The 57,391-nt window shown below is 66.6% G+C and carries 52 protein-coding genes (2 of these 52 only partly in view); 25 read left to right on the forward strand and 27 right to left on the reverse strand.

Annotated features, from left to right (window positions below):
* From smc to K3M67_RS14575, 4 genes are all read right to left on the reverse strand, one after another.
* Positions 1–246, reverse strand: partial view of a chromosome segregation protein SMC gene (smc, locus tag K3M67_RS14560; RefSeq protein WP_285831835.1) — the 5' end (the start) only. Its footprint begins 3,198 nt before the window's first position; the window shows 246 of its 3,444 coding nt (coding positions 1–246); it begins with the start codon at positions 244–246; its stop codon lies off the left edge, out of view.
* Positions 247–320: 74 nt separating this feature from the next.
* Complete coding sequence (locus tag K3M67_RS14565; protein ID WP_285831836.1) at positions 321–1,052, reverse strand: thioredoxin domain-containing protein; 732 nt, start codon at positions 1,050–1,052, stop codon at positions 321–323.
* 44 nt (positions 1,053–1,096) lie between these two features.
* On the reverse strand, positions 1,097–1,765 hold the full coding sequence (locus tag K3M67_RS14570) for a thioredoxin domain-containing protein (RefSeq protein WP_285831837.1): 669 nt from the start codon (positions 1,763–1,765) through the stop codon (positions 1,097–1,099).
* A 98-nt stretch (positions 1,766–1,863) separates the two neighbouring features.
* The gene (locus K3M67_RS14575) at positions 1,864–2,406 is read right to left on the reverse strand and encodes a DUF721 domain-containing protein (RefSeq protein ID WP_066865892.1); all 543 of its coding nucleotides are present in this window, start codon (positions 2,404–2,406) and stop codon (positions 1,864–1,866) included.
* Between the two features lie 26 nt (positions 2,407–2,432).
* On the opposite strand from K3M67_RS14575, the gene K3M67_RS14580 reads away from it, so the two are divergent.
* From K3M67_RS14580 to K3M67_RS14600, 5 genes are all read left to right on the forward strand, one after another.
* Entirely contained in the window at positions 2,433–3,494 is a 1,062-nt protein-coding gene (locus K3M67_RS14580; protein WP_285831838.1) for an A/G-specific adenine glycosylase, read from the forward strand.
* A complete protein-coding gene (gene nudC / locus K3M67_RS14585; protein WP_285831839.1) occupies positions 3,481–4,392 on the forward strand; it encodes an NAD(+) diphosphatase in 912 nt (303 codons plus the stop codon). The genes K3M67_RS14580 and nudC overlap by 14 nt, the downstream gene beginning before the upstream one ends.
* A gap of 45 nt (positions 4,393–4,437) precedes the next feature.
* Positions 4,438–5,784, forward strand: a complete 1,347-nt coding sequence (locus K3M67_RS14590) for a TldD/PmbA family protein (protein ID WP_285831840.1) — start codon at positions 4,438–4,440, stop codon at positions 5,782–5,784.
* Positions 5,771–6,568: an inositol monophosphatase family protein gene (locus tag K3M67_RS14595; RefSeq protein ID WP_066865904.1), complete on the forward strand. Its 798-nt coding sequence runs from the start codon at positions 5,771–5,773 to the stop codon at positions 6,566–6,568. The genes K3M67_RS14590 and K3M67_RS14595 overlap by 14 nt, the downstream gene beginning before the upstream one ends.
* A 160-nt stretch (positions 6,569–6,728) precedes the next feature.
* On the forward strand, positions 6,729–7,685 hold the full coding sequence (locus tag K3M67_RS14600) for an acyltransferase family protein (RefSeq protein WP_285831841.1): 957 nt from the start codon (positions 6,729–6,731) through the stop codon (positions 7,683–7,685).
* 4 nt (positions 7,686–7,689) lie between these two features.
* On the opposite strand, the gene K3M67_RS14605 is transcribed toward K3M67_RS14600, so the two are convergent.
* Positions 7,690–8,241 (reverse strand): helix-hairpin-helix domain-containing protein, encoded by a 552-nt coding sequence (locus tag K3M67_RS14605; RefSeq protein ID WP_066865911.1) that lies wholly within the window; start codon positions 8,239–8,241, stop codon positions 7,690–7,692.
* A 103-nt stretch (positions 8,242–8,344) separates the two neighbouring features.
* Positions 8,345–9,622, reverse strand: a complete 1,278-nt coding sequence (gene purD / locus K3M67_RS14610; RefSeq protein ID WP_285831842.1) for a phosphoribosylamine--glycine ligase — start codon at positions 9,620–9,622, stop codon at positions 8,345–8,347.
* A gap of 7 nt (positions 9,623–9,629) precedes the next feature.
* On the opposite strand from purD, the gene xseA reads away from it, so the two are divergent.
* From xseA to K3M67_RS14625, 3 genes are read left to right on the forward strand one after another with little or no spacing between them, the layout of a single operon-like run.
* Positions 9,630–11,123 carry an exodeoxyribonuclease VII large subunit gene (gene xseA, locus K3M67_RS14615; protein WP_285831843.1) on the forward strand — a complete coding sequence of 498 codons (1,494 nt, stop codon included), beginning with the start codon at positions 9,630–9,632 and terminating at the stop codon, positions 11,121–11,123.
* Positions 11,124–11,144: 21 nt separating this feature from the next.
* Entirely contained in the window at positions 11,145–11,357 is a 213-nt protein-coding gene (locus K3M67_RS14620) for a DUF2093 domain-containing protein (RefSeq protein ID WP_066865917.1), read from the forward strand.
* Between the two features lie 11 nt (positions 11,358–11,368).
* Positions 11,369–12,202: a M23 family metallopeptidase gene (locus tag K3M67_RS14625; RefSeq protein WP_443018187.1), complete on the forward strand. Its 834-nt coding sequence runs from the start codon at positions 11,369–11,371 to the stop codon at positions 12,200–12,202.
* 13 nt (positions 12,203–12,215) lie between these two features.
* Here K3M67_RS14625 and K3M67_RS14630 read toward each other — a convergent pair whose 3' ends face one another.
* Positions 12,216–12,758, reverse strand: coding sequence for a hypothetical protein (locus K3M67_RS14630; RefSeq protein WP_066865924.1), 543 nt, complete (start codon positions 12,756–12,758; stop codon positions 12,216–12,218).
* A gap of 389 nt (positions 12,759–13,147) precedes the next feature.
* On the opposite strand from K3M67_RS14630, the gene K3M67_RS14635 reads away from it, so the two are divergent.
* Positions 13,148–16,147, forward strand: coding sequence for a TonB-dependent receptor plug domain-containing protein (locus K3M67_RS14635; protein ID WP_066865926.1), 3,000 nt, complete (start codon positions 13,148–13,150; stop codon positions 16,145–16,147).
* A 96-nt stretch (positions 16,148–16,243) separates the two neighbouring features.
* On the opposite strand, the gene K3M67_RS14640 is transcribed toward K3M67_RS14635, so the two are convergent.
* Entirely contained in the window at positions 16,244–17,275 is a 1,032-nt protein-coding gene (locus K3M67_RS14640; RefSeq protein WP_066865929.1) for a hypothetical protein, read from the reverse strand.
* A gap of 116 nt (positions 17,276–17,391) precedes the next feature.
* Here K3M67_RS14640 and K3M67_RS14645 point away from each other — a divergent pair, with 116 nt between their 5' ends.
* Together K3M67_RS14645 and K3M67_RS14650 are read left to right on the forward strand one after the other, a co-directional pair.
* Positions 17,392–18,666, forward strand: coding sequence for an aspartyl/asparaginyl beta-hydroxylase domain-containing protein (locus K3M67_RS14645; RefSeq protein ID WP_285832949.1), 1,275 nt, complete (start codon positions 17,392–17,394; stop codon positions 18,664–18,666).
* Positions 18,667–18,733: 67 nt separating this feature from the next.
* Positions 18,734–18,985 carry a hypothetical protein gene (locus tag K3M67_RS14650; RefSeq protein ID WP_066865932.1) on the forward strand — a complete coding sequence of 84 codons (252 nt, stop codon included), beginning with the start codon at positions 18,734–18,736 and terminating at the stop codon, positions 18,983–18,985.
* Positions 18,986–19,057: 72 nt separating this feature from the next.
* On the opposite strand, the gene clpB is transcribed toward K3M67_RS14650, so the two are convergent.
* Entirely contained in the window at positions 19,058–21,637 is a 2,580-nt protein-coding gene (gene clpB, locus K3M67_RS14655) for an ATP-dependent chaperone ClpB (protein ID WP_285831844.1), read from the reverse strand.
* A 75-nt stretch (positions 21,638–21,712) separates the two neighbouring features.
* The gene (locus tag K3M67_RS14660) at positions 21,713–23,374 is read right to left on the reverse strand and encodes a M28 family metallopeptidase (protein ID WP_285831845.1); all 1,662 of its coding nucleotides are present in this window, start codon (positions 23,372–23,374) and stop codon (positions 21,713–21,715) included.
* Positions 23,375–23,537: 163 nt separating this feature from the next.
* Between K3M67_RS14660 and K3M67_RS14665 the strand changes: the two genes are divergently transcribed.
* The 7 genes from K3M67_RS14665 (at position 23,538) to K3M67_RS14695 (ending at position 31,919) form a co-directional block, all read left to right on the forward strand.
* On the forward strand, positions 23,538–26,429 hold the full coding sequence (locus K3M67_RS14665; protein ID WP_285831846.1) for a M16 family metallopeptidase: 2,892 nt from the start codon (positions 23,538–23,540) through the stop codon (positions 26,427–26,429).
* A 23-nt stretch (positions 26,430–26,452) separates the two neighbouring features.
* A complete protein-coding gene (locus tag K3M67_RS14670; RefSeq protein ID WP_285831847.1) occupies positions 26,453–26,755 on the forward strand; it encodes a hypothetical protein in 303 nt (100 codons plus the stop codon).
* A 117-nt stretch (positions 26,756–26,872) separates the two neighbouring features.
* Positions 26,873–27,322, forward strand: a complete 450-nt coding sequence (locus K3M67_RS14675; RefSeq protein WP_066866002.1) for a MarR family winged helix-turn-helix transcriptional regulator — start codon at positions 26,873–26,875, stop codon at positions 27,320–27,322.
* On the forward strand, positions 27,319–29,376 hold the full coding sequence (locus tag K3M67_RS14680) for an FUSC family protein (protein WP_066865945.1): 2,058 nt from the start codon (positions 27,319–27,321) through the stop codon (positions 29,374–29,376). Before K3M67_RS14675 ends, K3M67_RS14680 begins: the two co-directional genes overlap by 4 nt.
* A complete protein-coding gene (locus K3M67_RS14685; RefSeq protein WP_066865948.1) occupies positions 29,373–29,588 on the forward strand; it encodes a DUF1656 domain-containing protein in 216 nt (71 codons plus the stop codon). The genes K3M67_RS14680 and K3M67_RS14685 overlap by 4 nt, the downstream gene beginning before the upstream one ends.
* Positions 29,585–30,487 (forward strand): efflux RND transporter periplasmic adaptor subunit, encoded by a 903-nt coding sequence (locus K3M67_RS14690; protein WP_285831848.1) that lies wholly within the window; start codon positions 29,585–29,587, stop codon positions 30,485–30,487. The genes K3M67_RS14685 and K3M67_RS14690 overlap by 4 nt, the downstream gene beginning before the upstream one ends.
* Positions 30,480–31,919 carry an efflux transporter outer membrane subunit gene (locus K3M67_RS14695; RefSeq protein ID WP_285831849.1) on the forward strand — a complete coding sequence of 480 codons (1,440 nt, stop codon included), beginning with the start codon at positions 30,480–30,482 and terminating at the stop codon, positions 31,917–31,919. Before K3M67_RS14690 ends, K3M67_RS14695 begins: the two co-directional genes overlap by 8 nt.
* Here K3M67_RS14695 and K3M67_RS14700 read toward each other — a convergent pair.
* From K3M67_RS14700 to K3M67_RS14755, 12 genes are all read right to left on the reverse strand, one after another.
* The gene (locus K3M67_RS14700) at positions 31,878–32,822 is read right to left on the reverse strand and encodes a glycoside hydrolase family 43 protein (protein WP_285831850.1); all 945 of its coding nucleotides are present in this window, start codon (positions 32,820–32,822) and stop codon (positions 31,878–31,880) included. The two genes, K3M67_RS14695 and K3M67_RS14700, sit on opposite strands and share 42 nt — an antisense overlap.
* Positions 32,819–34,027 (reverse strand): glycosyl hydrolase 53 family protein, encoded by a 1,209-nt coding sequence (locus tag K3M67_RS14705; protein WP_285831851.1) that lies wholly within the window; start codon positions 34,025–34,027, stop codon positions 32,819–32,821. Before K3M67_RS14705 ends, K3M67_RS14700 begins: the two co-directional genes overlap by 4 nt.
* Complete coding sequence (locus K3M67_RS14710) at positions 34,024–36,411, reverse strand: beta-galactosidase (protein ID WP_285831852.1); 2,388 nt, start codon at positions 36,409–36,411, stop codon at positions 34,024–34,026. The genes K3M67_RS14705 and K3M67_RS14710 overlap by 4 nt, the downstream gene beginning before the upstream one ends.
* A gap of 145 nt (positions 36,412–36,556) precedes the next feature.
* A complete protein-coding gene (gene kduD / locus K3M67_RS14715; protein ID WP_285831853.1) occupies positions 36,557–37,312 on the reverse strand; it encodes a 2-dehydro-3-deoxy-D-gluconate 5-dehydrogenase KduD in 756 nt (251 codons plus the stop codon).
* A 51-nt stretch (positions 37,313–37,363) separates the two neighbouring features.
* On the reverse strand, positions 37,364–38,197 hold the full coding sequence (gene kduI, locus K3M67_RS14720) for a 5-dehydro-4-deoxy-D-glucuronate isomerase (RefSeq protein ID WP_285831854.1): 834 nt from the start codon (positions 38,195–38,197) through the stop codon (positions 37,364–37,366).
* Between the two features lie 99 nt (positions 38,198–38,296).
* On the reverse strand, positions 38,297–38,911 hold the full coding sequence (locus K3M67_RS14725) for a LutC/YkgG family protein (RefSeq protein WP_285831855.1): 615 nt from the start codon (positions 38,909–38,911) through the stop codon (positions 38,297–38,299).
* Positions 38,908–40,302: a lactate utilization protein B gene (locus K3M67_RS14730; protein WP_285831856.1), complete on the reverse strand. Its 1,395-nt coding sequence runs from the start codon at positions 40,300–40,302 to the stop codon at positions 38,908–38,910. The genes K3M67_RS14725 and K3M67_RS14730 overlap by 4 nt, the downstream gene beginning before the upstream one ends.
* The gene (locus tag K3M67_RS14735; protein ID WP_285831857.1) at positions 40,299–41,054 is read right to left on the reverse strand and encodes a (Fe-S)-binding protein; all 756 of its coding nucleotides are present in this window, start codon (positions 41,052–41,054) and stop codon (positions 40,299–40,301) included. Before K3M67_RS14735 ends, K3M67_RS14730 begins: the two co-directional genes overlap by 4 nt.
* Entirely contained in the window at positions 41,051–42,034 is a 984-nt protein-coding gene (locus K3M67_RS14740) for an alpha/beta hydrolase (RefSeq protein WP_285831858.1), read from the reverse strand. The genes K3M67_RS14735 and K3M67_RS14740 overlap by 4 nt, the downstream gene beginning before the upstream one ends.
* Positions 42,031–42,837, reverse strand: a complete 807-nt coding sequence (locus K3M67_RS14745; RefSeq protein ID WP_285831859.1) for a rhamnogalacturonan acetylesterase — start codon at positions 42,835–42,837, stop codon at positions 42,031–42,033. Before K3M67_RS14745 ends, K3M67_RS14740 begins: the two co-directional genes overlap by 4 nt.
* Before the next feature lie 107 nt (positions 42,838–42,944).
* Entirely contained in the window at positions 42,945–43,709 is a 765-nt protein-coding gene (gene lra1, locus K3M67_RS14750; protein WP_285831860.1) for an L-rhamnose 1-dehydrogenase Lra1, read from the reverse strand.
* A 77-nt stretch (positions 43,710–43,786) separates the two neighbouring features.
* Positions 43,787–44,653, reverse strand: a complete 867-nt coding sequence (locus K3M67_RS14755; protein WP_066865169.1) for an IclR family transcriptional regulator — start codon at positions 44,651–44,653, stop codon at positions 43,787–43,789.
* Between the two features lie 190 nt (positions 44,654–44,843).
* Here K3M67_RS14755 and rhmD point away from each other — a divergent pair, with 190 nt between their 5' ends.
* From rhmD to K3M67_RS14790, 7 genes are all read left to right on the forward strand, one after another.
* Positions 44,844–46,028 carry an L-rhamnonate dehydratase gene (gene rhmD / locus K3M67_RS14760; protein ID WP_066865362.1) on the forward strand — a complete coding sequence of 395 codons (1,185 nt, stop codon included), beginning with the start codon at positions 44,844–44,846 and terminating at the stop codon, positions 46,026–46,028.
* Positions 46,029–46,049: 21 nt separating this feature from the next.
* On the forward strand, positions 46,050–46,907 hold the full coding sequence (locus K3M67_RS14765; protein ID WP_066865166.1) for a 2,4-didehydro-3-deoxy-L-rhamnonate hydrolase: 858 nt from the start codon (positions 46,050–46,052) through the stop codon (positions 46,905–46,907).
* The gene (locus tag K3M67_RS14770) at positions 46,904–47,653 is read left to right on the forward strand and encodes an SDR family NAD(P)-dependent oxidoreductase (protein ID WP_066865163.1); all 750 of its coding nucleotides are present in this window, start codon (positions 46,904–46,906) and stop codon (positions 47,651–47,653) included. Before K3M67_RS14765 ends, K3M67_RS14770 begins: the two co-directional genes overlap by 4 nt.
* 189 nt (positions 47,654–47,842) lie before the next feature.
* Positions 47,843–48,745 carry an amidohydrolase family protein gene (locus K3M67_RS14775; protein ID WP_285832950.1) on the forward strand — a complete coding sequence of 301 codons (903 nt, stop codon included), beginning with the start codon at positions 47,843–47,845 and terminating at the stop codon, positions 48,743–48,745.
* Complete coding sequence (gene rhaT, locus K3M67_RS14780) at positions 48,742–49,806, forward strand: L-rhamnose/proton symporter RhaT (protein ID WP_066865154.1); 1,065 nt, start codon at positions 48,742–48,744, stop codon at positions 49,804–49,806. Before K3M67_RS14775 ends, rhaT begins: the two co-directional genes overlap by 4 nt.
* On the forward strand, positions 49,806–50,846 hold the full coding sequence (locus K3M67_RS14785; RefSeq protein WP_285831861.1) for a glycoside hydrolase family 43 protein: 1,041 nt from the start codon (positions 49,806–49,808) through the stop codon (positions 50,844–50,846). Before rhaT ends, K3M67_RS14785 begins: the two co-directional genes overlap by 1 nt.
* On the forward strand, positions 50,833–51,651 hold the full coding sequence (locus tag K3M67_RS14790) for an alpha/beta hydrolase (RefSeq protein ID WP_066865151.1): 819 nt from the start codon (positions 50,833–50,835) through the stop codon (positions 51,649–51,651). Before K3M67_RS14785 ends, K3M67_RS14790 begins: the two co-directional genes overlap by 14 nt.
* Before the next feature lie 75 nt (positions 51,652–51,726).
* Here K3M67_RS14790 and K3M67_RS14795 read toward each other — a convergent pair whose 3' ends face one another.
* The 5 genes from K3M67_RS14795 to bglB form a co-directional block, all read right to left on the reverse strand.
* Positions 51,727–52,782, reverse strand: a complete 1,056-nt coding sequence (locus K3M67_RS14795; protein WP_066865149.1) for a LacI family DNA-binding transcriptional regulator — start codon at positions 52,780–52,782, stop codon at positions 51,727–51,729.
* 45 nt (positions 52,783–52,827) lie between these two features.
* Positions 52,828–53,793 carry a glycoside hydrolase family protein gene (locus tag K3M67_RS14800; protein WP_285831862.1) on the reverse strand — a complete coding sequence of 322 codons (966 nt, stop codon included), beginning with the start codon at positions 53,791–53,793 and terminating at the stop codon, positions 52,828–52,830.
* A complete protein-coding gene (locus K3M67_RS14805) occupies positions 53,790–54,980 on the reverse strand; it encodes an SGNH/GDSL hydrolase family protein (RefSeq protein ID WP_285831863.1) in 1,191 nt (396 codons plus the stop codon). Before K3M67_RS14805 ends, K3M67_RS14800 begins: the two co-directional genes overlap by 4 nt.
* 11 nt (positions 54,981–54,991) lie before the next feature.
* Positions 54,992–56,515 carry an MFS transporter gene (locus K3M67_RS14810; protein WP_285831864.1) on the reverse strand — a complete coding sequence of 508 codons (1,524 nt, stop codon included), beginning with the start codon at positions 56,513–56,515 and terminating at the stop codon, positions 54,992–54,994.
* Between the two features lie 84 nt (positions 56,516–56,599).
* Positions 56,600–57,391: the 3' portion of a beta-galactosidase BglB gene (gene bglB / locus K3M67_RS14815; RefSeq protein WP_066865137.1), read on the reverse strand. The gene runs 324 nt beyond the window's last position; the window shows 792 of its 1,116 coding nt (coding positions 325–1,116); its start codon lies off the right edge, out of view; it ends in the stop codon at positions 56,600–56,602.

Raw genomic sequence — 57,391 nt, forward strand, 5'->3', positions numbered from 1 at the left:
CAGCGACACTTCGGCGAAATCGCGCTGCGGACGGGTGGCCGTGCCGGCGAAGATCACATCCTCCATGCCCGCGCCGCGCATGGATTTGGCGCTGGATTCGCCCATGACCCAGCGGATGGCTTCCAGCAGGTTGGATTTGCCGCAACCGTTGGGACCGACGATGCCGGTCAGGCCCGGTTCGATCCGCAGCTCCGTCCCATCGACGAAACTCTTGAAGCCGGAGAGCTTGAGACGTTTTATCTGCATGGGGTCGGACCGGGGTGGCACACCGCCCCGGTATTCCTATGCGTGAACGCCTGTTTCCGCCCCCCGGCCGCCAATCAGAGTCCCGCTTCCTTGAGCTTTGGCTGGAGCGAGGCCCAGTTGGCGACATTGTCGACCAGCACGCCATTGATCAGGAAGCTGGGCGTGCCCTGGATCTGATATTGGCTGTTGGCCGCCTCGACCCCCTTGGCCAGCTTTTCGGCGGCGGCGGTGTCGGCCAGGCACTGCTTGGCCTGGTCGGCGGAAATGCCGCGCTGCTGGGCATATTCGATCAGTCCGGCGATCTGGGCGATGGCGCCGGGGCGCTGGGCCGGCGGCAACTGTTCCACGCCCTTGAAGGCGGCGTCCTGACCCTGGATTTTCTCGAACATCGCAGTCTGGTTGGCGAAGAACTGTTCCGACAGCGGATAATAGATATCCTTGCCGCCGCATTGCGCCAGCAGCGCGGTGGTGAGGTCGATCGGGTCGCGCACATAGGTGCGGAACTCGAAGTTCATCTTGCCGGTGTCGACCAGCTTCTTGATCTCTTCCGATGCTTCGGCGGCGAAATCGCGGCAATGGCTGCAGGTGTAGGAGCCGAACTCCACCAGCTTGAGCTTGGCGTCGGGATTGCCCATCACAAAATAGCCATCGGGCGTCTGGGCGATGGTTTGCGACCAGCTGGTGCCGGCGGGCGCGGCGACGGCGGCGATGGGTTCACCGGTCGGCTTGGCGCCTTCTTCGCTCTTGCCGCAGGCGGCGAGCGTCAGGCTGAGGGCGATGAGGGCAATAGCGGAAACGGCTTTCACGACGGGCGGGGCTCCGATGATGGACGATATGAAGCGGGTTTAGATCAGCGCGCGGCGGGGGGCAATGCGGCCTGCAGAATCGACCAGGTCGATCCCTCCACCCGAGTGCCGTTGACGGTGAAGCCCGGTGTGCCGCCGATCTTCACCTTGTTCCACGCCTCGTCCGTCATGGCGAGGATCTGCTTCATCGCCTGCGGGTTGGCGATGCAGGCATCGAGCTGGGCATTGGTGAAGCCGCGCTTGTTCATCAGCCCATAGAGGCCGGTCTTCTGCCCGATGTCGCGCATGGCCGCCGTCTGGTCGGCGGACTTGGTGGCGTCGCGATCATAGGTTTCAAGCTGCTCCATCCAGGCGCTCTGGTTGGCGAACAGCGCCTCGTGATTGCCCATGAAGCGGGCCGGGCCGCCGCAGCGGGCGAGCAGTGCGGCGGTCAGGTCATATTTGTCCCGCACGGCGTTGCGTATTTCGACGCCGACCTTCCCGCCCTTCACATATTGCGTCTTGAGCGGGGCGCTCGCCTCGCCGACGAAATGGGCGCAGTGCGAACAAGTATAGCTTACATATTCGACCAGCTTGGTCGGCGCGGCGGGATTGCCCATATAATGGCCGCCGATCGGGGACAGCACGACCCGGCTCACCCAATTGGCGGCGGGCGCCGCGACCAAGGTGGCAGGAACGGCGAGCAGGGCGAGCGGCAGGAGCGATTTCTTCATGGGCCGGGTCCGTAGGTGAAGGCGGCTGAACGACAGCCTAATCATTTTGTCTCGTGCGATTTCCCGGCGACCAGCAGTGCCATCTGACGTGAAATCGCTCAGTTGATCTTGGGCAAGCCGCTGCTGTTGGCAAGCCCCTGCGCCAGCGATTCGAGCACGGCGCGCAGTTCGGGGTCGCCGATGTCGCGCAGCGAATCGCCCAGTTCGACCGGAATGGGTCGTAAATTCCGGGGCGGCGGGCGGCGTTCGGCGGTGGCGGGCAATATGTCGCCCTGGCGCATCGCGACCTTGGCGACGGCGGCGTAGCCGAAGAAGCGGTTCACCCGGTCGATAATGTCAGGCAACACATGCTGGACCATCGGCGCATGGCCGCTCATGACGGTGAGTTGCAGCGTGCCGCCGGCCTTCTGACCTACCGGGAAGCGGATCGATTCGGGCGCGGTAATGGCGGCATAATGCGGCCCGACAATCTCCGGCCAGCGGGTGACGATGCTCGACTGGACGAAGCCGAACTTGCGAAAGGCGGCGCGGCCGATGTCCGGCATCAGGTCGGCGATCCGGCGCGGCGCGCCGAGACGTGGGCGTTCCTCGGCCGACAGCTTGCGATTCTTCATTTTCGGGGGGACCGGGCGTTCCGTCATAGCTCGCTTAATGGCATAGCGCCGCCATGCACGTCGAGGGTAGAGACAGAAAAATCGCGGACGACCTGCTCGTCCATTATGACGTCCATGCCCGCCGCCTGCCCTGGCGCGCGCCGCCGGGGGCGAACGCCGCCGATCCCTATCGGGTGTGGCTGTCGGAAGTGATGCTGCAACAGACGACGGTGGCGGCGGTCGGCCCCTATTATGCGAAATTCACCGATCGCTGGCCGACGGTTGGGGATCTGGCCGCGAGCGAGGACGCCGACCTGATGGCCGCCTGGGCAGGGCTGGGCTATTATGCCCGCGCGCGTAACCTGCTGGCCTGCGCGCGGGCGGTCGTGCGCGACCATGGCGGACGCTTTCCCGATACGGAGGATCGGCTGCGCGCCCTGCCAGGGGTGGGCGCCTATACCGCCGCCGCCGTGGCCGCCATCGCCTTCGGCCGGCGTGCGGTTGTGGTCGACGCCAATGTCGAGCGCGTGGTGGCGCGGCTGTTCGCGATCGATACGCCGTTGCCCGCCGCTCGGCCGCAAATTCGCGCTGCGGCCGACCGGATCACGCCCGATGCGCGCGCCGGCGACTTCGCCCAGGCCATGATGGACCTGGGGGCGACTATCTGCACCCCGCGCAATCCGGCTTGCGGCATCTGTCCGCTGCGGCAGGATTGCGCGGCCTTCCTGACCGCCGATCCCGCCGCCTTCCCGGTCAAGGCGGCGAAGAAGGCGAAACCGCATCGCCTGGGCCATGGCTGGTGGATCGAGCGCGACGGCCATGTCTGGCTGGTACGCCGCGCCGACAAGGGGCTGCTGGGCGGAATGCGCGCGCTGCCCAGTTCCGACTGGAGCGCCGCGCCCGACTCAACGCCGCCCATTCCCGCGCGCTGGACGACCATCGATGAGCCCGTCGCCCATGTCTTTACCCATTTCTCACTGGCGCTGCGCATCCATCATGCCCATGTGGAGGCGGGAGTGACGCCCGAAGGCGACGGCGCGTGGTGGCCGATCGCACGGATCGGCGAGGCCGGGCTGCCGACCCTGTTCGCCCGCGCGGCCGAGGCGGTGAGGAAGGAGAAACATGCACGGGACTGAGATGCGCAAGCTGCCGGGATTTGTCGGCGGGACGCTGGACCGGGTGGACCATATCCGAACCAATGCCGCGCTGCTGGCGGAAAGCTTCGCGAACCCGGCGACCCGACTGTTGCTGCTGGACGGCTTGGATCCGGTCGAGGCGGATGGACATCTGCTGCTGGAGCCGCTGCCGCACGATGCGCGGATCGAGGATCATGTGTTGCTGGGCATCGACCCTGCGGGCAGGCCGATCTTTGCCCGGCTGATCGCCGACCTCGGCCCCGGCCTGTTCCCGACGCCGCGCAGCCGCGCCATCGTCGACCTGGTGCCGGCCGAGGAGGTCGCGCTCTACGGCACGGCGCGCAGCCTGGTCCATTGGCACGCGCGGCATCGCTTTTGTTCGGTTTGCGGAGCGGCGACGGAATCCGTCAAGGCGGGTTGGTCGCGCAAATGCGATGAGTGTGGGGCCGAGCATTTTCCGCGCACCGATCCGGTGGTCATCATGCTGGCCGAACATCGGGGGCGGGTGCTGCTGGGTCGCCAGCATAGCTGGCCGGCGGGCCGCTATTCGGCGCTGGCGGGCTTCGTCGAGCCTGGCGAGACGATCGAGGAGGCAGTGGCGCGCGAACTCCATGAGGAAGCGGGCGTGCGTGTCCATGATGTCCGCTACGTCATGAGCCAGCCCTGGCCCTTCCCTTCCTCGCTGATGATCGCCTGCTTCGCGGAGGCGGATGACGAGGCGCTGACCCTCGATCCGACCGAGATCGAGGATGCCTTCTGGTGCGATGCGGACGGCGTCCGCGCAGCACTGGCCGGCGATCCCGATGCGCCCTTCCTCCCGCCGCCGCCGATGGCCGTCGCCTGGCATCTGCTCGACCGCTGGCTTGCGACGGTTGTCCCTGCGGACGCAAGCGCGTAAGGCCATGCCCCTTACTTTCTTCCATTCAAGGACTATCTCCGCTCCATGCTCAGCCTAGAAGAAGCCCAGTCGCGCGCGCAGGATCTGGTCAGCGCCGCGCGCCAGGCGGGCGCGGATGCGGCCGACGCCATCTACGCCTGCAACGCATCGACCAACGTGTCGGTGCGTCTCGGCGCACTGGAGGATGTCGAGCGGTCCGAAGGCGAGGAGATCGGCCTGCGCGTCTTCATCGGCCAGCGTTCCGCCAGCATTTCCGCGTCGGACATGAACCCTGCGACGCTGTCGACTCTGGTCGATCGCTGCATAGCGATGGCGCGGGAGGCACCCGAAGACCCCTATGCCGGGCTGGCACCAGAGGATCGGTTGCTCAGGAAGCGGCCTCCTTCGCTCGATCTGACCGACGAGGAAGAGCCGGAACCCGCGGCCCTGCGCGAACGCGCGCTGATCGCCGAAGAGGCGGCGCGAGGCGTTCCGGGTATCACCAACAGTGAAGGCGGCGGCGCGTCGAGCGGACGCAGCCAGATGGCGCTCGCGACCAGCCACGGCTTTGCCGGCGCCTATGCCGGGACCAGCCATGCGACCTGGGCCAGCGTGCTAGCCGGCGCCGGCGCGGACATGCAGCGCGATCATGCCAGCCACAGCGTCCGGCACCTGGAAGACCTGGACGATGCCGAAGCGATCGGTATCCGCGCCGGCCAGCGCGCAGTGGCGCGGCTCAATCCGGTCAAGGTCGAAAGCGGCGTCATGCCGGTGATCTTCGACCCGCGCATCGGCTCCAGTCTGCTCGGCCATCTGATCGGCGGGATGGTCGGCCCGGCGATCGCCCGCCGGTCGAGCTTCCTGCTCGAGATGCTGGGCCAGGCGATCTTCGATTCCGGTGTGACCATCATCGACGACCCGCTGTTGCCGCGCGGGCTGCGCTCGCGCCCCTTCGATGGCGAAGGTCTGCCGGTCGAACGGCGCGCGCTGATCGACAAGGGCGTGCTGACCGGCTGGCTGATGGACAGCGCGTCGGCACGGCAGCTGGGCCTGGAACCCACCGGCCATGCCAGCCGGGGCGGCAGCGGCGCGCCAGGCGCCAGCGTCACCAACGTCCATATGGCGGCGGGCGGCGTGTCGCCGGGCGACCTGATGGCGGATGTGAAGCGCGGCCTCTACGTCACCGAACTGATCGGCATGGGCGTCAATGGCGTCACCGGCGACTATAGCCGGGGGGCGGCAGGCTTCCTGATCGAAAATGGGGCGGTGGCGCACGCGGTGTCGGAAATCACCATCGCCGGCAATCTGAAGGATATGTTCCGGGCGCTGGTACCCGCCAACGACCTCCAGTTCCGATACGCCATGAACGTGCCGACGCTGCGCATCGACGGGATGACCGTTGCCGGGGGATGACGCCCATCTGCGCGCTGTCGTGTCCGCCGTGGCGGATGCGGCCGACCATGCGCTGACCCTCTGGGCAGGTGGGGAAACCCGCGTGCGCCAGTGGGAAAAGGTGCCTGGCCATCCGGTCTGCGAAGCCGACCTGGCCGTCGACGCTCTGCTACGCCAGCGGCTGGCGGAGATTGATCCGCAGGCGGGCTGGCTGTCGGAGGAGACGGCCGACACGGTACATCGGCTGGGCGTGTCGCGTGTCTGGGTAGTCGACCCGATCGATGGCACGCGCGACTATCTGCGTGGACGGCCGGGCTGGGCGGTTTCGGTGGCGCTGGTCGAGGACGGAGCGGTCAAGCTCGGCATCCTTGCGGCACCGGCGCGCAACGAATTGTGGATCGCCCAGGCGGGGCTGGGTGCGACCCGCAATGGCCTTTCGCTGCGCGCAGGGGCGCGGACCGACCTGCCGGGCGCCCGCGTGCCCGCCGATCAGCTGCCGCGCGCCGACCGTGACCTGACCGTCGTCGAAAAGCCCAATAGCATCGCGCTGCGCATGGCGATGGTCGCTGCCGACGAGGCCGATCTGGTCGCGACGGTGCGCTGGGGCAATGAATGGGATGTCGCGGCGGCTGCGCTGATCTGCGCGGAAGCAGGGGCGATGGTTACCGATGCGCTCGGCGATGCGCTGCGCTTCAACCGGCCCCAGCCCACCGCCTTCGGCCTGCTGTGCGCCGCACCCGGCATCCATGCCGCCGCGGTCGACCGATTGATGCCGCGCGCGCGGGAAATATTGGCCCGGGATTAGGCGACCCTGGGGCGTTTTCCCCAGACTGGATCGATACCGGCGAAATGCGCCAAGCCCCGCGGAGTGCGGCGGCAGGCCCTGTCATGATCCATTCACCAATTGTGTTAAGCCGATGGCGCCGCCGTCCGTCTATAGGGGTGTTGGGGCATTGGAGTCGGGGGTGGGAAAAAATCCGTCAGTCGATCTGCTGAAGGGCGCGCTGATCCTGTTCGTCATGATCGGCCATGCCATGGAGATCACGCATCAGCAGCATCCGATCCTGTGGATCGGGGCGGGCTTTCGTATGCCCCTGATGATCGGCATTTCGGGCTATCTGCTCAACTTGGCGGCACTGCGCGCGGCATCGACACGGCAATTGTTCGCCCGCTATGGCCGGCGGATGCTGATTCCCTGGGGCGTGGCGATGCTGGTCTATGTCATGGCCGGCGGGTGGCCGGTCGGCTGGACGGCCCCGATCGATCTGCTGCTGCTGCCCCCCTTCCACCTCTGGTATGTCCCGGTATTGTTCTTCCTGGTGATGCTGGCGCGGCTGATCCCATCGCCGCCGATCCTGCTGCTCGCCATCGGCACGCCTGTCAGCCTGTTCATCATGGCGAGTTTCGGACTGAACCACGGCGCGATCGGCACCGCGCCGCTGGCGCTGGACAGCCGGTTCCTGAGCTATCCGGTCTATTTCTTCTTCGGCATGGTCATCGCGGAGCGGGAGATGCCCAAACGCTATCTGGCGGTTGCGCTGTTGGTGGCGGGACTGGGCATGAGTTGGTGGTCAGGGCTGGCAAGCGGCGCCAGCCCGGTGACCTTGATGGCGGCGCGGCTGTTGATGTGCCTGGGGCTGATCGCGTTGCTGCCGGCAATTTCGGCCCTGCAGCTGCGCCTGGCGCCGCTCAACGCCATCGGGCGCGAGAGCCTCTTCTTTTACCTCTGGCATCCCATGGCCATGGCGCTTCTAATGGCCGGCGGAACCGGGACGGCGGGATTGCTGACGCTCGCAGTCCCCGGCCTTTTTCTCGCCAGCCGGGCGATCATGCGTCTGCCCGAGCTGGGACGGATGCTGGGCGCCGCGCCGTTGCAGAGCGCTCCGCCTCCTTCAACCGCGCCCGTGGTTCAGACCGTCTGAGTGCTCAGAGCTTGCCATATTTGGCTTCGAAACCGGCGATATCGCCGGCGGCCAGATATCTCGCTTGGTCGATCCACTGATCGCGCACGGGGCGGCCCCTGAAATTACCCAGCTTGGTGTCGATCGTGGCGATGTCGGTGTCGGACCAGGCCGCGATCTGGGCATAGCGGGTGACGCCCAGTTCGATCAGCAGCGTCTTGAGCTTGGGACCGACACCCTTGAGCCTGAGCAGATCGTCTACCTCGCCATCCAGTGTCGTGACGGCCGGGGAGGCCGGGACGGGCTGGGCGGGGGCGACCGGCGGCGCCACGTCCGCAATGGCCGGCGCGGGCTGCGCGGCTTCTGGGGCCAAGACCGGAGCCGGTGCGGGATCGACATCCGCAGTCGCGACAGCGGGCGCTTGGGGCTTCGGTTCCGCGATCGGGGGCGGGGCGACCGGCGCCATCGGCGCGTCGACATGCGTCCCGCGCTTGCCTGACAGAAGGAAGATGAGGCCAATGACGACCAGCAGCGCGATCAGCAGCCACAGGCCATAGTCCATGAAGAATTCCTGCATCGAGCATCGTCTCCCTGTTTGCGTGTCTGGCTCTATTTAATGACGCTTGCGGGCAGGGGGCAAGGGCGTCACGCCTTTTCGCCCGCGACCTCCCGCCAGCCCCCTATCGCGCCTCGCGCGCGACCTCGCGCCAGCCAATGTCACGGCGGCAGAAGCCGGTCGGGAAATCGATGGCGTCCACCGCCGCATAGGCGGCAGCTTGTGCCGCGCTTACCGTGTCACCGGTGGCGGTGACGTTGAGCACGCGCCCGCCATTGGCGACCAGCACGCCGTCGCTGTCGGCGGTGCCGGCATGGAACACCTTGGCGCCGTTCTGTTCCGCCGCATCGATCCCGCCGATCGCGCCGCCCTTTTCCGGCGTGCCCGGATAGCCGTTCGCCGCCATGACGATGGTGAGCGCGGTGCGATCGGCCAGTTGCACTGGGCCCTGCTCCGCCAGCCTGCCCTGCGCCACGGCGATCAGCAGGTCGACCAGATCGCCGTCGAAGCGGGTCATCAGAACCTGGCATTCCGGGTCGCCGAAGCGGGCATTATATTCGATCAGCTTCGGCCCTTCGGCGGTCAGCATAAGACCGGCATAGAGGACGCCCGAATAGGGGATGCCCTCCGCCGCCAGCGTGTCGACGGTCGGCTTGATGATCGTTTCGATCACCAGAGCCTCCAGTTCGGGCGTCAGCACCCGCGCGGGGCTGTAGGCGCCCATGCCGCCGGTATTGGGGCCGGTGTCGCCGTCGCCGACGCGCTTGTGATCCTGCGCCGAGCCGAAAGGCAGGATGGCGGTGCCGTCGGTGAGGGCGAAGAAGCTCGCTTCCTCGCCGGTCATATATTCTTCGAGCACGACTTCCTCGCCCGCCGCGCCGAACGCGCCGGAGAACATCGAATCCAGCGCCTCCAGCGCCTCATCGCGGGTTTCCGCGATGATGACGCCCTTGCCTGCCGCCAGGCCATCCGCCTTGATGACCACCGGCAGCGCGAAATCGTCCAGCGCGGCGATCGCGCCATCCTTGCTGGTCACGCGAACATAGGCCGCGGTCGGGATGTTAGCGCGCCGGCACAGATCCTTGGTGAAGCCCTTGGACCCTTCCAGCTGCGCGGGCTTCTTGTTGGGACCGAAGACCGGAACGCCCATGGTGCGCAGATTGTCGGCGAGGCCGTCGACCAGCGGTGCTTCCGGCCCGATCACCACCAGCCCGATCGAATGGCGGGTGCAGAAATCCAGCACCGCGCGATGATCCGTGGCTTCGAGGTCGACCAATATCGCGTGCTGGGCTATGCCCGGATTGCCCGGCGCGGCATAGAGGGTCGACAGCCGGGGCGATTGCGCCAGCTTCCACGCCAGCGCATGTTCGCGGCCGCCGCCGCCAAGCAAAAGGATGTTCATCTCGCCCATGTCCCCGGAATTTGATGCCTATGACAGTTCGGGCCGCCTGTTAGCCGAGGAACGGGCGGGGGACAACGCGCCGCCGCTCAGTGTCAGTGAATTGTCGGGCCTGCTCAAGCGCACGGTCGAGGACCGGTTCGGCCATGTGCGGCTGCGCGGCGAGATTTCCGGCTTCAAACGTGCGGCGTCGGGGCATCTCTATCTTGCGCTCAAGGACGATAATGCCGTCATCGACGGGGTGATGTGGAAGGGCGGGGCGCAGCGGCTGGCCTTCGCGCCGCAGGACGGCGTCGAGGTAATCGCCACCGGCAAGCTGACCACCTATCCCGGCCGGTCCAAATATCAGCTCGTGATCGAGCGGATGGAGTTGGCCGGCGAAGGCGCGTTGATGGCGCTGCTGGAAAAGCTGAAGGCGAAGCTGGCAGGGGAAGGGCTGTTCGCGCCCGAACGCAAGAAGCCCCTGCCTTTCCTGCCGCGCACGATCGGCGTCGTGACGTCGCCCACCGGCGCGGTGATCCGCGACATTCTCCATCGGCTGGCGGATCGTTGCCCGACCAATGTGCTGCTCTGGCCCGTGCTGGTGCAGGGGCAGGGCGCGGCCGAGCAGGTGGCGCGCGCGGTGCGCGGCTTTTCCGCCATGGATGGCAGCGGCCCGTTGCCCCGGCCAGACCTGGTGATCGTGGCGCGGGGCGGCGGATCGATCGAGGATCTGTGGAGCTTCAACGAGGAGATCGTCGTGCGGGCCGTCGCCGATTGCACCATCCCGATCATTTCGGCGGTGGGGCATGAGACCGACACGACGCTGTGCGACTATGCCGCCGACCGCCGCGCGCCCACGCCCACCGCAGCGGCGGAAATGGCGGTGCCGGTGCGGGCGGACTTGCTGGCGGGCCTTGCCGAAATGGGCCTGAGGGCTGGGCGCGCGGTCCGGCGCGGCGCGGCGCAGGCGCGGGAAAGGCTGGAGATGCAGGCGCGGCTGATGCCGACGCCCGACACCCTGCTGGCGCCGCAGCGGCAGCGGCTCGACCAGCTGTCCGACGGACTGGTCAGCGGTCTGCGTCATCGCCTCGCCGATGCGCGCGCGCAACTGGGGCAGGCAGGCGGCGCGCTGCGGCCGGCGCTGCTCGGTCAGCAGCTTCAGCGCGGGCGCGAACGGCTCGACCGATTGCGCCTGCGGCCCGATTATCTGCTGCGCGTGCATCGCGACTGCGCCACGGCATTCGACCGGGTGTCGCGCCATTTCGCCTCGCTCGATCCCGACCTGCCGCTCCAGCGCGGCTATGCGCGGGTGATGGCCGGCGGGCGGCTGGTGGAATCCGTGGCGGCGGCGCAGGCGGCGGGCCGGGTGACGCTGCACTTTCGCGACGGCACGGTGGACGCGGTGGTGGGTCAGGCGGGCGAGCCGCTTGAGAAGAGCGCATCGAGCGCTATATCGGCTTCGTCCCGTCCCGTTCGCAAGCCGCGTGAAGCGGGCGAAGGGCAGCAGGATCTTTTTTCCTGACGCCGTGAAGAGAGACCGACCATGTTGATGTCCAACCGAGACCGGATCGCCCGGCTCCATTATATGGCCTACAGCTTTCGCGTGCTCCAGGCCGGCGACCATGTCGTCTGCGCCGTGACCGGGCAGCGGATCGCGCTGGAGGATCTGCGCTATTGGAGCATCGCCCGGCAGGAACCCTATGCCAGCGCCCAGGCTTCGGTGCAGGCGGAGTTGCAGGCCGACCACGCCGGATGAAGGCGATCGCGATGGCTCTGCTGGCCCTGTTGCCGGCGGCCGGGATGGCCGCGCCTGTGTCGCCCGCCATGGTAAGCCCCGATTTCCGGCTGGACGGCCCGCTGATGCAGGGCGGGGCGGTGACCGGCACCGCGCCGGCAGGCACGATCGCCCTGCATCTGGGGGAGCAGGCGGTGCCGGTCGACGCCGATGGCCGTTTCCTCATCGCCTTCGACCGGGACGCCGCCCCTGTCGCGCGCTTGTTCGCGCGCCTCGCCGATGGCCGGGCGATCGAGCGACAGTTGACCATCATGCCGCGTGACTGGCGGATCGAAAGGGTGAATGCGCCGCTTCGCCCCACGCGCAGCACCGAAGCCTTCCTGGCGCTGCGCAAGCCCGAGCTGGAGGCGATCGCCGCCGCCCGCGCGACAGCGACGGACGCGCAGGGCTGGCGGCAACGCTTCATCTGGCCCCGCACGGGCCGCATATCCGGCCTGTTCGGATCGCAGCGAATCTATCAGGGCCAGCCGGGCGCCTATCATGGCGGCGTCGATGTCACTGGCGGGACCGGGGCGCCGGTGGTGGCGCCGGCCGATGGCGTCGTCATCCTCGCGGCGGTGGACAAGCCCTTCACGCTGGAAGGGCATCTGCTGATGATCGACCATGGCCATGGTCTCAACAGCGCCTTCCTGCACCTGTCGCGGATCGACGTGAAGCCGGGCGATCATGTGTCGCGGGGGCAGCGCATCGGCGCGGTCGGCGCGACCGGGCGCGCCACCGGCCCGCACCTTCACTGGGGCATGAAATGGCATGACGCGCGGATCGACCCGCTGCTGATCGCGGGGCCGATGCCGCAGACCGAATGACCCGACTGAGAGGTCAGCCCACCCGCTTCATCCGCACCGCGCGTCCGCCCTCGACCTTGCCCATGAAGCTGCCCATGGCCGCGCGATGGATTTCGATCATCTGCCCGACCTTGGGATCGCGGCCGGTGATCGCCTCGGTCGTCATCCACTGTGCGCCGTCCTCAAGGCCGATCTGCCACTTGCCATAGCCCAGGCTGCGCAGCGTGCCGATCTTCGCCTCGATATGGCTGAAGCCTTCCTCCTGCTTCACCTCGTCCTTGTCATCGCCATCCCCCAGGAAGGGCAATTTGGGGAAGGAAAAGCCGAACAGCGTCTTGCGCGTCTTGTTGAGTTCGCTCTTGTCCAGCACCACCACCTCGTCACGCTGGGCGGCGGCATCCATGGTGGCGACCTGCCGGTCGAAACAGGCGAGGCGTTCGGCATCGCTGGCGATGGTCCGGCACTGGAGCAGATTGGTGAAGATCTCCGGCCGGGGCTGCTGCTTGGGGGCGGCCCCCGCCTGCCCGGCGATGAGGCAAAGAGGCGCCATCACTATCCAGCCACGCTTGCCGATCATGTCCCAATCTCCTTCGCCCCAGTCCGGTCTGGCGCACCATGCACCCGCCGGAAGCAAGGTCAATATCCGCCGCGCCGGGCGATGGCCTGCCGGTGAAGCCACAAATGATCCCCTTGGCCGGGGGTGATTGCATTAATGCTACAGCCTCTTGTAAATTCGTGAAACAATCTTGCAACACAATCGTAAAACAGCGGGGTTCGGCGCTTGTTGCATTTATGATACAGCCTTCTTCAAAAGCGGCTTTCCGGCTTTTCCCCTGCTTTACAGCGCCCTGAACCCCGCGCAGTTTCCCGCAATCCAAATGGGGGGACGCTGTCGGGCACCATTCCCTCCATAGGTGACAAGCTAGTGGCAGGCATCTGCCAAACTCCAGAGCAAGGGACTGGACAGTGAAAACATTTTCGAAAAGGGCACTTCTGCGTGCCAGCGCCGCTCCGGCGATCCTGAGCGCGTCGCTGATCGCGACCGCCGCGTTCGCGCAGGACGCGCCCCAGGCGGCCGAAGCCGCCGAAGGCGACACCATCATCGTCACGGGTTCGCTTATCAAGAACCCGAACCTTGCCCGTTCGACCCCCGTCACCGCCACCACGGCCGACCAGATCGAACTGAAGCAGAACAACACCGCCGAAGAAATTCTGCGTGAAATTCCCGGTATCGTTCCCAGCATCGGTTCGGCCGTCAACAACGGCAATGGCGGCGCTTCGTTCGTCAACCTGCGCGGCCTGGGTTCCAACCGCAACATCGTGCTGATCGACGGCAACCGCCTGGTGCCTGCCGAACTGAACGGCCGTTTCGACCTCAACAACATTCCGCTGGCCCTGATCGACCGCGTCGACGTGCTGACCGGCGGCGCTTCGACCACCTATGGCGCGGACGCCATTTCGGGTGTCGTCAACTTCGTCACCAAGTCGGACTTCTCGGGCCTGGAAGCCAATATCGCCAACCAGCTGACGGAAGAGGCCGACGGCCATTATATCCGTGCGGACCTGACGCTCGGCGCCAATTTCGATGACGGCCGCGGCAATGTGGTCTTCTCGGTCGGCTACCAGCAGTCGGACCCGGTCTACCAGGGCGATCGTCCCTTCTCGGCCTTCTCGATCGACTCCTTCACCGGCGCCAACGGCGGTTCGGGCACGTCGACCCCGTCGCGCTTCACCAACGTGAACACGACCGGTGCGGATTCGATCACCACGGGTTGTGGCCTGGCTGGACAGCCGGCCTGTAACACCGTTCAGGGCAACCGTCAGGTGACGGCCGCCGGTGGCGCCTTCCGTCCGACCTCGGCCTTCGACGCCTACAACTTCAACCCCTTCAACATCTTCCAGACGCCGTTCGAGCGCTTCAACATGTACGGCGCGGGCCGTTATGAAGTCAGCGACGCTGTGGAAGTCTATACGCGCGGCATCTTCTCGAAGAACACCGTCAGCACCATCATCGCCCCGTCGGGCGCGTTCGGCATCTCCGTCGTCGTTCCGCTGAGCAACCCCTATCTGTCGGCTGCCCAGCGCAACGCCTTCTGCGCATTCGACACCACCCCGGGAGCCGGCTACACGCCGCTCTTCACGCAGGCCCAGTGCAATGCCGCTGCCACTGCAACCGATCCGACCGATCCCAATTATAAAACGGTCACAACCACCCTGTCGCGTCGTGCGACCGAACTGGGTCCGCGCGTCTCCGACTTCACCACCACCTTCTTCGACTATCGCATTGGCGCCCGTGGCGGCATCACCGACTCGATCGACTGGGATCTGTCGGGCAGCTACGGCGAATCCGAGAATATCCAGACCCAGCAGGGCTACTGGCTGAACTCGCGCGTCCGTCAGGCGCTGCTGGCGACCAACACGTCGACCTGCCTGACCGACACCAATGGCTGCGTACCGCTCAACGTGTTCGGTCCGGACGGCTCGATCACCGCCGCGCAGAACGCGTTCCTGACCGCCAACAGCCAGGTCGCGACCAAGACCACGCTGTCTCAGGTCAAGGGCACGATCAGCGGCGACGTCGGCTTTGCAGCCCCCTGGGCGACCGACAGCATCGCGTTCGCGCTTGGTGCCGAATATCGCAAATATGGCGCGTCGCAGGAATCCGACCTGCTGTCGCAGTCGGGTGATCTGGGCGGCGCCGGCGGCGCGGCGCCGAACATCGACGGCGGCTATGACGTCTATGAAGCCTATGGCGAAATCATCCTGCCGCTGGTGCAGGACAAGCCCTTCTTCCAGGATCTGACCGTGGAAGCCGGCATCCGCTACTCCGACTACAGCGTCGATGGCGGTTCGGGCTACAACACGACCACCTGGAAGGTGGCCGGCAACTGGACGCCGGTGGACGGCATCAAGTTCCGCGGCAACTATTCGCGCGCGGTTCGTGCCCCGAACATCGCCGAACTGTTCGCACCGGTGAACACCACCCTGACCAACCTGGACAGCGATCCCTGCGCCGGCGTCGCGCCGACCCAGAATGCCAATCTGGCGGCTGTCTGTATCGCCCAGGGTGCTACTGCGGCGCAGCTCGGTTCGATCATCAACGATCCGGCCGGCCAGGTGAACTCGACGGGCGGCGGCAACCTCGCCCTCGGTCCGGAAAAGTCGAACAGCTGGGGCCTGGGCGTCACCTTGCAGCCGAGCGCGCTGCCGGGCTTCAGCCTGACGGTCGATTATTACAACATCAAGATCACGGGTGCGATCACCAACCCGACGCCTGATGACGTGATTTCGGCCTGCTTCGACAACATCACCGCCGCTAGCGCGACCGACCCGGCCTGCACCGGCATCCGCCGTGATCCGTCGACCGGCGCGTTGTTCGGCGAAGCCGCTGTGGTGGGTGGTCTGCCGCAGACTCTGTCGAACCTTGGCAAGCTGGCCACCGACGGCATCGACGTTCAGCTGAACTATCAGAAGGATGTTGGTTTCGCGAAGTGGGCGCTGACCGCCAACGGCAACTGGACGAACAGCTCGACCTTCCAGGCGACCCCGACGTCGATCAACCGCGAGTGCGTGGGCCTCTATTCGGTCAACTGCGCGTCGATCCAGCCGGAATTCTCCTGGTCGGTCCGCAACACCCTCTCGTTCGAGTCGGTCGATCTGTCGCTCCTGTGGCGCTATATCGACGGCGTGAAATATGAGGATGGCGACGCCTTCGTCGGAACGCTGAACGGCAAGGACGTGAACTTCAACACGATCCCCGCCGAACATTATTTCGACCTGACCAGCCGTTTCCATGTGAGCGACGAAGTGACGATCACCATGACCGTCCAGAACCTGCTGGACAACCAGCCCAAGGTCGTCGGCAACACGATCGGTTCGACCAGCTACAACAGCGGCAACGTCTATCCGTCGACCTACGACGCGCTGGGCCGCCGCTACACGGTCGCCGCCAAGCTGCGCTTCTGATCGGCGCATCAGGCATGAGAAAGAAGGGGCCGGTGGCAACACCGGCCCCTTTTTCATGGGCGCGATGCCCGCAGGATGGGGGTGCCCTTCGGCGGATCAGCCAAGGAGCGGGCGGGGCAGCGTCATTTCGATGCCCGCATTACCCGCCAGGACGCCCGCCCAATGGGCGACCTTCGCGACCTCGTCGCCATGGATGTCCATGTCCTGCCGCGCCTGCCGGGCTCGCTGCCCATCGGCAAAGGCATCGCCGCTCTTTGCGTCGCGCGCGAAGACGGGACCGGTGACGATCGCGTCCATCAGGCTGCTGTCCATGTTCAGCCCGAACAGCCGGGCGAGCGCGGCGAGCGCCTCCTTCGGCCGGGCGACCAGATTTTCGCTGTCGAGGGTCGCCACCCGGTCGCCCAGTTGCCGGGTCAGCGCCTGGAACTGCCGATGCTGCGCCAGCCAGCCAAGGGCCGCGACCTGGATGTCGGTCAGGCCGAGATACTCATCGGGAGCGACGCCCAGCGGCGCGAGCATTCCTTCCCGCATCAGCTTCTGGAACAGGTCGCGCACCCAGAGCCGACCCCACATGCCCTTGCGCGCGATCGAGGCGAGATAGGCTTCGAGCGGCGCGTGGAGCAACAGCGCGCGCGCCTCTGGTCGTAGGCCCAGGATCGCGGGGATCAGCGGGTTGACGATGTTCGACGGCTTGACCACCACCGCTTCGCCGGGACCGAAGGGACGGGCGAGCAGGCGCAGGCTTTCGTCCAGCACCCGCGCCACCTCCGCTCCCTTGGCGTCGCGATGCCGCCAGCCGACGATGTCGTTGAGCAGCACCGGCTCCTTCAGCCCCATCGCCACGCCCGGACTGTCGAACGCTGCCGCCAGCAGGGTCGAGCAGCAATAGGCCGAATGGAAGAGAAAATGGATCGGCGCCGGGGCCGGCGCCTGCGCCATGGCGTCGACGCGGCGCAGCACCAGCGGCTCTTGCGGACCAAGAAGCTCGTCGGTCAGGAAGGGGATATCGGCATGGCGCGCACGGGGCACGGCGCGGAAGTGAAGGGCGTCGTGACCCGGATCATAGCGATGGGCGAGCCATTCGGCGCTGGCGAGAAGGTCGCGGATCGGGGGCGGTGCGCTGCTCATCGTCGCCAGCCTTCGCACGCGTCGCCGGGGCGCACAAGGCCGCCGCATTTCCCCTGGTTGCGCGCGTAGCGACATATGCTAGCCATGATGGCGGGACGCTGGGGGCTTGAATGGACATGAATGTGACGCGCCTGTTGCAACAGGCGGTGGAAGCGCGACGGACGGGCCGTCTGGCGGATGCGCGGGAACAGCTGGCGGAGGCCCTGAAGCTCCAGCCGGGGCAACCGCAGGCGCTCAACCTGCTTGGTCTGATCGCGCTGGACCAGCGCGACTTCGCCGAAGCGCGCGCCCGTTTCCGGGCGGCGGCGCAGGCCGACCCCAGGGAAGCGGCGCTGTGGATGAACGTCGCCTCCGCCGAGCGCGGGCTGGGGGATGCGGAGGGGGAGCGGGCTGCTCTCGACCAGGCGATCGCGATCGACCAGCGCAACCTGATGGCGCAGATCCGCATGGCGCAGTTGCAGCAGAGGCTTGGGGAAAGGCAGGACGCGGCCGACAGCTGGGGCAAGGTGCTGGCCCTGGCGTCCGGCCTGGGCGACATTCCGCCGGCGCTCGCCGAAACGCTGGAAACGGCGCGCCATTTCGTGCAGGAGCATAAGGCGAATTTCGCGGCCTTCGTGGAAGCTGGCGTGGCGGACCGGCTGGGCGCGGCGGACCCGGTGGCGCGCCGGCGATTCCAGGCCTGCCTCGATCATGAATTCGGCCGTCGCGCACTGTTCCAGAACCAATGTTCCGGGCTGCATTACCCCTTCCTGCCCGCCGACGAATTTTTCGACCGGCAGCATTTTCCATGGATGGCGCAACTGGAAGCACGGACCGACGCGATCCGCGCCGAGTTTCTGGCGATGGTGGCGCGGGACGGCGGCAATGTCCGCCCCTATGTTCAGCAGGAGGCGGGAACGCCGCAGAATAAATGGACCGCGCTCGACGGATCGCTGGATTGGGGGGCGTCGTTCCTGTGGGAATATGGCGTGCGTAACGAAGCGGTCTGCGCGGCCTGCCCGCAGACGGTCGCGGCGCTCGAAGCGCTGCCGCGCGCGGACATACCGGGCCGGGCGCCCTCGGCCTTCTTTTCGCTGCTCAAGCCCCGCAGCCGGATCCCGGCGCATAGCGGCGTGACCAACACCCGCGCCATCATCCATCTGCCGCTGGTCGTGCCGCCCGGCTGCTTCTTCCGCGTCGGCGGAGAGACTAGGGCGTGGGAAGAAGGCGTGGCCTTCGCCTTTGACGACACGATAGACCATGAAGCCTGGAACGACAGCGACCATTTGCGCGTGGTGCTGATCTTCGACGTTTGGAATCCGCATTTGTCACTTGAAGAGCAGATATTATTGAAGCAATTCTATGCCACTGCCGATGCCAGCAAGACGCAATCCGTCCTGACCGGCATCTGAGCGATGACAGCGGCGGCGGAACGATCCCGGTCCGCGCTGTCGTCTTTCTGGGAGACAAGATGTGCGTATGTTGAAAGCAGTGATCGCGTCCGGCCTGGTCTCCCTGGCCATGCCGGCGCTGGCGGAAGATCAGCCCAAGCTGGATCGCAATGATCCCAATGCCGTGCGCTGCAAAAGGCTGGACGTGACCGGATCGCTGGTGCGCAAGGAGCGCATCTGCAAGACCAACGCGGAATGGCGCGCCATCAGCGAGCAGCAGAATCGCGATGCCGACGACCTGATCACCCGCAACCGGGCGGGGATGAACCCCAACGGGTGAAGCAAGCCGGCTTGCCGGTCGGCAGGAGCGGACATGAGCAGGCCCGCCGCATCGCGCGACGGGCCTTTTCCTTTACGCTACGCCGATCTTCAACGCCCCGTCGCCATCCTCGACCTTGACCGTCGCGCCGTCGGGCACCTCGCCGCGCAGGATCAGGTCGGCCAGCGGGTCTTGCAGATAGCGCTGGACCGCGCGCTTCAACGGGCGTGCGCCATAGACGGGGTCATAGCCGACCCGCCCCAGCCAGGCCCGCGCGCCGTCGGTCAGGTCGAGCCTGATCTTCCGGTCCCTGAGCAGGTTGCCGATGCGCGCGACCTGGATGTCGACGATCGGCGCCATATGGCTGGCGCCCAGGCGGTGGAACAGGATGATTTCGTCCAGGCGGTTGAGGAATTCCGGGCGGAAATGGGCGCGGACGATGTCCATCACCTGATCCTCGACCTTCTCGACCGGCTCGTCGTCGGCAAGACCCGCAATATATTGGCTGCCGAGGTTGGAGGTCAGCACGATGATCGTGTTGGTGAAGTCGACCGTGCGGCCCTGCCCGTCGGTCAGGCGGCCGTCGTCCAGCACCTGGAGCAGGATGTTGAACACGTCGCCATGCGCTTTTTCCACCTCGTCGAACAGCACCACCTGATAGGGGCGGCGGCGGACGGCCTCGGTCAGCACGCCGCCTTCTTCATAGCCGACATAGCCCGGAGGCGCGCCGATCAGCCGGGCGACGCTGTGCTTTTCCATGAACTCGCTCATGTCGATCCGCACCATCGCGCTGTCGTCGTCGAACAGGAAGCCGGCGAGTGCCTTGGTCAGTTCGGTCTTGCCCACGCCCGTGGGGCCGAGGAACAGGAACGACCCCAACGGTCGATTGGGATCCTGTAGACCGGCGCGGCTGCGGCGCACGGCCGTCGATACGGCCTTGACCGCCTCGGCCTGGCCGATCACGCGCTTGCCCAGTTCCGCTTCCATGGCGAGCAGCTTTTCGCGTTCGCCCTCCATCATCCGGTCGACCGGGATGCCGGTCCAGCGGCTGACGACCGAGGCGATATCCTCCGCCGTCACTTCCTCGCGCAACATCGCGCCTTCCGACGCGGTCTGCGCATCGGCCAGCTTGCGCTCCAGATCGGGGATGCGGCCATAGGCCAGCTCGCCCGCCTTGGCGAGGTCGCCGGCGCGCTGCGCCTGTTCCAGTTCCAGCCGGGCGGCATCGAGCTGTTCCTTGATCCGGCTTTCGCCCGCGATCTTGTCCTTCTCGGCCTGCCAGCGCTGGGTGAGGGCGGCGGACTGTTCCTCCAGATTGGCGAGATCCTCTTCCAGCGCGGCCAGACGGTCGGCCGAAGCCTTGTCGGTCTCGCGCTTCAGCGCCTCCCGCTCGATCTTGAGCTGGATGATGCGGCGGTCGAGATTCTCGATTTCCTCGGGCTTGGATTCGACCTCCATGCGCAGGCGCGAGGCGGCCTCGTCCATCAGGTCGATCGCCTTGTCGGGCAGGAAGCGGTCGGTGATGTAGCGGTTGGAGAGCGTCGCTGCGCTGACGATCGCGCTGTCGGTGATCCGCACGCCATGGTGCAGCTCATATTTTTCCTTCAGGCCGCGCAGGATGGAGATGGTGTCCTCCACCGTCGGTTCGCCCACGAAAACGGGCTGGAACCGCCGCTGGAGCGCGGGATCCTTCTCCACATATTTGCGATATTCATCGAGGGTGGTCGCGCCGATGCAATGGAGTTCGCCGCGCGCCAGGGCGGGCTTGAGCAGGTTGCCCGCGTCCATCGCGCCTTCGGACTTGCCCGCGCCGATCAGCGTGTGCATCTCGTCGATGAAGAGGACGATCTGGCCCTCCGCGCCCTTCACCTCGTCGAGGACGCCTTTCAAGCGTTCCTCGAACTCGCCGCGATATTTAGCGCCCGCGATGAGCGAGCCCATGTCGAGCGCCATCAGGCTGCGGTCCTTGAGCGTATCGGGCACGTCGCCATTGGCGATGCGCAGCGCCAGCCCTTCGGCGATGGCGGTCTTGCCGACGCCGGGGTCGCCGATCAGGACGGGATTATTCTTGGTCCGACGGGCGAGGATCTGGATGGTGCGGCGAATTTCCTCGTCGCGGCCGATCACCGGATCGAGCTTGCCGTCCTTCGCCGCCTGGGTCAGGTCGCGGGCGAACTTCTTGAGGGCGTCATAGCGATCCTCCGCGCCCGCCGTGTCGGCGGTGCGGCCGCCACGCAGGGCGTTGATCGCGGCGTTCAGCCCCTCCGCCTTAACGCCCGCCGCCGCGAGCGCCTTGCCCGCCGTGGTGGTGGTGGCGAGGGTCAGCGCCAGCAGAAGCCGCTCGACGGTGACGAAACTGTCGCCCGCCTTGGCCGCGACCTGTTCGGCGCCGTCCAGCACGCGGACGGAATCATTGTCGAGGCCGGGGGTCTGTTGCGCGCCGCTGCCGGAGACGGACGGCACCTTGGCCAGCGCCACGTCGGTTTCCCGCAGCGCCACTCCGGCATCGCCGCCCGCCGCCTTGATGAGGCCGGACGCCATGCCCTGCTGGTCTTCCAGCAGCGCCTTCAACAGATGTTCCGGCCCGATCCGCTGATGGCTCATGCGGATCGCCACGGTCTGCGCCGACTGGAGGAAGCCCTTGGCGCGGTCGGTGAATTTTTCGAGGTTCATGTGCGTCCCACCCAATATGATGCAGGCGATGTAGTGTTGCGCAAAAACCACACAAGGGGCGATAGGCAATTATCCCTATCTGGCAGCCTTTGCGGCCTGCGGCGCGAACAGGTCGCCGAAAAAGTCCTTTGCGAACCAGAGCGGCGGCGTGTCGCCATCGGCCATGGCGCGGGTAATGCGGTAATTGGCCTCGGCGAAGCGGGCGCCCGCCTGCCAGTCGATCGCCTGGCTCATGTCGTCGCCGGGCCGGTGATAGGCGCCCGAGAGAAAGTCGCCCCACGCCTTTTCCCCGCCATTGGCATAGCCGGTGGCGAGGAAGACGGCCGGCACGCCCTGCTTGACGAACTTGTAATGGTCGGAGCGGACGAAGATGGTTTCCTGCGGCATCGGATCGGGAGAGAGTTTCACGCCCATCGGTGCGACCGCCCTGGCGACGATCGGTCCCAGTGTCGAATGGTCCGCGCCGAAGGCGATGACGTCGGTGAAGGGATAGAGGAGCAGCGGCATGTCGAGATCGACATTGCCGACGATCTGGCTGACCGGGACGCTGGGATGGCGTGCGAAATAGTCGGCGCCCAGCAGCCCCTTCTCCTCGCCGGTCGATGCAAGGAAGATGATCGAGCGGCGCGGCTTGTCCGGGGACTGCGCCATGGCGCGCGCGACTTCCAGCATGGTCGCGATGCCCGCGCCATTGTCCAGCGCGCCATTGTTGATCCGGTCCTTGTCGGGCGCGTCGCCCGGTTTGGCCGGGCTGACGCCGATATGGTCGAGATGGGCCGAGAGGACGACATACTGGTCCTTCAGCTTCGGATCGCTGCCGGGCAGGATGGCGACGACATTGGGACTGGTCACGCGCTGGCTGACGCTGTCGGCCTTGATCCGGACCGAGGTCTTGAGCGCAAAGCCGCGGGGCTTGCCGCCCGCCCTGTCGGCGGTCTTGCGGATCGCGGCGATGGTCGTGGGCGCGCCCGCGAACACCGCCTCCGCCGCCGGATCATCGAGGGAGGCCGAAGCGCGGATGCCCGGCGCCTCGTCGAAGGGGACGCCTTCGGGCGACACCCAGGTGAAGCCGGGTTCATCGGCGAACTGCACCATGCGCGCCCAGGGCCGGGCCTTCATCGACTGGATCGTGCCGATCGACAGCATCCCGATCGCGCCATGGGCCTGCGCGATCATCGCTTTGGTCGCGGACAGGTGGGCGCCCTCCTCGCTCGGCAGACCCTTGGGATAGCCGCGCAGGGTGACGACGATCTTTCCCTTCACGTCCAGCCCGGCATAGTCGTCGAGGCCGAAGCGCGCATTTTCAAGGCCATAGCCGACGAATACCAGCGGGGCGGTGACGTCCAGCTTCGGCTCGGCAGCGTTCAGCCCGACCAGCACGTCGCCGGCATGGGTGAAGCTTCTGGCGCCACCGGGGCCGGTGACGGTGAGCGTGGCGGGGGTTTCGCCGCGCTCGGTCTTCTGGAAGGTGATGCGTTGCAGCCAGCCGCGCCCATCGGCATCAGCGTCGCCGGCGGGCTTGAGGCCGAGGCCGTCAAACTGGCTGGCGACATAGCGGGCGGCGATTTCATGCCCTTCGCTCCCGGTGTCGCGGCCCTTGAGCAGGTCGTCGGCGAGAAATTCGACATGGGCGCGCACGGCGGCGGCGGAGAAGACGGGATCGACCGCCTGCTGGGCAGGAAGGGCAGCGGGCAGGATCAGGGTGGCGGCGGCAGCCAGCAGGGCCAGACGGTTCATGGATGGTCTTTCACTCAAGCATTTTATGGCGACAGATTTGCCGCCGGCCTGCGCGACTGTCCAGCATAAGCGTATTGCGACTCTACCACGCCCCGCTATGCTGCCCGTCTGTCGCGGTCGTTCCCCTGACCGCATGGTCCGTAGCTCCTGCCAGAGGCCTTTCATGATCCTTTCCTCTTTGTCGCGCCGGCTGTCCCTGCTGATCGGCCTGTCCCCTCTCGCGCTCTCCGTCCTTGCCATGACGCCGATGACGCAGGCGGTCGCCCAGAGCGCGGAAGCAGGCGCGCCGGCGCCGCTTTCCAGCCTCGTGGCGAAGGTGGACATTCCCTATGAGGAGTTCCGCCTGCCCAACGGGCTGCGCGTCATCGTCCACACCGACCGCAAGGCGCCGGTGGTGGCGGTGTCGATCTGGTATCATGTCGGCTCCCGCTTCGAGCCCAAGGGCAAGACAGGCTTCGCCCATCTGTTCGAGCATCTGATGTTCTACGGCTCGGAAAATGCCGATGGCCCCTTCTTCGGCCGGCTGGAGGATATCGGCGCGACCGACTGGAACGGGACGACCTGGTTCGATCGGACCAATTATTTCGAGACGGTGCCGACCGGGGCGCTCGACCGGGCGCTGTTCCTGGAATCGGATCGCATGGGGCATCTGCTGGGCGCCGTCACCCAGACCAAGCTCGATACCCAGCGCGGGGTCGTGCAGAATGAAAAGCGGATGGGCGAGAATGAGCCTTACGGGCTGGTCGAATATGCACAGCTTGCCGCGCTGCTGCCGGAGGGTCATCCCTATCGCCACTCGACCATCGGGTCGATGGCGGACCTGAACAGCGCGAGCCTGGCGGACGTCCAGAACTGGTTCAAGACCCATTATGGTCCCAACAACGCAGTGCTGGTGCTGGCCGGGGATATCGACGTCGCGACGGCGAAGGCGAAGGTCGGAAAGTGGTTCGGCAATATCCCCGCCGGCCCGGCACCGCAGGATGTGGATGCGACCGTTCCGACCCTGGCCAAGGATGCCGAGGTGGTGATGCACGACAATGTCGCCGCCACCCGCCTCTATCGCAACTGGGTGGTGCCCGGCGTCAATTCGGCCGAATTGCAGCAGCTGGACCTTGCCATGACGGTGTTCGGCGGCCTCGGCTCGTCGCGGCTCGACAACGCGTTGGTGCGCGACGAGAAGGTGGCGGTCAGCGTCAAGGCGAGCATCCAGCCGTTCGAGAAGCTGAGCCTGGCCGAGATCACCGTCGACGTGAAGCCGGGCGCGGACCCGGTGGCGGTGGGCAAGCGGCTCGACGCGCTGCTGGCCGATTATCTGGCCAAGGGACCGAGCGCCGACGAGGTGCTGCGCGCCGCCACCGGGCAGGCCGCGGGCACCATTTCGGGACTGGAAAAGGTCGGCGGCTTTTCGGGCAAGGCGGTGACGCTGGCCGAAGGGGCGGTCTATTCCGACGATCCGGGCAAATATAAGAAAGACCTCGCCATCTACGCATCGGCCACGCCGCAGAGCGTGACGGCGGCCGCGCGCAAATGGCTGGGGCGGCCGGTGCTGCGCCTGACCGTTGCGCCGGGCGAACGGAGCGCGGCGGACAATGCGCTGGCGGGCAATGTGAAGGCAGGTGGGGCGACGCACAGCCCGGCCTATTTCCGCGATCCCGACGCGGCGCCTGCTGCGGCGACACCGCCCGCGTCCACGAAGATCGCGGAGCCGCCGATCGAGCCGGTCAAGGATCTGGACTTTCCCGATGTCGAACATGCCAAGCTGAAGAACGGCATCCCGGTCGTCTTCGCGCGGCGCACCGCCGTGCCGACCGTGCGCGTGTCGGTCGCCTTCGACGCGGGCAACGCCGCCGACGACAAGGCGAAGCTGGGCACGGCGGGCCTGACCACCGCGCTGCTGGACGAAGGCACGACGACCCGGTCGTCGGTGCAGATCGCCGAGGAGCAGGAGCGGCTGGGCGCGTCGATCAGCGCGGGCAACAGCATGGACCGGACCAATGTCGGCCTGTTCGCATTGAAGCCCAATCTGGACGCGTCGCTGGGCCTGCTGGCCGATGTGATCCGCAACCCCGCCTTTGCGCCAGCCGAGGTGGAGCGGCTGCGCGGGCAGGTGCTGACCCGGATCAAGGCGGAAAAGACCGAGCCGATGGCGATCGCGCAGCGGATGCTGCCGCCGCTGCTTTACGGCCAGGCGCATCCCTATGGCATTCCCTTCACCGGATCGGGCACCGAGGCGGGCGTCAAGGCGGTGACGCGGGCGGACCTGAGCGCCTTCCACGACAAGTGGCTGCGGCCCGACAATGCGACGATCTTCGTCGCGGGCGACACGACGCTGAGCGAACTGCTGCCGCTGCTGGAAAAGCGCTTCGGCGACTGGAAGGCGCCCGCAGTGACCAAGGGCGCCAAGCTGTTCCGCATGGACCGGATGATGCGCCCGGCGCGGATCATCCTGATCGACAAGCCGCAAAGCCCGCAGTCGCTGATCCTGGGCGGGCTGCTGACCAGCAAGGCGGGGACCGACAATCCGGTGACGCTGCTGACTGCCAACGAAGTGCTGGGCGGCAGCACCACGTCGCGCCTGACGATGGACCTGCGCGAGACGAAGGGATGGGCCTATGGTGCCGGCACGGCGTTGCCGGGCGTCAAGGAGACGATCCCGCTGCTGGTCTACGCCCCGGTGCAGACCGACAAGACCGGCGAATCGATCATCGCCGCGCGACAGGACATCAGGGAGTATCTGACGACCAAGGGCACGACCGAGGCGGAGCGGAACCAGACGATCAACAGCCAGATCCTCTCGCTGCCCGGCAGTTTCGAAACCTCGTCCGACCTGCTGGGCGCGATGATGCGCAACAGCCTGATCGGGCGGCCCGACGATTATTACGAGACGCTGCCCAACGTCTATCGCGCCATGACCGCGGCGGACATGGACAAGGCCGCGCGCGAGGCGATCAGCCCCGACCGGCTGATCTGGGTCGTGGTGGGCGACGCGAAACTGGTGCGGCCGCAGCTTGACGCGGTGGGCTTGCCGGTTGAAACGGGCACACTCGCAGACTGACGCGAACGTAAAGGAGACTGGATATGGCAAGTGTCGATGGCGCTTATGATTGCGTGGCGAAGACCCCGATGGGCGACCAGAAGGGCGTGTTCACCGTCATCAGCAGCGGCGAACGCTTCAACGGCACCTTCGCCGGCATGATGGGATCGCTGGACGTGGTCGACGGCAAGGTCGATGGCGCGAAGCTGACCTGGAAGATGGAAATGACCATGCCCATGCCGATGACGCTGGAGTGCGAGGCGGAAGTCGCCGGCGACGCGATCACCGGCACGATGCAGCTGGGCGCCTTCGGCGCGTCGGCCTTCAACGGCACGCGTCGAGGCTGAAAGGCGAAAGGCCCGGATTCGTCCGGGCCTTTCCCGTTCGAACGGGACGAAAGCGGACAGCGACATGGACAGCTGTACGAATCTTGACATTATTCATTAGTTAGCTATCTAATGAATATGCCCCTTTCAGAATCCAAGCGCGCGCTCGCGCACAAGATGGCGCCTGTCGCCCGCAGTTGGCGGCAGCTGGCCGACGCCGCGCTGGCGCAGTTCGGCGTGTCGAACAGCGCGGGCTGGTGCCTGATCCATATCGACCGCATCGGCCCCGATGTGCGCCAGGCGGAACTGGCCGAATCCCTCGACATCAGCCAGCCTTCGCTGGTCCGGACGCTGGACCAGTTGCAGGCGGCGGGGCTGGTCGCGCGAACGCAGCATCCGGATGACAAGCGGTCCAACGTCATCGCGCTGACCTCGGCGGGCAAGGAACTGGTCGGGCAGATCGAGACGAAGCTGGGCGCGCTGCGCGCCGACCTGCTGCGCGACGTGCCCGACGAGGCGATCGAGATCATGGTCGAAATGCTCGACCTTCTTGCCCATCGCATCGCCGAACGGCGGAGCCAGATGTGACGCTGGGCGAAAAATTCGGCCTGCCGGCCGCGCTCTTTTCCCTGAAATGCCTGGCGGCCGCCATGCTGGCGCTGTTCGTCGCCTTCAGCATCGGGCTTGAGCGCCCCTATTGGGCATTCCTGACCAGCTATATCGTCGCCCAGCCGATGGCGGGGGCCGTGATTTCCAAGGCGCTGTTCCGCATCATCGGCACCTTCGTCGGCGCCATGTTCGCCGTCGCCATCGTGCCGCCGCTGGTCAATGCGCCGGAACTGCTGTCGCTCGCGATGGCGTCCTGGCTGGGGCTGTGCGTCTTCGTCTCGCTGCTGGATCGCACGCCCCGTTCCTACATGTTCGTGCTGGCGGGCTATACCGCCTGCCTGATCGTCTTTCCCGACGTCGATACGCCCCAGGCCATCTTCACCGTCGCGTCGCTACGGGTGCAGGAAATATCCATCGGCATCCTGTGTGGCAGCCTGGTCCATGGCGTCGTCCTGCCCGGATCGATCACGGCGGTGCTGCTGGGCCGGGTCGAGGCGATCCTTCGTGATGCGGAGCGCTGGTCGCGCGACGCGATTGCTGTCGCGCCGGTGGCGGGGCTGGACGCCGAGCGCCGCCGACTGGCGCAGGACGTCACCGAACTGCACCAGATGTCGGTCCACCTGCCCTTCGACATCAGCCGGCTGGCCCCACGCGTCCGCACCGTGCGCGCGTTGCAGGACCAGCTGTCGATGCTGCTGCCGCTGGGCGCGGCGGTGGAAGACAGGCTGGCCGAGCTGAAGGCCGCCAATGACGGCAGGGTGCCGATGCAGGTCGAGGCGCTGATAGCCGATATCCGACTGTGGCTGGAGACGCCCGCGCCCGACAATGCGACCCGCGCCACGCGGGCGCAGCAACTGATCGACCGTTGCCAGGCGCTGGAGCCGGAGGCGAACGCGGCGATGGGCTGGGGCGACATGATGCGGTTGAGCCTCTATGCCCGGCTCGCGGCGCTGGTCGCGGCGCATCGCGATTGCCGCGACCTGGCGGACCAGATGGCGACTCACAGCCGTGCCGCCGTGACGCCGCGCGTCGCGCTGCTGCTGGAAGGGCGACGCAACCGGGAACTGCATCGCGATTATGCGGGGGCGGCGCGCGGCGCGTTCGGCGCCTTCATGACCATCGCCATCGGCTGCGCCCTGTGGATCGGCAGCGGATGGAAGGATGGCGGCACGGCGGTGATGCTGGCGGGCGTGTTCCTGGCCCTGTTCGCTGCCGCCGACAATCCGCTGGCGCCGCTCAAGGGCTTCATGGTCGGGACGATCGCCGCATCCGCGCTGGGCGCGCTTTATGGCTATGCGATCATGCCCCGGCTGGACGGTTTCGCGATGCTGGCCCTGGCCTATGCGCCGGTGCTGCTGCTGCTCGGCGCGTTGATGGCCTCGCCCCGCTGGGCGGGGATCGCGCTGCCGACGCTGCTGGGCCTCGGCAGCCCGGTGCTGCTGTCCGACCGCTATGTCAGCGCCTTCGCCACCTACATCAACGGCGCGGTGGCGCAGATCGTCGGCATCTGGTTCGCGATCATCATGGCCGGCCTGCTCCAGTCGGCGGGCGTCGAGCGGGCAATCCGCCGGACGATCCGCGCGGGCTGGACCGACATCGCCAATCGCGCGACATTGATGTCGCCGCCCGACGTGCGCGGCTGGATAAACCGGATGCTGGATCGCATCGCATTGCTCGCCCCGCGCCTGGCCGCCACGCGGCGGGACAGCGGCAAGCCGCTCTACGACGCGCTGCGCGACCTGCGCACGGGCGTGGCGATCGGCGAACTGCGGCAATTGCGGCTCGACCTGCCGGTGCAGGAGGGCGGGCGGCTCGCTACTGTGTTGCAGGGGGTCGGCCGTCATTATCGCCGGCTGGACCCTGACGCACCGCAGGCCGCCGACCCGGCGCTGCTCGACGACATAGACGCGGCGATCGACGAACTGGCGGCCAATCCGCGACCGTCGATCCGGCGCGAGGCGGTGCTGGGCCTCGTCAGCCTGCGCCGTAACCTGTTCCCCGACGCGCAAGGCCATCGGAGGGCCACCGCATGACCGGAGAAATTGCCCTTGGCGGTATCTTCATCCCCACGCTCCTGCTGCTGGCGCTCGTCGCGCTGATCCTCGCCTGGGCCGTCACCCGGCTGATCGGCGCCGCCGGCCTCTACCGCTTCCTCGCCTATCGCGCGGCCGTCGATCTCAGCATCTTCGTGCTGATCCTTGGCGGCCTCGCCATCCTCGTCCCCACCCTTGGAATCCGTCTATGAATCGCCTCACTACAGTGCTGATCCGCAGCGCCGCCACCATCGCCCTCGTCATCGCCGCGACCGCCGTCGCCGTGTGGATGTGGAATCATTATGAGGGCAGCCCCTGGACCCGCGACGGCCGGGTGCGCGCCGACGTCGTGCGGGTGACGCCCGACATCAGCGGCCTCGTCACCTCGGTCGCGGTGCGCGACAACCAGCAGGTGAAGGCGGGCGACCTGCTCTTCGTAATCGACACGCCCCGCTATTCCATGGCGCTGGAGGAGGCGAACGCCCGGATCGCCAGCGCGCAGGCGACGCTGGGGCAGGCGCGGCGCGAGGCCCGGCGCGACACGGCGCTGGGCGATCTGGTGGCGGCCGAGACGCATGAGCAGAATCTCGCCAAGGTCGAAACCGCACAGGCCGCGCTGGCCGAAGCGCTGAGCGGGCGCGATGCCGCCGCGCTGAACCTGAAGCGCACCAAGATCGTCGCGTCGGTCAATGGCGTCGTCACCAATCTGGACCTGCATCCCGGCGACTATGTCGGCGCGGGGAGCCAGGCGATGGCGCTGATCGACAGCGATTCGCTGCGCGTCGAGGGCTATTTCGAGGAAACCAAGCTGCCGCTGATCTGCATCGGCGCGCCGGTGACGGTGCGGCTGATGGGCGAGGCGCAGGATGTGCATGGCCGGGTCGAAAGCATCGCCTATGGCATCAATGACGACAGCCGCAGCAATGCGGGCAACCTGCTTCCATCGGTGGAACCGACCTTCTCCTGGGTGCGGCTGGCCCAGCGGATCCCTGTGCGCGTGAAGCTGGAGAAGGTGCCGGCGGGGTTGCGCCTGATTTCCGGCCGCACCGCGACCGTGACGGTGCAGCCGGCGGCCAAGGACGGCAAGCCGGGGGATTGCCGTCATGGGTAAGCGCGTCTGGGCGCCGCTGCTGGCGCTGAGCCTTGCCGCCTGCGCGACCGCCGGGCCGGACTATCGCCCGCCCGAACAGTCGGCGGCGACCGCGCCGGGGGCGACGGGTGCCTTCCATTCGGCGCAGGGCGGGCAATTTTCGCAAGGCGAGCTGCCCGACCGTTGGTGGCGGCTCTACGCCGATCCGCAGCTCGACACGCTGGTCGAGCAGGCGCTGGTCGCCAATGCCGACCTGCGCGCCGCCGATGCCAATCTGGAAAAGGCGCAGGCGGTGCTGCGGGAAGCGCAGGCAGGACGGGAGATCACGACATCGGTGAGTGGCGGCGAGACGATTGCGCGGGCTTCGGGCGTGTCGCAGCATCTGCCCGGTTCGGTGAGCTATGATCTGGGGCTGGCCGCCTCCTATCCGCTGGATCTCAACGGTCGGATCAAGCGCGCGATCGAGGCGAGCGGCGCCGATGTCGAAGCGGTGACCGCGGCGCGCGACTATGTGCGCGTCAGCGTGGCGGCGGCGACGGCGCAGGCCTATGCGCAGGTGTGCGCGGCCAACTATAACCTCGCGATCAACCGCAAGGTGGTGGCGTTGCAGCGCGATACGCTCAGCGCGACGCGGCGGCTGGCCAAAGGCGGGCGCGGCACCGCCTTCGACGTCAGCCGCGCGCAGGCGGCCGTGGACACGAGCGAGGCGGCGCTGCCCGGCTTCGCGGCGCAGCGGCAGAATGCGCTCTATCTGCTGGCGACCCTGCTGGGTCGCGCGCCCGCCGACTATCCGCGCGAAGTGGAAAGTTGCGCGGCGTTACCGACGCTGGGCCAGCCCTTGCCGGTAGGCGATGGCGCGGCGCTGATCCGGCGGCGGCCCGATATCAGGCAGGCGGAACGGACGATCGCGGGCGATACGGCACGGCTGGGCGTCGCGACGGCCGACCTCTATCCGCAGGTCAGCATCGGCGGGTCGGTGGGCCTCGCCGGACCGCTCAAGGATTTCGGATCGGGATCGGCCTTCGGCTTCAGCCTCGGGCCGCTGCTCAGCTGGAGCTTTCCCAATCGTCCCGTAGTCCGCGCGCGAATCGCGCAGGCCGATGCGCAGGTGAAGGCGGACCTTGCCGGCTTCGACGCATCGGTGCTGGAGGCGCTGCGCCAGACCGAGACGGCGCTGGAAAGCTATCGCCGCAATGCCGAGCAGGCCGCTGCGCTGGACAGGGCGCGCGACAGCGCGGGCGTATCGGCGGGGCAGGCAGGCAAGCTGTTCCGTTTCGGGCGGGGGGATTTCCTGTCGCTGCTCGATGCGCAGCGCAGCCTGGCGAGCGCGGAGGCTTCCGCCGCCGCCGCGCGAGCGCAACTGGTACAGGACCAGATCGCGATCTTCCTCGCGCTGGGCGGGGGATGGTCTTCAGGCGATCCGGTCGATGAGGGCGCGGGGGACGCGCAGTAGCGATCCGTGGCGCGCGCCCGCCGGCAGGGCGAGGCGCGCGCTCACATCTTCCCATGTCGCCATGTCCCGGGTCATCGCCGCGCCCCAGCGGCCTTCCTTGTAGACGTCATAATAGCAGATCAGCGCGTCGCCGACCTGTGCCGTCATCGGTCCTTCGACCCACGATGGTGAGAAGGGTTTGGACAGGGGGCCGAAGGGGCCGGTGGGGCTGTCGGCCTTGGCGACCTGAAGCCATTTGCGGGGCGGTTCGACCGTCTCGTCCTTGACGATCAGGTAGAGTTGCTGGTCGGGGCCGCGGGCGAAGGTGCCGTCGATTACGCTGAAGCCGGGGTCGTAGAGCGGTTCGGGCGGTGAGAAGGTCTCGAAATCGGCCGTGTTGGATCGCCAGAGGCGGTGATTATAGGCGGATTCCGATGTGCCCGCCGTTTCGGTGAAGCGACCGGTGACGGTGCTGGACCAGAAAATCTGATAGTGGCCGGTGCGCGGATCGTGGATCGCTTCGGGCGCCCAGCAATTGCGGGTGCCGGGCACGGCCTGCATCACCGGGATCGCCTGTTGCGCGGACCAGTGGATCAGGTCGGCGCTGGTGGCATGGCCGATGGACACGCCTTCCCAGGCGGTGGTCCAGAGCAGGTGATAAAGTTTGCCGTCATGGAAGAGGAATGGATCGCGCAGCAGTTTCTTCTCGCCGACTTGCGGGATGAGCAGGCTGCGCCCGCCCGCCAGCGTGCGGAAGGCGAAGCCGTCGTCGCTGACGGCGAGTTTCAGGCCATCAGCCTCGCCCTTCTTGCCGGTGGTGAAATAGGCGAAGATCAGCGGATCGTCGCGCCGCGCCGTGCGGGCGGTGGCGCAGGCGGCCAGGGTCAGCGCGCCCAGCCCCAGGGCGAAGTCGCGGCGCCTCACTGATAGTCCTTTGCCATCTGGCCGTAGAGGTCGAGCAGTGGGTTTGCGACATAGTCGCCGCCATGGCCCATGGGACCGGTCGGCTCGGGCTTGGGCGCGGGCTGTGCGGTGGCGAGGCCGCCGGGGGCTTCGGCGCCGTTGAGACCCTGGGAAATCAGGTCCGGCTTGGGACCGCCGCCGGCATTCTGGCCGTCCAGATCGAAGATCGCCTCCTGATGGCGGATCGGTTCCCAGATGAAGCTGCCCCAGCCATGGTTGCCGGGGAGTCTGTAGACGAGGTCGTTGAGGTAGCGTTTGCGGCTGGAATATTCGGCGATCAGCAACCCCTTGTCGGGATAGCGTTTCACGAATTCGCGGAACGTCGTTTCCCAGTCGCCCTGCGCGCGCTGCTGGTAGCAGGAGAAGCCGATCACGTCGAAATCGACCTTGCGGGCAACCAACGCGTCGGTCCATTCGCGCACGATCGGCCAGTGGCGACCGAGATGATTGTGCAACTGGATGGCGATGGCGGGTTCGGCGCGGCGCGCGCCCGCTATCCCGGCGCGCAGAAGGCTGGCGAAATTGTCGAAGCCGCCGACTTCGCCCACCTTCGCATGGTTGGCGTCGGTGACGGGATTGCCGGTCGGGGTGGAGAGCTTCACCCGGCCATGGGGCCAGAGGATGCCGAAGGTGGTTTCGTTGCCGATCACCGCCATGTCGACCGGCGCGCCGCCCGCGCGCATCGCGACCAGCGTGTCATGGGTGTGGGCCTCGACCGCCGTGGCGAGTTGGGGCAGGTCGTAACCGGCCCAGGCGGTGGGCACGCCCTGATGCTCCGGGTCTGCCCATGTGTCGCTATAATGGAAGCTGAGGACGAGATAGAGGCCCGCCTCGCGGATGCGGCGGCCGAGCTTGATCGTCTGGTCGAGGCCCGCCCAAGCCTTGTCCGGTTCTCGTTTGGAATAGCCCTTGGCCGGATCGACGAAGATGCGCAGGCGGATGGCGTTGAAACCGGCGTCGCGCAGGATCGCGATCGGGTCTTTCCGTTCGCCCTTCACATAATAGCGGGCACCGGCGGCCTCATCCTCCGGTACCCAGCTGATGTCCGCGCCGATGAGGAAGGGGCCGGGGCGCGCGCCCCCCGTCTTCGACGCGGCGAGGGCGGGATGGGCGAGCAGCGGCAGGGCCGCAAGGCCGAAGGTGGCGCGGCGGGTGAGGCGGGTCATGGGCGATGCTCCAGTTCGGGGACGAGGCGGAGGGTGAGGAGGCTGGCGACCTGATCGCCCTTGGGCAATTTTGCGCGCGCCTTGTCGTCCAGATAGATGGGCGCATCGGCGCGCAGCGGCAGGATGGTGAGCGTCCAGGGCTTGCCGAGGCGATTGGCGAAGCGCTTGAGGCCGATGCGCCAGACGCGCCCGTCCCAATAGGCGTCGTCCAGCATGTCCGCGCCGTCGAACAGCCGGCCGATGTCGCCGCGCCAGTCGATTTCGAGGAAGGCGTCGCCCTGTTGTACCGCGTCGGCGGGCAGGGTGAAGGTGAAGGCGGCAGCGGCCTTATGCGCTTCGGGCAGCGGCTGCATCGCCGCCTTGGCGGGACCGCCGATGATGATGGGTGGCGCTTCGCCCGCTTCGCGGGTCTGGGTGAAAGCGATGGTGGTGGAGGCCGGGCCTTTGACGGTGGCGCTGGCGGCCGGGCCGGGGAGGATGCGCCAGTCGAACCGCGCCTTGCCGCGCTGTCGCAGAACCAGTCCTTCGGGCGTGAACATCGTGTCGGCCGAGGTGAGGACGAGGCGGCGCTGGCCCCTGATGTCGCCGACCCAGAGATTTTGCGCCGATGCCGGGTCCAGCAGGAGGAGGCGTATGCGGTGGCCTTCCGGGCTGGTGATGGTCAGCAGGCGATCGGGCGAGGGTGGCACCTGCGCGATGACGCGGCCTTCCTCCGTGCGGATGGGGGCGGAGAGGCGCGTGCCGGTGGGGAAGGCGAGTTCGACCGCGCCGGGCAATGTGGCGGCGAGGATGTGGATCGGGCCGTCTTTATCTTCGATGCGGGTGACGGGCTGGGCGGTGGCCCAGCTCAACGTCACGCCGTCCATATCCATGTTGATCGGCCAGAAGAAGCTGGCACCGGGCGCTATGGTGACGGGGCGCGAGGGCAGGGTGACCTCGCCGCCGGGCAATTGCACGGTGAAGCGCGTGCCGGGAAAAGCGGGCGTGGCATATTGGCGGACATGGTTGTTGACGAAGAGGAAGCCACTGTCGCCCTTGCTGCGGACGGCCCAGCGCAGGGTGTTGAGGTCATTCTTGTCGGCGGGGAGCGTCGCAGGCGCGTGGACCGCCATGGGCGCGAGTTGTTCGCCATAGTGGCCGAGGAAATAATGGAGCGGGCGCAGCGTGGCGTTGACCGGGTTCACCTCGCCATATTGGCCGAGCGGCGCCTGGAAATCATAGCCGATGATCGGGCAGTCATTATAGCCGCCCGAGCGCTGGGTTTCTTCCAATGTACGGCCCTGCGCCAGCGGGTTCGCGCCGCCATGGAACATATAATAGCCGAGCAGATTGACGCCCGACCCGACCTGCGTGGTGACGGCGGCGGCGACGTCGGCGGGTTCGAGCAGCGGGCGGCGGCGATACATGACCGGCACGCCGCCGCCATATTCGGCGCCAAGGAAGGGGGTGTCCGCCATGTCGCTGTCGGCGTCGCCCCGGCGATTGTTGCGCGTCTGCGCGCCAAGGTCGCCGCTGACCCGGCTGTCGAAACGGAACAGATAATTTTCCTTGGGCGGCAGCGCGGTCGTCTTGGCCGACCAGGGTTCGTCGGGATAGCCGCCATGGACGGGCACGACCTCCCCCCTGGGATAGAGCGTCTGGTCCCAGCCGGTGACGGTGTAGAGCGGCACGTCATAGCCGATCTTCTGCGCCAGGGCTTTCAGCGCTGCGATATGGGCGCGGCCTTGCCCTTCGCCGTCGAGATTATATTCATTCTCGACCTGCATCCCGACGATCGGGCCGCCATCCTTCCAGAACAGTCCCTTCACCTGATCGTGCAGGCTGCGCCAGAAGCGATCGACCTGCGCCATATAGGCCGGGTCGTTGCTGCGCGGGCGGGTGCCGGCGACGATCCAGTCGGGGATGCCGCCGAAGCGCGCTTCGGCATGGCCCCATGGTCCGGGGCGCAGGAAGAAGAGCAGGCCGTGCTTCTGGCAGAGGGTGACGAAGCGGCGGATATCGCGGTCGCCGGTCCAGTCGATGCGGTCGGGCGCCAGTTCGACATGGTTCCAGAGGATATAGGAGGCGACGATGGTGACGCCCGCCGCCTTCATCTTGAGCAGTTCTTCTTCCCAATATTGGTTGGGGAAGCGGGTGAAGTGGAATTCGCCCATGACCGGGAGCCAGGGCCGGTCGTCGCGGGTCAGATAGAGGTTGGTGATGCCGAGCGCTCTATGCGGGCCGGTGCCGCTGCCCATGTGGAGATGGCCGGATTTGAGCAGGAGGCCGGGCTTTCGGGCATCGAGGCTGAGCGGGGCGATCGGGGCGGCGCGGCCGGGAAGCGCCAGCCCCAGCGTCGCGAGGCCGGTGGCGGTGAGCGCAGTTCGCCTGTCGAGATCGGGCATCGGTCCTCCTCTACCTGTGAATGCGGGAGGGTTTGTCCCTCCTCGGGATGATCTTTCGTCCGGGCTGAGCCTGTCTCTCTTCTCCCGAAGAGAAGCAGCGGGCTTCGGCAGGCTCAGTTAGAACGGGATATGGATCGCGCGTCTGTCAGCGCGCGAGCCATCCGCCGTCGACGGCGAGGATATGGCCGTGGATATAGTTGGCGGCGGCGGAGGCGAGGAACACGGCCGCCCCGCCGATGTCGCCGGGATCGCCCCAGCGGCCGGCGGGGATGCGTTCCTGGATCTGGCGGTTGCGGGTCTCGTCGGCCTGCAGCGCTGCGGTGTTGTTGGTGGCGATATAGCCCGGCGCGATGGCGTTGACGTTGACGCCCTTTGCCGCCCACTCGTTCGCCAGCAGCCTGGTCAGGCCCGCGATCCCGCTCTTGGACGCGGTGTAGCTCGGCACGCGGATGCCGCCCTGGAAGGACAGGAGCGAGGCGATGTTGACGATCTTGCCGCTGCCTTGCGCGATCATGTGACGACCGGCCGCCTGGCAGAGGAAGAAGCTGGTCTTCAGGTTCGTGTCGATCACCGCGTCCCAGTCTTCCTCGGTGAAGTCCACGCTGTCGGCTCTCCGGATGATGCCGGCATTGTTGACGAGGATGTCGAGCCCGCCGAGCTTTTCCAGCGTTTCGTCGATGACGCGCTGGACCGGCTCGATGCTGGAAAGGTCGGCGGAGACGATCTCCGCCTTGCGGCCCAGCGCGCGGACCTGATCGACGGTATCCTGCGCGGGCGTGCGACCGACGGCGGCGATGTCGGCGCCGGCGGCTGCGAGCGACAGCGCGATCGCCTGGCCGATGCCGGTGTTGGCGCCGGTGACGATCGCGCGCCTGCCGGTCAAATCGAAGGGGGTGGTCATCCTATTCTCTCCCGCGTCATCCCCGCCTGCGCGGGGATGACGACAAACAGGTTAGCGCAGCTGGCAGATGTCCAGCACGTTCATGTCGGTATAGTCGAGATTCTCGCCGCCCATCGCCCAGATGAAGGCATAGCTCTTGGTGCCCGATCCCATATGGACCGACCAGGGGGGCGAGATGACCGCTTCCTCATTTTCGATGACGATGTGGCGCATGGCGTCCGGCTCACCCATATAGTGGAAGACGCGGTCGCCGCCTTGCAGATCGAAATAGAGATAGATTTCGCTGCGGCGGTCATGAAGGTGCGGGGGCATGGTGTTCCACACGCTGCCGGTTTCCAGCACCGTCAGGCCGAGCAGCAGCTGTGCGCTTTCGCACACGCCGGGGATCACCAGCTGGTAGATGGTGCGGTGGTTGGAATTGGCGAGGTCGCCGCGCTCCAGCGGGTTCGCCTCGGCCAGCGTGATCTTCCTGATCGGGCAGGCTTTGTGCGCGGGCAGCGAGGCGATGTAGAAGCGGGCCTCCGCGCCCTCGAAGATCACCTCCTTCGTGCCCATGGGGACGTAGAGGCATTCCTTGTTGCCGATCTCGTAGCGGGTGCCGTCGACGATGATCGCGCCGGGGCCGCCGATATTGACGATGCCCGCTTCGCGCCGTTCCAGGAAGGGATGGCCCGCCGCCGAGGCCGGTTCGGTCTGGTCGGGCAGCTTGAGGCTGCCACCGGCCGGCACCGCGCCGCCGATCACGAACCGCTCATTATGGCTGTAGTTGAGGACGACCTTACCCTCGACGAACATGCCACCCACCAGATGGCGGTCGCGCAGGCTCTCATTGTCCACGCACTCCATCATGTCTGGGTGCGTCGCGTGATAGGTCTTCTCGAACACAGGAATCTCCTTTGGGGATTTTTCCTGCTTATAGCGCCCGGCGACGCGAAAGTAAGCCTTTATTCCCGTAATGTGGAATGAAGTTCTACCATGCGGTGATTAATCGCGAAGCAGGATGACATGAAGGAAGCGCGGGCCATGTGCACCGCGGACATAGGTACCCTCGATATCCGTCGTGCCCGATACGCCGGTGATCCAGTAATGGGCACGCGGCTGGGCGCCCGGCAGGGGGGCATCTTCCAGATAAGGGGCGATGTCCTTTACCGGCAGCAGCACGATATGGTGCAGGGTCAGGAAATTGGGGAGCATCGGCGCTGTCGGGCTGGTTTCGAATATCAGCGAACCGGTTTCGGCGATCCCCTTGCGCGCGATGGCGAGCGCGGCGGCTTCGTCGGGGGCGGCGGACTCGTGGAGGGTGAAGCCCGTCCAGTCGCAGGGCGCGAGGCGCGGATCGGGGGGGAGGCAGAGGGCAAGGGGTTCGCCCTGCGCGTCGAGATAGCGGGCGATGGCGGCGGGCAGATCGGCGAGGGCGCCGATGACGTCATGGCTGGCATTGACGCTGGGGAGGGCGAGGCGGGCGAGAAATTCGGCCTCCAGCGCCGATTCGTCCACGGCTGGGCGCTCGGGCGCGATCAGCAGGGCGGCGGCTTCGGCGTCGATATTGCCGGGTCCGGTGCGTTTCAGCCGGGACAGGATCGTGTCGCGGGCGCTCATTTGCGGCGCTCCCTTTGATATTGGGCCATGAAGGTCTGTGCCGCCGGTTTGGGCATGTCGCGATAGCGGGTCCAGCCGCCCGCGAGCGGCAGCTTGCCGATCCAGCCCTTGCGGCCCAGCAGCCGCATCGCGCGCACGGCGAGACCAGTGCCGAAACGGTAGAGTGCGGGACGGCGGGCGACCCAGGCCCAGACGCCGAGGCCAAAGCGCATCGAGGTCGGCTCCAGCCCCTCGCGCCAGCTTTTTTCGCGCCAGCCACGCAGCAGGGTGGGGAGCGGGATGCGGACAGGACACACTTCCTGGCATTTGCCGTTGAGGGTGCAGGCATGGGCGAGGTCGCGATTCTTCGGCAGTCCGTCGAAGACCGGGGTCAGCACCGATCCCATCGGTCCCGGATAAGTGCCGCCATAGGCATGGCCGCCGATCTGACGGAAGACGACGCAGTGGTTCATGCAGGCCCCGCAGCGGATGCAGCGGAGCATTTCGGCAAGGCCTTCCTCGCGCATCCTGGTGCGGCCATTGTCGACCAGGACGATGTGCATTTCCTCCGGCCCGTCACGGTCGCCGGGCCGCCTGGGGCCGGTGTAGAAAGTCGTATATTGGGTGAGCGCCGCGCCGGTGGCGGATCGCGCCAGCATCCGCAGCATGTGGATGGCATGGGGCATGGAGGGCACGATCTTCTCGATCCCCGCCGTCACGATATGGACGCGCGGCGGGACGAGCGAGAGTTCGGCATTGCCTTCATTGGTGACGGTGCAGATAGCGCCGGTGTCCGCGATCAGGAAGTTCGCGCCCGAAATGCCGACATCCGCGCCCAGCATTTCGCCCCGCAATTGACGCCGGGCGCTTTCGGCCATGGCGGCGATGGTCTCTTCCTCATGCGGGCTGCGATGCTTCGCCTTGAAGAGGGCGGAGACCTGCTCGCGGGTCTTGTGCATGGCGGGCCAGATGATGTGCGAGGGGCGCTCGTCGGCGAGCTGGATGATATGTTCGGCCAGGTCGGTTTCGACCCGGCCGATCCCGGCTTCGGCAAGCGCATGGGGCAGGCCGATTTCCTCGCCCAGCATCGATTTGGAGCGGGCGACGGTTTTTGCGTTGGCCCTTTTGCAAAGGTCGATGACGATGCGGCAGGCTTCGTCCGACGTGCTGGCCCAGTGGACCTTCGCGCCCGCAGCGACGGCGTTGGCTTCGAACTTTTCGAGATAATGGCCGAGATGGGCGATCACATGATCCTTGATCGCGGCGGCGCGGATGCGGGCGGCGTCGAAGTCGGGGAAGGCGGCGACGGCGATCCCGCGTTTGGCCTCGGCGGTGCCTGCGGTGCGCTCGACCGCGATCTTGAGGATCGGGTCGGCCAGCGCCGCGTCGGCGCGGTCTGTGAAGCCGCTCATGCTTCTTCCCCGATGGCCGGGCCGTCGCCCATGCCTGCGATCAGTTCGATGGCGTGGTAGGCGCGGACCTTGCTCCCCTTGCGGTTGAGCTTGCCCGCCATGTTCATCAGGCAGCCAAGGTCGCCCGCCAGCAGCAGGTCGGCGCCGGTGGCGTCGATCGCGTCGGCTTTCTCTCCGACGATGGCGTTGGAGATGGCGGGATATTTGACGCAGAAGGTGCCGCCGAAGCCGCAGCAGGTTTCCTCGCCCGCCAGCGGGGCGAAGGTTAGGCCGTCGATGCTTTTGAGCAAGCGGCGCGGCTGGGCCTTGATGCCGAGTTCGCGCAGGCCTGAGCAGCTATCATGATAGGTGGCTTTCGCGTCGACGCTCACGCCCTCGGGTTTCCAGCCGCACACTTCGTCCAGATAGGCCATGACCTCGAACGTTTTCGCCGCCACCGCCTGCGCGCGGGGGAGCCAGGCCGCGTCATGCTCGAATATCTCGGGATAATGGCAGCGGATCGTACCCGCGCAGGAGCCGGACGGTACGATGATCGCCTCATAGGGTTCGAGCGCTTTGATGGTCTGCTTCGCCAGCGCGGCGGCATGGTCGCGGTCGCCGCTGTTGAGCGCGGGCTGGCCGCAGCAGGTCTGGCCTTGCGGCACGACCACGTCGCAGCCCGCCGCCTCCAGCGCGCGAATCGCGGCGAAGCCGATGCGCGGGCGCATGACATCGACCAGGCAGGTGACGAAGAGGGCGACGTTGCGTGTCATAATGTGTGGCGTTTCGCGAAGGAGAGGAAGAGGTTGGGCCAGTGCGCCGGCGCGGCCGGTTCGGGGACGAGGCCGAAGCCATGGCCACCATTTTCGAACAGATGGCATTCGGCCGGGATGCCCTTCGCCCGCAGTGCGGCCAGCATGGACAGGCTGTTTTCGGGCGGCACTGCCTTGTCGTCCAGCGCATGGGCGAGGAACACAGGCGGGGTTTCCGCGCTCACATCCTGATCGAGCGAAAGGCCACGCAGCCGTTCGGGCGCGGGATTGGCGCCCAGCAATTGGGTGCGCGATCCGGCATGGGCGAACGGCCCCTGCATCTGGATTACCGGATAGATGTAGGCGGCGAGCGCGGCCTTGATCGGTTCGCGGTCCGCGGCGTCGATCGGCCTGTAGGTCTCCGCAGGCGTCCGGCTGGTCAGCCAGGCGGCGAGATGGCCGCCGGCAGAGAAGCCCATTACCCCGATACGGCTGGCGTCGAACTTCTCCTTCCACGCGAGTGCGCGGACGAGGCGCAGCGCGCGCTGCGCATCCTGCAAGGGCGCTTCGGCTCCGGCGGCCCAGCCATCGCCGGGCAGGCGGTAGAGCAGGACGAAGCAGACATAGCCCGCCCGCGCGAAACGGCGGGCGAGGCTGTAGCCTTCATGGCCGATGGCGACGCGCAGATAGCCGCCGCCGGGGATGAACAGCATTGCCGCGCCATTGGGTTTCGCGCCAACCGCCTCCGGCCGCAAGATCGTCAGTGTCGGTGTCACGATATGGGCGAAGACGCCGTCGTCGGGGCCGCTGTCGGGGCGGCGCAGCGACTCCACCTCCTGCACATGGACATTCTCGCCGCCCGGCGCCTTGCCGGGCCAGATCGGGAAGCGCTCGAACCCCTGCGGCAGCGGGAAGCTCTGGGCGAATGCGGCGGTCGCGGGCGCCATGGCGGCGGTCACGGCCGCGCCGGTCAACAGGGTGCGTCGATCGATTTGCGTCATTGGCAGCTCGTCTTTCCCAGTGGCGTGATGCGGGCGAGGGCGGGCCGGTCGGCCAGCACCTTCGCGGAGATGGGCAGGTTCAGCGCTTTCAGCCCGCCTGCTACCAGATTGGCGACATTGCGGGCACCCACTTCGCTGAAATGGGTATTGTCGGCGATGCCCTTGGGGAAGCCGGGGGCATGATCCTCCGGCGTGTAATGGAGATAATAGGCCTTGGACGCCGCTTCCCCGGCGCGGTCGACCCAGGCGCGCGACAGCGCTTCCAGATCGATCAGCGGCGTGTGCGTGCTGGCGGACAGGTCTCGCATCACGGCGGAATAGTCGGCAAAGTCCGCCTTCGCCTTGCCGTCCGCGCCGAAGCTGCGCCGCGCGACCGGCGTGACCAGCACCGGCGTACCGCCGGCGGTGCGCGCGTCCCAGATGAAGCGCAGCAGATTGTCGCGATAGTCGGTCTGGGCGGGTGCCCAGCGTTCAGGCTTGGCGCGGGTCGCATCATTATGGCCGAACTGGATCAGTACCGTGTCCCCGGGGGTGATTTCGCCGAGCAGCCTCTCCCACCGCCCTTCGCGCAGGAAGCTGCGGGTCGAGCGGCCGCCCATGGCGTGGTTGCTGACCCGGACGTCCGGGGACAGGCCGCAGGACAGCATCTGGCCCCAGCCGGTCTGGGGGTAGCGATCCGCCTTGTAGGCGGAGGCGGTGGAATCGCCCGCGATGAGGATCGTGCTGCCGGGCGGCGTCGCGAAGCCGGGCAGGGGCGCGAGCAGGGCGGCGAGGGTTGCTGCGAGCTTGGGGGCGATCCTCATGCTTTTTCTCTTTCATTCGTCATTCCAGCGAAAACGGGAACGCATCTCTTCACCTTTCGCCTGGGATAGCGGGAGATGGGTCCCCGCCTTCGCGGGGATGACGGTAATTACTGCAGATTCACATACATGCCGCCGTCGACCAGCAGCGCGGCGCCGGTGACATAGGCGGCCATGTCGGACGCGAGGAAGACGATCGGCCCGGCCAGATCCTCCGGCTGTCCCAAGCGGCCGAGCGGCGTGCGGGCTTCCATATACTGGCGCTTCTCGACATCGGCCAGGTCATCCTTGTTGATCTCGGTCAGGATGGTGCCGGGCAGGACGCTGTTGCAGCGGATGCCATGCTTGCCCAGGGCAATAGCCGTGGATTGCATCAGCGAATGCACGCCCGCCTTGGTCGGGGTATAGTGCGTCTGATATTCGCCGCCGACCAGCGCCGAGATGGAGGAGACCGCTACGATCGATCCGCCATGGCCCTGTTTCACCATCTGCTGCGCGGCGGCCTGCACCATGAAATAGGCGCCGTGCAGGTTCACCTTGAAGGTGCGCTCCACCACGTCGACCGGCATGTCCAGGAAGGCGTGGAAGGGGCAGATGCCCGCATTGCTGACCATCACGTCGACCTTGCCGAAGGCTTCGACCGCCTTCGCGACAAAGTCCTGAGCGGTCTGCGGGTCGGCGACGTCGCCCTTCACCGCGATGGCCCGCTGGCCGAGCGCCTCGATCTCCGCCACGCAGCTGGCGGCCGGGCCGTCGCTGCTGGCATAGTTGATGACGACATCGGCGCCATGCCTGGCGGCGCCGATGGCCGCGGCGCGGCCGATGCCGGTCGATGCGCCGGTGACGAGGACGGTCTTGCCTTCAAGCAGTTTCATGGGATCGGTTCCTTGGTGTAGCGATTGTGACAGTCCTTCCCTGGCAGGGGAGGATTTGGTTTGCGCGTGGCGCCACCCTAGCGCCGCACCGGGCGGCGGGGCGGCTTGACGCCGGGGGTCCAGCCCAGATCGGCGCTGATCTTCTGCGCGGTGTCGCGGACGTCAGTGCTGAGCGCCTGCATCCGCGCATCGTCCATATATTGAGCGGCGCTCGACAGGCTGATGGCAGCGACGATTGCGCCCGACGCATCGCGGATCGGGGCGGCGACGCATCGGATCTGATCCTCATTCTCCTCCAGGTCGAAGGAACGGCCTTCACCGGCATAGCCGCGCATCCGATCCAGCCAGAGGCCATAGTCGGCCATGTGGGTGCCCGCGGCATATTCGGCGTCAAAGACGCGGCGCCAGGTCGGTTCCGAATCGTCGAGCAGCAGCGCCTTGCCGAGGCCCGTCGATGTCAGCGGATGGCGGTCGCCGATCCGGCTGGAAATATCGACGCGGCGGCGGCCGGGAATCTTGTCGAGATAGAGGGCCTGGTCGCCGTCGAGCCGGCCCAGATGTACCGTATCCTCGCTGGCCGCAGCCAGTTGTTCCAGATGCGGCCGGGCGATCTGCACCACGTCGGCCTGGCTCTGCGCCAGGAAGCCCAGTTGCAGCAGCTTCGGCCCGAGCTGATAGCCCTCGCGCGGGAGGAAGGTCAGGAAGCCGCGCTCCACCAGCGCATTGGCGAGGCGGTGGGTGGTCGACCGGGTCAAGCCCATGCGTTCGGACAGGTCGGCGAGCTTCACCGGCCCGTCAATCACCTGGTCCAGCAGGTCCAGCCCGCGTTGCAGGGTCTGCGATCCCGATGCCTTGGCTCCCTCGGCTTTCTCCGGCGCCGTCGCCATATCCTCTCGCTCTCCCGCTTCCGGACCCAATTCAGGGTTTGACGAAATTTGTCTCATCTACTAATACTCTATCCCACAAAATGAGAAAAACAAGGGTGAAGGAGGGGCCGACATGATTCTTCTCGATCGCGCCAGACCCTCATACTCGCCCGGCATCATGCGAGTTTGACCATATATTGGAAGTAGTTGCCGCTGTTTCCCAACATTTGGACAGTGGATAGGCTCAAGGAGTGAGTGCGTGCCGATCGTGACCTTGCCGAAGATCAAACATGTCCGTGCCTTCACCGTGCGCGGGGGCGGTGCTGACTATCATGACCAGGGCGAAGGCCACTGGATCGACGATCACATCGCGACGCCCATGTCGCGCTATCCCGAATATCGCCAGTCGCGGCAGAGCTTCGGCATCAACGTACTCGGCACGCTGGTCGTGGAGATAGAAGCCGAGGACGGGACTGTCGGTTTCGCCGTCACGACCGGCGGCGAACCGGCCGCCTATATCGTGGAAAAGCATCTCGCCCGTTTCCTCGAAGGGCGTTCGCCGACCGACTATGAGAAGATCTGGGACCAGATGTATTTCTCGACCCAATATTATGGGCGCAAGGGTCTGGTCGTGAACGCGATTTCGGGGGTCGACCTGGCGCTGTGGGATCTGCTCGGCAAGTTGCGGCAGGAGCCGGTCTATCATCTGCTCGGCGGCGCGGTGCGCGACGAACTGCAATTCTACGCCACCGGCGCGCGGCCGGACAAGGCCAAGGAATTCGGCTTCATCGGCGGCAAGATGCCGCTGCATCACGGCCCGGCCGAAGGGATCGAGGGGCTGAAGAAGAACATCGCCGAACTGGCCGACATGCGGTCCAAGGTCGGCGACGATTTCTGGCTGATGTGGGATTGCTGGATGGCGCTCGACGTCGACTATGCGACGCGCCTTGCCATTGCCGCGCATGACCTTGGTCTCAAATGGATCGAGGAAGCGATCAGCCCGGACGATTATTGGGGCTACCAGCAATTGAAGCGCAACGTGCCCAAGGGGATGCTGGTGACGACCGGCGAGCATGAGGCGACCCGCTGGGGCTTCCGGATGCTCATGGAAATGGACTGCTGCGACATCATCCAGCCCGACGTCGGCTGGTGCGGCGGCGTAACCGAACTGCTCAAGATCAGTGCGCTGGCCGATGCCCATGGCAAGATGGTCGTGCCGCACGGATCGTCGGTTTATTCCTATCATTTCGTCATCACCCGGCACAATTCGCCCTTCGCCGAATTCCTGATGATGCATCCGGGACCGACGGAGGTGGTGCCGATGTTCCACCCGCAGCTGATCGGCGAGCCGGTGCCGGAAAATGGCCGGCTGAAGGTCAGCGCGCTCGATGCGCCGGGCTTCGGCGTCGAGTTGAACCGCGATATCGCGATGCACCGTCCCTACACCCATTGATCTGCAAGAGAGTATAAACCCATGAAATTCGTTCGTTTCGGCCAGCGTGGCCAGGAAAAGCCCGGCGTCATCGACAGCGAGGGCCAGATTCGCGACCTGTCGGCGGTCGTCCCTGAACTGACCGTCGCCACCCTCGCCAAGGCGAAGGGCGCGGACGTGGATTCACTGCCGGTCGTGGAAGGCCAGCCGCGCTATGGCGTTCCGGTCAAGGGGATTGGCAAGATCGTCGCCATCGGCCTCAATTATGAGGATCATGCGATCGAATCCAACCTGCCGATCCCGACCGAGCCGATGATGTTCATGAAGGCGCTGTCGTCGCTCAACGGCCCGAATGACGAAGTCGTCCTGCCGAAGAATTCGACGCATGGCGACTGGGAAGTGGAACTGGGCGTCATCATCGGCGAAACCTGCCGCTTCGTGAGCGAGGAAGAGGCGCTGTCGAAGGTCGCGGGCTATACCCTCGTCAACGACGTGTCGGAACGCTTCAACCAGAAGCAGCGCGGCACCCAGTGGAGCAAGGGCAAGGGCCATGACACCTTCTGCCCGGTTGGCCCCTGGCTGGTGACGCCCGACGAAGTGGGCGACCCGCAGGATCTCGACATGTATCTGGACGTCAACGGCCAGCGGATGCAGACCGGCAACACGAAGACGATGATCTTCAACGTCGCCCAGCTCATTTCCTATGTCAGCGAATATATCACCCTGTATCCGGGCGACCTGATGATCACTGGCACCCCTCCGGGCGTGGGCGAGGGCAAGAAGCCGACCGCCATCTACCTCAAGGCCGGTGACGTCATGGAGCTGGGTATCGAGAAGCTGGGCACGCAGAAGCAGCAGGTGTCCGAATGGCGTCATCTGGGCGATGAGGTGCTGGGATGAGCGTTTACGCCGGACGGTTCGCGGGCCGTAACGCGATCATCACCGGCGGTGCGTCGGGCCTGGGCAAGCAGGTCGCCGCGCGCATCGTTGCGGAAGGCGGTAAGGTGGCGCTGTGGGATCTCAATCCCGAAGCGCTGGCCGCCACGAAGGACGAAGTGGGCGCGATCCATGTGGTCGCCCTCGACGTCAGCGATTACGCGGCCGTCGCCGCCGCCGCCAAGGAAACCGCCGCAGCGCTGGGCAAGGTCGATATCCTCATCTGCTCGGCCGGCATCACTGGCGCCACCGCGACGGTATGGGACTATCCGGTCGATAGCTTCCAGCGGGTGATCGACATCAACCTCAATGGCCTCTTCTACTGCAACCGGGAGGTCGTGCCCTTCCTGCTCGAAAATGGCTATGGGCGGATCGTCAACCTCGCCTCGGTCGCGGGCAAGGAAGGCAATCCCAATGCCAGCGCCTATTCGGCGAGCAAGGCGGGCGTGATCGGCTTCACCAAGAGCCTGGGCAAGGAACTGGCCGGCAAGGGCGTGATCGCCAACGCGCTGACCCCGGCGACCTTCGAAAGCCCGATCCTGGCCCAGCTGCCGCAGAGCCAGGTCGACTATATGCGCTCGAAAATCCCGATGGGCCGGCTCGGCCAGGTCGAGGAATCGGCGGCGATGGTGTGCTTCATGGCCAGCGAGGAATGCAGCTTCACGACGGCGTCCACCTTCGACACGTCGGGCGGCCGGACCACCTTCTAAATCCAAAAGTCGCGCGGCGCGACCGGCCAGCCAAAGAGCCGGCGCGCCGCCTGTTTTCCGGGGATGATGCCGTTGACCATCGCCTGTGACCGTCGCGCCTTGCTGACCGGCCTTGCCGGAACGGCCTGCGCGTTCGGGCTGGAGCGCGTCGCTGCGGCCCGCAGACCCGACATTTCGCGGGAGAGCAGCATGATCCCCTTTGTCGATGCCCATATCCATCTGTGGGATCTGAACCATATCCGCTACGACTGGCTGAGCCCGCCTTTCTCCGACGAGGGGCCGAACGGCAGCGTCGAAGCGATCGCGCATGACTATGGGGTCGCGGACTATCGCGCGGACCTTGCCCGCTGGAATGTGGTGGGCGCGGTCCATGTCGATGCCGGCGCGGCGGCGGAGAGCGCGGTGCGGGAAACGCAATGGCTCGACGGGCTGGCCCAGATTGAAGGGTTGCCCACCGGCCTGGTCGCCTTCGCCGCGCTGAACGACCCGCAAGTCGACGCCCTGCTGGCCGCCCAGGCCGCCCATAAGCGCGTGAAGGGCATCCGCCATATCGTCAACTGGCATCCCAGCCCCAAGCGCACCTATGGCCCGGTCGACCAGACGCTCGATCCGCAATGGCAGGCGGGCTATGCGCTGCTGGCGAAGCATGGCCTTTCCTTCGACCTGCAATGCTATCCGGGGCAGATGCCCGGCCTCGCCCCGCTGATCGCGCGGCATCCCGATATTCCCGTCATCATCAACCATATGGGGATGCCGGTGCTGACCGACGCGGATGGCCTGGAGGACTGGCGCCGGGGCATGAAGGCGCTGGCCGCGCTGCCGCATGTCGCGGTCAAGCTGTCGGGCATGGGCTTCATCCGCCGCGACTGGAGCCGCGAAACGATCGAACCGCTGGTCCGCGAGACCATCGACCTGTTCGGCGTGAAGCGTTGCGCCTTCGCCAGCGACACGCCCACCGACAAGCTGTTCGGTCCTATCGACCGATATATGGAAGCCTATCACGCCATCGTCGCCGACTTTTCCGAAGCCGATCGCCGCGCCCTGTTCGCCGACAATGCCAATCGCCTCTATCGCCTGGGACTTGCCCTATGACCCCCAATCCGCTGCTCGGCGTTCTCTTCCACTGGCTGGGCGGTTTCGCCTCCGCCAGCTTCTACGTCCCCTATCGCGGCGTCAAACGCTGGAACTGGGAGATTTTCTGGCTCACCGGCGGCGTTTTCTCCTGGGTGATCGCGCCCTGGTTCTTCGCCTCGATCCAGACCAGCGACCTGATGGGAGTGATGGCCCAGGTGCCGTCTTCCGTCGTCGGCTGGTGCGTCTTCTTCGGCTTCCTCTGGGGTTTCGGCGGCCTGACCTACGGCCTCACCATGCGCTATCTCGGCCTGTCGCTGGGCATGGCGGTGGTGCTGGGCCTGTGCACCGTGTTCGGCACATTGATCCCGCCGATCTTCGACGGGACGTTCATGACCGAGATCGCCGGCACGCTGCACGGGCAGATTGTACTGCTCGGCCTCGCGGTCACGCTGGCGGGGATCATCGTCGTCGCCCGCGCCGGGGCGCGCAAGGATGAGGCGCTGTCGGCGGAGCAGAAGGCTGCCGCCGTCGCCGAGTTCGATTTCCGCAAGGGCATCGCCGTCGCCATATTCTCCGGCATCATGTCCTCCTGCTTCGCCTTCGGCCTGGCGGCGGGCGAGCCGGTCAAGGCGCTGTCGGCTGCGGCGGGCACCGGGCCGCTCTGGACAGGATTGCCGACGCTCTGCCTCGTCATGTTCGGCGGCCTCATCACCAACGCGCTCTGGTGCGGATGGCTGATCGTGAAGAACAAGTCGGCGGGGCAATGGGCCGGAGCCCCCGACGCCAGCGGTCATCGGCCGAAGCTGCTGCCCAATTTCCTGCTCTGCGCGCTGGCCGGCACTGCCTGGTATTTCCAGTTCTTCTTCTACACCATGGGCGAAAGCCAGATGGGCCGCTTCGGCTTTTCGAGCTGGACGCTGCACATGGCGTCGATCATCATCTTCGGCACCTGCTGGGGCTTCGCCTTCCGCGAGTGGAAGGACGCGGCGCCCGCCGTGCGCCGCATGGTGTGGAGCGGGGTCGGGCTGCTGATCCTGGCCACCATCATCATCGGCTATGGCAACCGGCTGGCCGCCTGATGCGGATGCTTCTGGCTGCCCTGTTGCTGGGCTGGACGGTCCCGGCCGGGGCCGCCGCCGCGCCGCTGCTGACGTCGCATCTGCGCATCCATGATCCATGGGTGGTCGCGGAGGAAAGCGGGAAAAGCTACTGGCTCTTCTCGAAGAATGACCCAGCGGTGACGGGCGACAAGCGGCTGGGCATCATGGCCTATGCCAGCGGCGACCTCGCCCATTGGCAGAGGCCCAGGCTGGTCTTCGCCCTGCCGGAGGGGAATTGGGCGAATGACGGCGGCTGGGCGCCGGAAGTCCACCGGTGGAAGGACCGCTGGTATCTGTTCGCGACCTTCCACAATGAGAAGGCGGCGATCGGCCCGGCGGCGAACCGCCCGCTCTATCGCCGCGCGACCTTGCTGGCGGTGGCGGATCGGATCGATGGGCCCTATACACTGATCCATGGAGGCGAACCGCCGACGGCGGCAGGCGACATGACCCTGGACGGCACGCTGCATGTCGATGCGGCGGGCAAGCCGTGGATGGTCTATGCCCATGAATGGATGCAGACAGGTGTCGGCACGGTCGAGGCGATGCCGTTGAAGGGCGATCTGTCCCCGGCCGGCAAGCCCCGCCTGCTGTTCCGTGCGAACGAAGCCGACTGGGTCGTGGGCCAGAAGCAGCCCGAAGGCGATACCGGCTATGTCACCGATGGCCCGGAGCTGTTCCGCACCCGGACCGGCACGCTGCTGATGCTCTGGTCGAGCTGGGGCAAGGACGGCTATGTCCAGGCCCAGGCGCGGTCGAAGAGCGGGACGCTGGCCGGGCCGTGGGAACAGCTCGGCCCGCTGGTCGAGCGCGACAGCGGCCATGGCATGATCTTCCGGGCGTTCGACGGCAAGCTGATGATGGTGCTGCACCGTCCGTTCAAACGCGCGATCGCCAAATTCTATGAGATGCGCGATGCGGGCGACCGGATCGAGGTGGTACGCGAGGCGGTCGAACTGGATGGCGAGGCCTATCCGACGCACGGCTGTCCGATGGGGGTGGACGATGCTGGCTGCTGATCTGGTCTGGCCGCTGCGTGGCGCGGCGAGCGGTGCCTTCACGCTGGAGGATGAGCGTGCGCCGCCCGAGCGGGCGGTGGTCAGCGCCGTCGATCGGCCGGTGCTGCTGGGCTATGCGCCCGACGCGCCCAATGGCCGCGCGATGCTTGTGCTGGGCGGGGGCGGCTATACTGCGTTGATGGCGGGGCGCGAGGGCGTGCAGGTGGCGCGCTGGCTGAATGGGCTGGGCTATCATGCCTTTGTCCTGATCCATCGCTTTCCCCACGCCGCGACCGGCCCGTGCGCGCCGCTCGACGATGCGCTGGAAGCCATGCGGATGATCCGTGGCAGCGGGCTGGCGAAAGCGGGGCTGGGCGTGGTCGGCCTGTCTTCGGGCGGGCATCTGGCCGCCTGCCTGATCGCCGACTATCCTGCGGCATGGGGCAAGGCGGAGCCAGAGCGGCCGGACGTGCTGGTGGTGGGCTATGCGCCCATCTCCACCAATGCGAAGGGGCGCACGATCATCGACGGCAAGCCGCCCCTGCCGCCGGTCGAGAAGCAGGCATTGTACGATGCGCTTCAACCCGATGCGCAACTGCTGCCCGATCCGCCGCCGGCCTTCATCGTCTATGCCGGCAATGACCCGGTCGTACCGGTCGACAATGGGTATCGTCTGGCGCAGGCGCTCCAGGGTGCGGGCGGCCGGACCGAACTCCACATTTTTGCCGACGCGCCGCATGGCTTCGCGCTCGATACGCAGGAGCTGCCGGTGTCGGTCTGGCCCGTGCTGTGCGAGGCGTGGTTGCGGCAGGTCGGGTTCCTCTGACGCCTGGAGCGGGCCAGGACCGGACGGCATCTCCGTCCGCTTCTCGATTTCGATCGGAGCGAACGGAAGAAGGGATCAATGTCGCGCCGGGACAGCGTCCGACTGACGGCGGATGAGCTGATAGTCGAGCTTCACCCGGCCGAGTGCATCGTCGTCCGATCCTTCGTCCTGGCTGCGGAAATGGGCGCCGAGCAGCCCGATCGCCTCGCGCGCCATGTCGCGGATCGGCTGGCGGATGGTGGTCAGCGCCGGCCAGATCGCGCCGGCCAGCGGCGTATCGTCGAAGCCGCAGATGGTGACGTCCGCCGGCACGTTGATGCGGCGCTGGTGCGCGACGGTGATCGCAGCGGCCGCCATGTCGTCATTGCAGGCGAAGATGGCGCTGGGCGGCGTATCGAGAGTGAGCAACTGCTCCGCCGCGTCGAGCCCGGATCGGTAGGAAAAGTCCCCCGGTACGATCCAGCGTTCGTCGACGGCGATCCCGCAATCGGCCAGGCAGTCACGAAAGCCCTGCAACCGCCGGGCACTGGCGCGGTGACGGGGATTGCCCTGGATGAAGCCGATCCGGCGATGGCCGAGATCGACGAGGTGGCGGGTCAGGTCATAGGCTGCGTGGCGGTCGTCCGTCCCGACCGACAGCATCCCGGCCCCCTCCCGGTCCGGCGCGATCCCGACCACGGCGATGTCGCGCGCCTGGAGCAGTTCCACCAGATCGGCCCAGTCGCATAGCGGCGGCGGCAGGATCACGCCCGCGACATGGGCCTTGGCGACCTGATCGACGATTTCGGCGGCGAAGGCGCCCGGCGCGCATTGTTCGACCACCAGATGCAGGTGGCGTTGCGGCGCTTCGCCCAGAGCGCCCAGCAGCAGTTCGCCCAGATAGGCGGAGGTGGTGCTGTTGCTGTGCAGCAATGCGACGCGGCGGTCGGCGCTGCCGGCAAGCGCGCGCGCCGTCGCGTTGGGGACATAGCCCAGTTCGGCCACCGCCTGCTCCACCGCCAGTTGCGCCTTGGCGCTGACCAGCGCCTTTCCGTTGATCGCGCGGGACGCGGTCATCACCGACACCCCGGCGCGGGCAGCGACTTCGCGGATGGTGGGAGGCTTCCTCTTCGGGTTCTTCGGGCTTTTCATCCCGTCGGTCCTAGCTGCTTTTATGCGGCAGGAAAATCGGCGCGATCAGAGTTTCAGGCGGACATGAACGGGCGCGTCGCGATCGACGCTGATGACCCCGTCCTTCTCCCGGAGTTCGGCGATCTGGAGCACGGTGCGACGTTTCCAGTCGGGATTGGCTTTCGCTTCCTCCTCACCCTCCTGATGCACGAAATAGAGAATATAGGCGCGCGTCCCGGCGACGATGATGTCGGGATGCTGGCCCTTGGCGCGGTCGGTCGGATGGCGGCCGGGGGTTGCGAGGATATGACCCGGCTGGGTGAACCATTGTTCGCCATCATCGGAGCGCATGACCAGCAGCCCCTTCCACGCGTCGGAGATAAGCCAGTAGCGGCCCTTCCAGCGGAAAGCCTTCGGCCCTTCGCCCGGCGTTTGGGTCAGCCGGTCCCTGATTGTCCAGTGGACGAGGTCCGGGCTGTCGGCGGTGACGATCGCCTTGTTCTGCCTTTCGTCATTGAAGAAGAGGCGGTAGCCACCTTTCGGCAGCGCCAGTACGCTCGCATCGATCACCCGGTCGGAGCCCAGTTCGAGCCGATCGCCGCAGGTCCATGTCTTGAGGTCCGGGCTGGTCAGGTGGACGATGAAGCGCGGCGCGTTCCAGTCGCGATAGATGCCCGGTACGACGGTCAGCCACATATGCCACTGGCCTTCGAGCCATTGCACCTCGGGCGCCCAGAGGGTTTCGCCGGTGCAGCTGCCGGGAATATCCGCCGTGCCGGTGTAGCGCCATGCGGCCCCGTCCTTCGATCGGGCGACGCCGATCGCAGTGCCATGGACCCAGCGGACATCGCTGGCGTCGTCCTGCGGAAGGTCGGCGCGGCGGTTGGTGTAGAACATCACCCACTCGCCGGTCTGCGCGTCGCGCACGGTCGAGGCGTCGGCCGCGCCGTCATGGACGGGATCGCGGAACAGCGGCTTGGGCGCTACCGGCCCGCTGGCGGCAGCCGCCAGCAGCAGCAACGGTGTGATCACTGGAACAGCTTGAGGTCGAAGGCGGCGGCCATCGCCCGGAACCCCTCGTCATTGGGGTGGAGCGCGTCGCCCACATCATAGGCTTTGGCCATGCGTGCGGGGTCGGCGGGGTCGGCGATCGCCTTGTCGAGATCGACGAAGGCGTCCGCCTCCTGGTTGTCGCGAATCCATTTGTTCACCGCCATGCGGGCGGCGTCGCCCTCCGCGCTCCAATAGCCCGCGCCCTTATAGGGCAGGATGGTGGCGAGGATGACCTTCACGCCCCGGTGATGGGCGCGGGCGATCATCTGGCGATAGGCGCCGATCAGCGCTTCGGGCGGCAGCATCGGCTGCTGGCTGCGGGCGGCATTGCCCAGGTCGTTGACCCCTTCCAGGATCACGACATGGGTGACGCCGGGCACCGCCAGCACGTCGCTGTCGAACCGGGCAAGGGCATTGTAACCGTCGCCTTCGGACAGCAGCCGGTTGGCGCTGATCCCGGCATTGGCGACGCCGATCGATGTCCGCCCCGCTTTTTGCAGGCGCTCGGCCAGCAGGTCGGGCCAGCGGCGGTTGCTGTCTGGGGTGGCGCGCACGCCGTCGGTGATGGAATCACCAAGAGTGACGATGGTGGTGCCGGGTTTGCGGCTTTCCACCTCGACCCCGGAAATGATGACGCGGGGGCCGAGCGTCGCGGAGTTCGACAGGCTGATGACCGTCGTCTGGTCGCCCGGTGCGGTCCAGCCAGTGGCGGCGGAATAGCTGTGGACGGTCGCATCGGGCGCGCCCTGCGGCAGGTGGATGCTGATGGAGAGGCGCGTGAGCGGCTTCACCGCCATCGCGATCGGATCGCTCAACAAGGGTGCGCGGGCGGGGATGGTCGCGCCCTGCGCCTGGTTGAAGGTCACGACATGGTCGGTGCCGGGCAGCGTTTCGCCATTTTCGCCCGCGATCGCGACATGGACGGCGCCCAGCAGCAGGGGCTGGGTCGACATTTCGTTGGACAGGCGCAGGCGGATGCGCTGGCCGCCGCTGCTGATGCGGACGACCTGCCGCAGGGTGCGGTTGGCGAGGTCGGGACGCTTTTCCGGCGGCGCCTTCGACACAAGCGGCGCGGCCATCCAGCTACGCGACCAATGCTGTGCCTGCGCCGGCGTCGTGGCGAGCGCGAGCAGCAGCGTCGCGCCAAGCATCGTCCGTCCCGTCATCCTCATCCCCCTCAATGCGCGGCCGATTGGGCCACCGGATTGTTGCCCCAGAGCTGGTCGTAGCGCCAGCCCGACAGATCCTCCACGACGTGTCGCGCGCCGGGCGAACTGGGCGTGCGCGCCCCGCCGCGCAGATGTTCGATCTCGCGCATCAGGATGTCGTGGGTTGCGGGGCTGAGGCGAAAGCGGGTGGACACCCATATGCCGAAGGACAGGCAACCCACCGTGCCGATGCCCAGCAGCAGCGCCATCGTCAGGATCGCGTCCTGGCTCTGCGCCTGCGCGCCGGAGACGAAGCCGCCCGCCTGCATGATGAAGCCCACGCCCGCGACGGCGGCGGCCTGCGTCGCCTTGCGCACGAAGGTCATGACCCCGGCGAAGCTGCCCTCGCGCCGCTGGCCCGTGACGATCTCGTCCACGTCGGCCATATAATTATAGGTCGCCCAGGGGATATAGTTGAGCGCGCCGCGGCCCAGGCCCGACAGGATGATCGGCAGCCAGATCCAGGGGGACGTGGCAGGAACGCCGAGCAGCCACAGGCCAATGAGCGCGAATACGCCCACGGCGAAGTCGGCGGCGGCGACCTGATAGGCGCGGCTAGGGGAGGCGCGCAGCGCCAGGTTGATCGCGATGATGACCGCGACGAACTGGACGATATACATGGTGCCGAGCAGGCCGGAGGCGATGGCGGTGGAACCGGCCAGCGCGAAGATCACGAAGAAGGTGAAGGCCGCGTTGAAAATGTCCTGGCTGATATAGCCGCCCAGATACATGCCGAGGTGCAGGCGGAAGGCGCGGATTCGCATGGTCGAGAAGAGGTTGCGGTAAAGCGCCTTGAGCGCCTGCCCCGCGCCGCCGCCCTGCGTTCTTTCAGGCAGCGCCTCCAGCGATCCCGGCATATGCCGTTCCCAGCTGAACAGATAGAGCAGTCCGGCCGTCACCATGAACAGGGTGGCGAAGATCAGGCCCATGTAGAAGAAGGTGTCGGCGCTGTCGCGGCCGAGCGCGTTGATGAGCCAGAGCGGCAGGAAGCCCGCGAGGATGGCCGACGCCTGGCCGAAGAGGATGCGCGATCCGGCGAACTTCGCCTTGGTGCGATAGTCGGTCGACATTTCGGCCGCGAGCGTTTCGAACGGGATGATCTCCATCGCATAGACCAGTTCGAACAGCACATAGCTGACCAGATAATACCAGAAGCCCTGTCCCGGCAGCCACATCAGCGCGAAACTGGGCAGCAGGGGAATGGCCGCGAGGATGAAGAAGCGGCGGCGGCCGAACCTGCGGCCCAGCCAGGTCGATCCGAAATGGTCGGAGATATAGCCGATCATCGGCGAGGCGAAGGCGTCGAGGATGCGCGCCACCGCGAAGATGGTGGCCGCCTGCCCGGCCGTCAGGCCGCAGAACTGGGTGTAGAAGATCAGCACCCAGCCCGAAATGACCGCCATCGACCCTGCGCCCAGCACGTCGTTGGAGCCATAGGCGAGGTAGTTTTGCAGGCGGACGGGCCGGGGTGCGGATTGGGCTATGTCGGTCACTCTCGGCTCCTCCGCCTCTTATATTCTTGTCTCAAGCGGCGGCCGTCCTTCCATTTCCGGCCGCCGCCCAAGCTCGATGAACGGTCAGATATAGGTGCGCAGGAATTCACCCAGGGCGCAGATGGCCAGGCTCTGGCCATAGGGCATGGAGGTGAGCGCGATGTCCTTGTAGAATTGCTGGGTATCGCCCATCGCGGTGCCGAAGCTGACCTGCTGCAATTCGCCGCTCTCGTCGATATTGGCCAGCACGCCGCGCACCGCCCTGATGCCGACGTCCTCGTAATGGCGGGGTAGATAGCCCTTCCGCACGGCCTTCAATATGCCATAGGCGAAACCGGCGGTGGCCGATGCTTCCAGATAGCTGGTCGGATCGACGATCAGCGTGTGCCACAGGCCGGTTTCCGCGTCCTGCGTTTCGGCGAGCGTCTTCACCTGCGCCGCCAGCGTGTCGATCAGGAAGGTGCGGAAGAAGTCGCCTTCGGGCAGGTCGAGAATCTCGATGATCTCGGGAATGGCGATCGTCACCCAGCAATTGCCGCGCGCCCACAGCGCCTCGGCGAAATTGTGGCGGCCGTTGAAGTCCCAGCCGTGGAACCAGAGCCCGGTCTTCGTATCGAAGAGATATTTGATATGGACCAGGAACTGGCGCTTGGCTTCCTCGATATAGGCGGGGCGGTTCAGCAGCAGGCCAATCTTGGCCAGCGGCAGGACCGACATCATCAGCGTGTCGTCCCACATCTCGCCCGGATTTTCGTCATTATAGACGATGTGCTGGAACCCGCCTTCCTCGGTCTTGGGCAGGCCGTCCGGCGCCATCAGCCATTCGGCCCAAGTATCGAGATAGGGGATATAGCGCGGGTCGGGTTCGAACTCATA

It is taken from the genome of Sphingobium sp. V4, from assembly GCF_029590555.1.
GTDB lineage: Bacteria > Pseudomonadota > Alphaproteobacteria > Sphingomonadales > Sphingomonadaceae > Sphingobium.

Coding starts and splice junctions, on each gene's coding strand:
- K3M67_RS14570 (WP_285831837.1), bottom strand. CDS start 1,765: ATGAAGAAATCGCTCCTGCCGCTCGCCCTGCTCGCCGTTCCTGCCACC.
- K3M67_RS14575 (WP_066865892.1), bottom strand. CDS start 2,406: ATGACGGAACGCCCGGTCCCCCCGAAAATGAAGAATCGCAAGCTGTCG.
- K3M67_RS14580 (WP_285831838.1), top strand. CDS start 2,433: ATGCACGTCGAGGGTAGAGACAGAAAAATCGCGGACGACCTGCTCGTC.
- nudC (WP_285831839.1), top strand. CDS start 3,481: ATGCACGGGACTGAGATGCGCAAGCTGCCGGGATTTGTCGGCGGGACG.
- K3M67_RS14590 (WP_285831840.1), top strand. CDS start 4,438: ATGCTCAGCCTAGAAGAAGCCCAGTCGCGCGCGCAGGATCTGGTCAGC.
- K3M67_RS14605 (WP_066865911.1), bottom strand. CDS start 8,241: ATGCAGGAATTCTTCATGGACTATGGCCTGTGGCTGCTGATCGCGCTG.
- purD (WP_285831842.1), bottom strand. CDS start 9,622: ATGAACATCCTTTTGCTTGGCGGCGGCGGCCGCGAACATGCGCTGGCG.
- xseA (WP_285831843.1), top strand. CDS start 9,630: ATGTCCCCGGAATTTGATGCCTATGACAGTTCGGGCCGCCTGTTAGCC.
- K3M67_RS14620 (WP_066865917.1), top strand. CDS start 11,145: ATGTTGATGTCCAACCGAGACCGGATCGCCCGGCTCCATTATATGGCC.
- K3M67_RS14625 (WP_443018187.1), top strand. CDS start 11,369: ATGGCTCTGCTGGCCCTGTTGCCGGCGGCCGGGATGGCCGCGCCTGTG.
- K3M67_RS14630 (WP_066865924.1), bottom strand. CDS start 12,758: ATGATCGGCAAGCGTGGCTGGATAGTGATGGCGCCTCTTTGCCTCATC.
- K3M67_RS14640 (WP_066865929.1), bottom strand. CDS start 17,275: ATGAGCAGCGCACCGCCCCCGATCCGCGACCTTCTCGCCAGCGCCGAA.
- K3M67_RS14645 (WP_285832949.1), top strand. CDS start 17,392: ATGAATGTGACGCGCCTGTTGCAACAGGCGGTGGAAGCGCGACGGACG.
- K3M67_RS14650 (WP_066865932.1), top strand. CDS start 18,734: ATGTTGAAAGCAGTGATCGCGTCCGGCCTGGTCTCCCTGGCCATGCCG.
- clpB (WP_285831844.1), bottom strand. CDS start 21,637: ATGAACCTCGAAAAATTCACCGACCGCGCCAAGGGCTTCCTCCAGTCG.
- K3M67_RS14660 (WP_285831845.1), bottom strand. CDS start 23,374: ATGAACCGTCTGGCCCTGCTGGCTGCCGCCGCCACCCTGATCCTGCCC.
- K3M67_RS14665 (WP_285831846.1), top strand. CDS start 23,538: ATGATCCTTTCCTCTTTGTCGCGCCGGCTGTCCCTGCTGATCGGCCTG.
- K3M67_RS14670 (WP_285831847.1), top strand. CDS start 26,453: ATGGCAAGTGTCGATGGCGCTTATGATTGCGTGGCGAAGACCCCGATG.
- K3M67_RS14675 (WP_066866002.1), top strand. CDS start 26,873: ATGCCCCTTTCAGAATCCAAGCGCGCGCTCGCGCACAAGATGGCGCCT.
- K3M67_RS14685 (WP_066865948.1), top strand. CDS start 29,373: ATGACCGGAGAAATTGCCCTTGGCGGTATCTTCATCCCCACGCTCCTG.
- K3M67_RS14690 (WP_285831848.1), top strand. CDS start 29,585: ATGAATCGCCTCACTACAGTGCTGATCCGCAGCGCCGCCACCATCGCC.
- K3M67_RS14695 (WP_285831849.1), top strand. CDS start 30,480: ATGGGTAAGCGCGTCTGGGCGCCGCTGCTGGCGCTGAGCCTTGCCGCC.
- K3M67_RS14705 (WP_285831851.1), bottom strand. CDS start 34,027: ATGACCCGCCTCACCCGCCGCGCCACCTTCGGCCTTGCGGCCCTGCCG.
- K3M67_RS14710 (WP_285831852.1), bottom strand. CDS start 36,411: ATGCCCGATCTCGACAGGCGAACTGCGCTCACCGCCACCGGCCTCGCG.
- kduD (WP_285831853.1), bottom strand. CDS start 37,312: ATGACCACCCCCTTCGATTTGACCGGCAGGCGCGCGATCGTCACCGGC.
- K3M67_RS14725 (WP_285831855.1), bottom strand. CDS start 38,911: ATGAGCGCCCGCGACACGATCCTGTCCCGGCTGAAACGCACCGGACCC.
- K3M67_RS14730 (WP_285831856.1), bottom strand. CDS start 40,302: ATGAGCGGCTTCACAGACCGCGCCGACGCGGCGCTGGCCGACCCGATC.
- K3M67_RS14735 (WP_285831857.1), bottom strand. CDS start 41,054: ATGACACGCAACGTCGCCCTCTTCGTCACCTGCCTGGTCGATGTCATG.
- K3M67_RS14740 (WP_285831858.1), bottom strand. CDS start 42,034: ATGACGCAAATCGATCGACGCACCCTGTTGACCGGCGCGGCCGTGACC.
- K3M67_RS14745 (WP_285831859.1), bottom strand. CDS start 42,837: ATGAGGATCGCCCCCAAGCTCGCAGCAACCCTCGCCGCCCTGCTCGCG.
- lra1 (WP_285831860.1), bottom strand. CDS start 43,709: ATGAAACTGCTTGAAGGCAAGACCGTCCTCGTCACCGGCGCATCGACC.
- K3M67_RS14755 (WP_066865169.1), bottom strand. CDS start 44,653: ATGAGACAAATTTCGTCAAACCCTGAATTGGGTCCGGAAGCGGGAGAG.
- K3M67_RS14765 (WP_066865166.1), top strand. CDS start 46,050: ATGAAATTCGTTCGTTTCGGCCAGCGTGGCCAGGAAAAGCCCGGCGTC.
- K3M67_RS14770 (WP_066865163.1), top strand. CDS start 46,904: ATGAGCGTTTACGCCGGACGGTTCGCGGGCCGTAACGCGATCATCACC.
- K3M67_RS14775 (WP_285832950.1), top strand. CDS start 47,843: ATGATCCCCTTTGTCGATGCCCATATCCATCTGTGGGATCTGAACCAT.
- rhaT (WP_066865154.1), top strand. CDS start 48,742: ATGACCCCCAATCCGCTGCTCGGCGTTCTCTTCCACTGGCTGGGCGGT.
- K3M67_RS14785 (WP_285831861.1), top strand. CDS start 49,806: ATGCGGATGCTTCTGGCTGCCCTGTTGCTGGGCTGGACGGTCCCGGCC.
- K3M67_RS14790 (WP_066865151.1), top strand. CDS start 50,833: ATGCTGGCTGCTGATCTGGTCTGGCCGCTGCGTGGCGCGGCGAGCGGT.
- K3M67_RS14795 (WP_066865149.1), bottom strand. CDS start 52,782: ATGAAAAGCCCGAAGAACCCGAAGAGGAAGCCTCCCACCATCCGCGAA.
- K3M67_RS14805 (WP_285831863.1), bottom strand. CDS start 54,980: ATGACGGGACGGACGATGCTTGGCGCGACGCTGCTGCTCGCGCTCGCC.